Genomic DNA, 57,671 nt, shown 5'->3' with positions numbered 1-57,671 from the left:
TTTCCAAAGCTCATTCTCGACGGTTCAACACCAATAGATAAAAGTTTCTCAATTTCACCGCGTGATGCAACATCAAAATGGCTTCCCATATCTCTTAAAAGTTTCACAATCTCAACATGAGAGTTAGATTTCACTGCGTAATAAACCTTACAATTATTTATGTTTTCTATAAGTTGTTTATAGTTGTTTGCTATCACGTTTAAATCCATTACTAAGACTGGTGTTCCGTATTTTTCAGCGATCTGCCTAAGTTTTTCCATCCTTTTTTACCTCCTTTGTAAATTGTCGAACTTATGATAGAATAGAAATGCCAAAATATACATAAAATTCTGTTTAAAATATCTGGTACATATGTTACAATTGTTATAAAATCACATTGGGGGGAGCAGATTTGAGTATTAAAGAACTTTTTTTCATATCTACATGTATTATTGTCGGTTTGATAATGATTATCACAACACAACCTGTTGTATTTAATACAGATATACCTTTACTTGGTATAGCTCTGGCTTTGTTGTTTTTCTCCCAATCTGTTGAAATACCTATAGGAGGATTAGTATTTAATATTAAGAGTTTTAGCATGCTTTACTTATTGCTTTTTATTCGGCCAGAAAGTATACTAATACTGAGTATTATTACTCTACTTGTTTACATAAAAGATTTACGTCGTTTCCTATTCAAGGTCTCTTTCGAAGTATTACAAATTGGATTTGGCACTCTATTGTTTAAAGCATCTCCAAATGATTATCTTAAAATAATATCATTCGCAATCGGCTATATGCTTAGTAATGTTTTGGTGACGATTTTTTACATTAAGTTTTTTGGAAAAACAAATGTAAAAGCTTATATAAGGGCATTTTTGCTTGTATTTGCGTTATCTTTATTCGGTTCAATGATTTTAACAACTATCTACACATTCAGCGAAGTTAAGTTATCCTCACTAATTTTTGTTTCAGTTCTTTATTCTGGATTTTTGATACAACTTTATTACACTGTATTTTCTGAACTTTGGCACAAAGAACTTACATTGGAAAAGGAACAAATAGCAAGAGAGATAGAAAATCTTATGAAATTACCGGAAATTCTCGAGAAAAGTTCAAAAGAAGATATAGACGATGTTTTACAAGATGTTTTAGCTACAACTTGTAAGCTAATAGGATTTGAATACGCATTGCTTAGTATATTTGATTTCAGGAGCGGGAAAGTAACAAGAATATCAAAGTATGGTATAAAAGATGAGGATTTTGAAAAATTAAAACAAAACAGACCTGATATAAAATCGACTTACGTTTTAATGCAACAACGCTTTGATGTCGGTGGTGCTTACTTTATCCCAAACGGAAGTGTTGATTTATCCCAATCATCAATTTACAGACCATCTGAATACTTTAAATTAGAGGTTGAAAATGCTTGGGATCCAAATGATTTATTCATTGTCCCATTGATTTACAAAAACAAAACAATAGGATATATAAGTTTTGATAAACCAACAAATATGCTAAGGCCTTCAAAACGTGAAATTGAACTTGCCAAGTTTTTTGCATGGCAGATAACTAGATTACTATCAGAAAGTAAATATTCCGTTTTCTTCCTTTCCGATTACAAAAAAGAGCAAACATACGCATTTCTTATGGAAGAAATCTCGAAAAATATCGAATTTGGGAAGAGTTTTCTAATAGTTTACGTTGACATTGATAAATTTGAAAAGGTAAATATAACGCATGGTTTTAAAGCTGGGGACGAAATGTTACAAGAACTTAGAAATATTTCTGAGGAAGAAATTAAAAACCTTGGAATTTTTTCACAATTCAACGACGAACTTATAATGCTCTTATGGTCAATGAGCAAATCAGACGGAGTACTAGTTGCCGAGAGAATAATTGAAAAATTCAAGAAAAAATATCCAGATGTCAGTTTAAGTGCTAGCGTTGTTAAGTACCCAACTGATGCACAAACATTTGATGAATTACTTGAAAAAATTAAAGTAGCCTTGACAACAGCCAAAAAATCTGGAGGAGGACGTATTGTAACATTATGAAACGTGTCGCTATTGAATTTGCCTACGACGGAACAGATTTTTTCGGTTATCAGATTCAAAATAATGTGAGAACTGTCCAAGGTGAATTGGAAAAAGCATTAGAAAAGGTCTTTAAAATGCATATAGACACATATGCTGCTGGACGAACGGATACGGGCGTACATGCAAATGGTCAGGTAGTATCGTTTGACTGCCCAAATGACAGACTAATGGAAAATGATATAAAAAATGCAATAAATGCGAATTTACCTGCGGATATTTACGTAAAAAAAGTATGGTTCACACACCCAACTTTTAATCCACGTTACGAAGCAAAAAGAAGAATTTACCATTATTATATAGATACATCCAAATCCAAGAATCTTTTTACAAGACGGTACGTGTGGTGGTTTCCATACGAACTTGATATAAAACAAATGCGAATAGCCGCTAAATATCTAATTGGAGAACACGATTTCATTTCTTTCAGTAAAAAAGGGGAAGATAATACCAAGACCATAAGAACGATAAACAATTTGAGAATAATTGAAATAAAAAATGGGCTAATTCTAATCCGTGTTGAAGGTACATCGTTTTTGAGAGGAATGGTAAGAAGCATTGTAGCAAACCTCGTACGTGTTGGAACTGGAATATGGGAAACTGAAAAAGTAAAGGAGGTGTTAGAATCAAAAGATCGTTCAAAATCAGCTGGTTTAGCTCCTGCGCATGGATTATTCTTATACAAAGTTTTATTTTAGCTAATATGAATTTTAATCCTTTTATACCAAATGAAATAATCGAAAAATTAAACGATGATATAAAAAATGAGATTAATAACTGGAATAAATTAGATGCTATATATATTAAATTTATTAACGTACCATACGAAATCGAAAATTTCATATACAGACAAGTTGCAAAATATGGATTAATACCTATAAATATAAACTATACAGATTGTATATATCATACAACAGAGTCTTCAGACTCTGCCAACCAAATGGTTTTACCGGATTCAACTTCGGTTACATTATCACCTGTGATTTCCAAATATGAAACTATTATATTTTCAACAGATGAATCGCTTATTTCAATTGAGTATGGTAACGATAAATACACTTTACCAATGAATTTGATCTACGAATTTCCTAACACTTTAGCTCAGTTGATTGAAAACGTTATAAAAAACAATATTACTTATGAGAATTTAACTGACACCAAAGATAATGATAATATTTTAAAAACTATCGTCATAGATAAAAAAACAGGTTCTTCTTTTATCACTCAATTTATAGGAATTCCATATTTCATTCAAAATGATAAATTAGAATTATTGCAAGGTAAAGTTATATACAACGCTAAGACAAACTACGTCGAGGCAGTTAACATCGATTTATTGGAAAAAGAGTTGCAAAAAAATGGTGTGGTTGCAATAACATCTGATAGTGTGGTGACAAAAGAATACATATATAATCTAAAGACAAAGTCTCTAACAAAGTTCCAAGCACCTATAGTTTCAATATGGGATAATTATGTACTATACTCAGATGGAAGTATATCTGATTTATCTTTTACTTGGAATACAAAGATTAGTAATTCGCCGTTGGATTATATATTTACTGAAAACAGAATATGCATTCTTGACATCTCAGGCCAAGTGGTTATAATGAATCAGAAAACACGCAGAATACTTTTTTCAAAAACATTTGAAGGAGCTTATTCTCTAAGTTTAGACAAAGATAATTCATTTATTGTTAAAACTACAAATGGATGTTATAAAATATCTGACGATAAAGACGTAAATCTTATAGAAAAAGGAGCCAATGAAACATATGAAGAAAGTTCTAAATTTAATATATTTTACCCCTCTTTATTGGACATTTTTCACACTCCATTTGGCTTTTTCTACAAAGGGAATTTTATAGGTAATGAAATATCTGGATTTTATATAAAAGATAAAACAGCACATGTCATTACGGAAGTGGGAACTTGGAAAATAAAGTTCTAAGACTTGATCAGTTATTAATTTTGAAAGGTTTTGTTGAAAGTAGAACGAAGGCTCAACAAATGATTGAAAACGGGCTTGTACTATTAGATGGCAAAGTATGTACAAAACCATCAAAAAAATGTCATTTTGATTCAAAAATAGCTATTCTTGATGATTTGAAGTATGTTAGCAGAGCAGGATATAAACTTGAAGGTTTATTAAAAGAGTATAAAATAGATGTTAGTGGAAAAATAGCTTGCGATATAGGCAGCTCCACAGGCGGATTTGTAGATTGCCTTCTTCAAAATGGTGTAAAAAAGGTTTATGCTGTTGACGTAAATACAAAACAGTTACATTCAAAGATTGCTTTAGATGATCGTGTTGTAAAAATTGAAAAAAATGCAAGGTATATTTCTAAAAAAGATATAAGCGATAAGCTTAATATAATAACAATTGATGTCTCATTTATATCTATCACAAAATTACTGGAAGGTATTCTTCAATTGTCTGAAAATTACACAAAAATAATATCACTAATAAAACCTCAATTCGAAACAACAAATACGGATAAGGGTATAGTAAAAGATAAAAAAACTCATATTGAAGTCATAAGAAAAATTGTCAAAGCTTTCCGTGATGAAGGCCTATACTGCGAATACTTAACATATTCGAAATTACCAGGTGCTGATGGCAATATAGAATTTTTTGGTGTATTTTCAAAAGAATATATACATTCTATAAGCGAAAGTGATATAATAAGTATCGTAGATACAGCTTGGGAGGAACTAAAATGAAAAGGTCGATAGCTTTTCTAATTATAATAGTCATCATCTGTTATACATTTGCTGATTCAGATATTTTCAACTTTGTACACAAAGATTACGACTTCGTAATCAGGTTGTCTAAAGGCGGTACTTGGTACGAGGAATTAAAAAAAGTTTCATTTTTTTCATTCGTTTTTGATAGGAAAGGATTAGGATTCGAAGACTCGTTTCTTAGAATACTCGAAGATATGAAATACAAAACGGGTGTACAGCCAACAGTTGTTCAAGACGCTCTTTCAAATGATATACTTTTTGCATCAAAAGGAGCGGAGGTAGATTTCACAACATTAATTTCTTTCGATATAAACTACTATCTGGAATTTATAAAAACTATAACCGGAAGCAGCTTCATAGTTTTTGAAACGAAATATCCTGCTCAGCTTGTAAAAGCGTTATCATATTTATTATCTATTAATGTTAAAAATATCCAAAACAATATGTTTCAGCTTGGTGAATCTCTTTTTTGCACTTCTAACGGAAAATACTTAATATTAGCTGGAAGCAAACAGACTTTAGACATGGCGATAAAAACTTATACAACCCCAGAAATGCAACTTTCAAGAACAAATAAAGATTTTGATAGATTAAAAGCGGGGGTATTTTTTATAAGTGGCTTTGCAAAACCAAATACGCTGAAATTGAATTTACCTGGTGGAATAGGAATAGAAGATTCAACAGCAAGTCATTTACTCATTACATCAAGTATCTCAGCTGGCTCTTTTACATTTACAATAGAGCAAAAAAACACGAAACAATACACAAGCTCAAAGAATATAGACACAATTGGTCAATTACCCAAAGTTTGGAATTACTATCTGAGTATACCTTCGTCAAAGTCATCGATAATTATCGGATCTATTGAACAATGGTTTTCAGGCGTAACATCTGAACTTCAGCAACTTACAAATCTGGTAAAGAATCTTTCAAATTCTTCTACAAATACTTACGTCGCTGGTAAACTCGAAGTTGGTGAAATAGTCTTTATATTTGAAAATTACAGTGGGAAAGACTTTGAAACAAATCTCTCGAAACTTGGTGCAAAGTATGATAGTCAGAAGCAAGAATGGGTTATTAATCTTCAGAATTCAAAACTATACGCGTTCAAGTCATCTAATAAAGTTATAGTTGGTACAGTCGATAAAAACAGCTTTGAAAAGTATGAAAAAACTAGCAAAAAATTGAAAGATTTACCAATTTACTATGATTTTTCAAAGATAGAAGCATACGATTTTAAAGCACTTATGGATTTAGGTGATATAATTAAATCCATTATTGGATTTAATATAACTTCCAAGTTACTTTTTTGGCAATATTCAATAGGTTACATAACTTACTATAAATTTGTTGTCTCCTGAAAGGAGGGAGTTAGATGAGTGAGTTTAACGAATACTTGGGAGTATTTATTGACGAATCGAAAGAATATATTCAATTGTTAAATGAATCCTTGCTTGAGCTTGAGAAAAACACAGATGATGTTGAGCAAATCAACAAAGCGTTCAGAGCCTTGCACACATTGAAAGGTATGGCAGGAACCATGGGTTTTGAACACCTTGCAAAGTTGTGCCATAGAATGGAGAATTACCTTGATGCTGTTAGGTCCGGAAAAGTTACTATATCCAGTGACGAGCTTGATTACCTATTTGGTGGTCTTGATTTAATTGAAAAGATGCTCCAAAGTATTGTGAATAAAGGTAATGACGAAATCGAAGAAGATATTTCTCAAATTGTTGAAATATTTGAGAGAATAGCGGCTGGTGAAAAAGTTTCATCAAAAAAAGTTGCTGAAAAAACTACAGAAATAATCAAAGAAGAGATAAAAACTGAGAAAGAAATTGGAAAAGCTAAGATTGGTGAACTCTTCACCCAAGAAGTAATAAAAGATGTTTTAATGGAGGCCGCAAAGAAAAACATCCCAGCTTATCACGTAATTGTAAATCTACAGGAAGGTACTCAATTAAAATCTGCGAGAATGTACATGGTCTTCCATTCTCTGGAAGAAATTGGTATTGAGATTATTAATTCAATACCACCGGTCGAAGATATAGAAAATGAAAATTTTGATCTTACTGTTGAATTGTTATGTGTTGGAAATGTTTCACAAGAAAAAATATACGAAAAAGTAATGAACGTTTCAGAAATAAAAAGCGTTGTCGTAAAACCTTTAAAAATTGAAAAAGAAGAAGAAGAAGAAGGGGAAAAGAAAGTTGAGCAAAAAGAAAAAAACACAGAAGAACAAAAAAAGGTAAAGGTAACTCAAACTGTAAGAGTGGATATTGAAAAATTAGATAATCTAATGAACCTTATGGGTGAACTTGTTATCGCAAGAAGCAGAATTGCTGATATACTTAAAAAATATAATATTAAAGAGGTTGATGAATCTCTAGCACAGTTAAGTAGAATTACATTAGACCTTCAAAACGTTGTTATGAAAGTAAGAATGGTACCTATTGAATTCGTCTTTAACAGATTCCCAAGGATGGTAAGAGACCTTTCAAAGAATTTAGGAAAGGAAATTAACTTTATAATGGAAGGTGAAGAAACAGAGTTAGATAGAACGTTCGTTGAGGTAATAGGTGATCCTCTTGTCCACCTTATTCGTAATGCTATAGACCACGGAATTGAGTCAAAAGAAGAAAGAATTGCTTTAGGTAAACCCCCTGTCGGAACAGTTAAACTTTCCGCAAGGCATGAAGGAAATAATGTAGTTATAGAAGTAGAAGATGATGGTAGAGGTATGAACAAAGAAAAAATAATCAAGAAAGCAATTGAAAAAGGATTAATAACAGAAGAAAAAGCTTTGACATTACCTGATGAAAAAGTTTTTGAATTCATATTTTTACCTGGATTTTCAACAAAAGAACAAGTAAGCGAACTTTCTGGTCGTGGTGTCGGAATGGATGTCGTGAAAAATACAATTGATTCACTAAATGGTACAGTCTCAATAGAAAGTAAACCTGGAAAGGGAACGAAAGTAACAATTAGACTGCCTCTCACACTTGCGATAATACAAGCATTACTCGTTAAGGTTAATAATTACGTTTACGCAATTCCAATATCGATTATAGATAGCACATTAATCATATCTTCGGAAGACATAAAAGTTGTCCAAAACGAAGAAGTAATAGTAATAAGAGGCGAAGTAATTCCTATTATTAAACTTTGGGAAGTATTTGGAATGGAACATGAACAAAATCCACATGAAATGAACGTAGTAGTTGTAAAATCCGGAGCAAGGAAACACGGACTTGCCGTTGATACGTTAATCGGTCAGGAAGACATCGTTATCAAATCACTTGGAAAAGTATTTAGCGACGTAAAAATATTCAGTGGTGGTGCAACGTTGGGTGATGGTAGCATTGCTTTAATACTTGACATCACCAACATAGTTGAGTGAGGTGAGAAAAATGGAAGAAATTAGAGAATTTGAAGTTCTTGTCTTTAAAGCTTTAAATCAAGAAATGGCAATAGACGTTGAAATGGTAGAAATTGTTATAGATAAAACAGATATTACGCCTGTACCAAAAGCAAGAAAAATCATTGAAGGCGTAATTAATCTAAGGGGTAAAATTATTCCTGTTATAAGTTTACCAACTTTGCTCGCAGGAAGTGACAGTAAAGAAAATCAGAAGAAAATAGTAATAGTGAAAATCGAAGACGTGGAGTTTGGACTTATAGTAAATGAAGTTGTTGGGGTTTTAAGAACAAATTCTTCTGAATTGGAAACAAACCTCGGCAAAATAAACACATATGGAAAAAAAGCAAAAGGATTAATAAAAAAAGGCACAAGATTAATTGTTTATTTAAACTTAGAAGAAATATTAAGAGAAATAACTGGTTCGGAGGTGGCGTAAGATGGCAAAAGTCTTGGTTGTTGATGATGCAGCATTTATGAGAATGATGTTGAAAGACATCCTTACAAAAGCTGGTCACGAGGTTGTTGGTGAAGCTGCAAATGGCGTTGAAGCTGTTGAAAAGTACAAAGAACTTAAACCCGACGTAGTAACAATGGACATAACTATGCCGGAAATGAACGGAATAGACGCAATTAAGGAAATTAAAAAATTTGATCCAAACGCGACTGTTATCGTTTGCAGCGCAATGGGTCAACAAGCGATGGTTATTGAGGCAATTCAAGCTGGTGCAAAAGACTTTATTGTAAAACCTTTCCAGGCAGCGAGAGTTATCGAAGCTATACAGAAAGTTTTGAAATAAATTTTACTTGCCGGGGTGACGAAAATAAAGGAATTAATTAATTTCTTCATAGGTCTTTCGTTATTTATAATCCTTATGTTTGTTACATATTGGTTTATTAAAAGAAAGCTCCCCAACGTTGTTGGGGGGCGTTTTGCTAAAGTAATAAGTAGAGTATACATCGATAGAAATACTTACCTTGCTCTCGTAAGAATTTTTAAAGAATATTACGTTATACTTGTTAGTCCCGGAAAAACAGAAGTTATAAAAAAACTTGATACAATTGACGAAGGTGAGTTAGAAGAAGAACCACAAGATTTTAAAAGTATACTGCACAAATATGTGGGTGGTAAAAAGTGAAAAGGTTTTTCACAATACTTTTTCTCATTTTTCTCATTTCATCAATATTTTCACAAGACGAAGTCCCAATTCCTGGAATAAGCATCCAAGTAACTCCCACACAACAACCTCGAGATTTAGTAGCAACTCTTGAAATTTTATTAATTCTAACTGTATTAACATTAGCTCCTAGCATATTAATACTTTTTACATCTTTCACCAGGATAATAATAGTTTTTTCATTTACAAGAAATGCTCTCGGTACAAGACAAGTACCACCTAACCAGGTATTAATAGGTTTGGCTTTGATTCTAACATTCTTCATAATGCAACCTACATGGAATGAAATAAATACCAATGCTTTAACACCTTATATGGACGGAAAAATAACTTACCAAGAATTCTTTTCAAGAACTATGGCTTCCGTAAGAAAATTCATGATAAACGAACTTGTTAATCATCATAACGAAGATAATGTATTTACAATTGCCAACGCTTTGAAACAAAATGTAACAAAAATTGAGGAAGCTCCTGATTCACTTTTAACTGCTGCGTTTGTACTTGGGGAAGTTGAAATAGGTTTTAAAATGGGGATATTAATTTACATACCATTTATCGTAATAGATATGGTCGTTGCAAGTATTCTTCTTTCATTGGGTATGATTATGATTCCTCCAGTTTTAGTATCTTTACCTTTTAAAGTTCTTGTATTTGTACTTGCTAACGGTTGGGAATCGATAATTGTCAGTTTAGTAAAGAGTTTCGCGTATTAAATTATTTAAATTATAAAAATTGTCAGATTGGGTGACCTTGATGACGTTAGAAGTCTTCCTGGATATTGCCAAACATGCCATACAATTATTGTTAACTCTAATAACCCCACCACTACTTGTAAGCTTAGTGGTGGGTATACTTATAAGCATTTTCCAAGCAGCTACACAAATTCATGAGCAAACGCTAACATTTGCTCCAAGAATTATCGTTGTTTTCTTAACGCTTATGTTACTCTTTGGTTGGATGATTGAAAGTATGCTTGAGTTTGTAAAAGATATAATAGAAAAATATATCCCAATGATTTAGCATTTTTTTAGAGGTAAGTATTAAATACTTTCACTATTTCTCTATGGATTTCCTCGATAGTTCTTGTTCCATCTATAATTACAAAGCTTTCATGCTCTTTTGCCATTTTGAGATAACAATTTCTTATCCTTTCCCAGAATTCTTTCCCTTCTTTTTCTATCCTATCTTTGTGCTGGTTTTTCATCCTTTCCATGGCAACATCAACCGGAACATCTATGTAAAATACTATATCTGGATAAGTTTTATCTGTAGCAAAATCATTTAGAATCTTCACGGTCTCGGGCCCAAGTTCTCTCCCACAACCTTGATAAGCTACACTTGAATGTGCAAATCTATCAGCAATTACAATTTTTCCATTTTTCAAAGCAGGTTTTATAACGCTTTCAACTAACTGGGCACGTGATGCCAAAAATAACAACAATTCACTTCTTGCACACATCTCTTGATTTATTAGTAATTCACGTATCCTTTCCCCCAAATGTGTCCCACCTGGTTCTCTAACCTTTATGTACGGTATACCTTTTTCTTCTAAGTAATTAACCAACAAATTTACCTGCGTGCTCTTACCACAACCATCAATTCCCTCAAATGAAACAAACATCAAAATCCCTCCTGATGAATTGGCACAAACTGATTTTAAAAATATTTTATCATGTGGTACAATATATTTAAAGGTTTAAAAATGAATAAAAGTTTGAAAACCTTATGGAATTTTATCAGGAGGGATTTTTATGCGAGTAGCTGTAATAGGTGCCGGTTCTGTAGGAGCGTTAATAGCCCGCGAATTATCTCGTTACGATTTAGAAGTCATTATAATCGAAAAAAACGTAGATGTTGGAATGGGAGTTACAAAAGCAAATTCAGCAATTGTTCATGCCGGATACGATGATGAACCTGGAACAGTACGTTCAAAATTCTGTGTACCGGGTAATAAAATGTACACAGAATTATCAAAAGAATTGGAAATAGACTTAAAAAGAATCGGATCTTTGGTGTTAGCATTCAAGGACGAAGAAGTTAGAACCCTCGAAGAACTTTACAAACGTGGAGAGCAAAATGGTGTAGAAGGTATGGAAATATGGGATAGGGATAAGGTACTTTCTTATGAACCGAATGTTAATCCAGAAGTAATTGCTGCTCTGTGGGCCCCAACAGCCGGTATAACGGAACCTTGGATGGTGGCAATTGCCGCGGTTGAAAATGCTGTTGAAAATGGTGCAAAATTGTTTTTAGAAACAGAGGTACTTGATATCATTACAAAAAATGGGAAAGTTGAAAAAATAATAACAAATAAAGGAGAATTTGAGGTTGATATAATTATAAACGCCGCAGGTTTATATGCTGATGAGATAGCAAAAATGGCAAATGCCGACTATGTGCCACTTCATCCAAGAAAAGGGGAATATATATTACTCGATAAACAAGAATTCAGTGGTTTTGTCAAAAGTGTGCTCTTCCCAACCCCTTCCATTCTTGGAAAAGGAACACTCGTAACCCCAACCGTTGACGGTGGAATTTTAGTTGGACCTACCGCTGTAGATCTTCCTCCAGAGAGAGAATTCAGAGAAGATACGTCAACAACATTTGAAGGTTTTGAATCGCTCATTTCAAAGGCTCTAAAAATGACTCCTCTCATTGATTTTAGAACTTCTATAAAAACATTTGCTGGTCTTAGGCCAGAAAGCCCACAAAAAGATTTTCTCGTTGGAAGAACAAGAATAACCGGATTTTTCAACGCTATGGCAATGCGTTCGCCTGGTTTAACAGCCGCACCAGCGATAGCAAAATTCATGGTCGAAGAAATTCAAGAATCTGTTGGGGAAACGTTTGTTCCAAAATCTGATTTCAATCCAATTAGAAAGAGAATTAAACATTACGCAGATATGCCACTTACATTATGGGATCAGGAAATTAAAAATGATCCACTCACCGGCAAAATGATATGTTTTTGCAATAAGGTAACTGAGAAAGAAATTCTTGAAGCAATAAAAAGAGGTGCAAGTACAATCGATAGCATAAAATTTAGAACACGGGCAATGTTTGGAAGTTGCCAAGGTGGATTTTGTATGCATAGGATAATGAAAATTTTGGCAAGAGAGCTTGGCAAGGATATATCAGAAATAAGACTAAGAAGCGAAAAAAGTGTTGTACTGAATGGGAAGGTGAGACAATGATCGAAAAAGAGGTTGATGTATTAGTCATAGGTGCTGGAGCGGCTGGGCTTGGAGCAGCTATAGGAGCTGCGAGAGAGGGCGTGGATAAAGTAGTTATAGTGGAACGGGATGAACGAAGTGGTGGAATTCTAAATCAATGTATACACAATGGCTTTGGACTTCATTATTTTAGAGAGGAACTTACCGGTCCAGAATACGCAGAGCGTATAAAAAACATAGTAAAACAGTATCCGAATATTGATGTAAAAGTAGAACAATACGTACATGGTATAGATTACAGAAGAAAAGAAGTATCCGTTGTTTCCACTGAAGGAGTAACCATTTACAAACCAAAATCACTTGTCGTAGCAACAGGTGCCCGCGAAAGACCGATGGGTGGAATACTAGTGCCTGGTACCAGACCCGCCGGTGTTTTTACCGCAGGAGTAGCTCAGAGATTTGTAAACCTTGAAAATAGGCTCCCTGGTAAAAAGGCAATAATTGTTGGTTCTGGTGACATTGGATTGATAATGGCAAGAAGATTAACTCTTGAAGGTGTTGAAGTGGTCGCCGTTGTTGAAAGAATGCCATTTCCTGGTGGATTAGAAAGAAACATTAGACAGTGTTTAAAAGATTTCAATATCCCACTATATTTAAGTCACACTGTTGTTGGAATATACGGAAAGGAAAGGCTTGAACGTGTAATAATAGCTCAGCTTGATGAAAATTTCAAACCCATTCCAGGTACGGAGAAAAAATTTGATGTTGATACACTTATTCTATCAGTTGGATTAATTCCACAAAGCACTTTATTTAAAGACTTTCTAAAGATAGATCCTTGGACAAAGGGTATAATGACTTCAAGTTCAGGAAGAACATCACTCAATTGGATATTTGCGGCTGGAAATTGTACAGTCATATACGACCTCGTTGATTGGGTTACGGAGGAAGGCTCAACGTCTGGAAAATTTGCGGCGATGTATGTTAAAAATAATTGGGAACCTGCTAAATTTTCCGTTGAAAAAGGGCAGAATGTAGGTCTACTCTTCCCAACATGGTACGAAGAAGGTACAAACCTTAACATTTACATAAGAGTTAAAAAACCTCTAGAAATAGGAACGATAAGAGTTAAACAGAGAAACAATCTACTTTACAGCAAAAAACACGCAAATTTAATGCCAAGTGAGATGGTAAACATAAGAATTCCTGAGTCAAAAATAGGAGCCGGTGATATCGTTGTGGAGGTGGTAGAATGAAAACCGAAGAAATGGTCTGCGTTATGTGTCCTTTAGGATGTAGACTAACAGTAACTATTGAAGATAACGGTGAAATAATAGTTAGTGGAAATAAATGCCCGAGAGGTATAGAATATGGAAAACAAGAAGTAACAGAGCCTTTAAGGATATTAACTTCAAGCGTATTAGTAAATAATGGTGAACTTCCCCTTGTTTCTGTAAAAACAAACAAGCCAGTACCAAGGAGGTTGATAGGTGAAATTATGGAAATACTTAAAAAAACAGTTGTTGAAGCACCTGTCAAATCTGGTGATATTATCTTAGAAGATGTGCTTGGAACAGGAGCTGATATTGTTGCTACAAGAAATGTTGAACGAATCAAAACAGCATAACATCCACGATGAAAATTGCTCTAATAATATTGAAATTGATTTGAGACTATTTCCAGAACCAAATGTGAATCCTGACGAAATGTCGATCGATTCACTCGCATATTTGGGTGACGCAGTTTTTAACCTCTACGCGAAACTTTATATACTAGCCGATGTGAAAGTTACAGATTTGCACCGTCGCTCAAATAAATATGTTTCAAGGCAGGGACAGAGCAAACTACTGAAGTCTATATCACACTTATTGGACGAGAAAGAAAAAAATGTTGTTCAAAGAGGAATCAACAGTAAAGGAGCTAGAAAACATGGTAATGACCGCCTTTATATGGAAAGTACAGGATTCGAAGCATTAATTGGATATCTTTACCTAACAAATAAAAAACGACTTTCAGAAATTTTAAAATTCGGATTTGAAAGCTTTGAGTAATTCTATTATACCATTCAAGGAGGGAGCAAAATGGGAAGAAGTGTCATTATAGATGGTTCAATTGTCTACACCGATTCGAGCGAAATATTGAGCAATCCTGGTTTCGAAAAGTTATTAAGGGAATATATCGATTTTCTGAAAGAGAAAAATAGCCCCTTGTTAAGAACATTGGAAGCATTCAGAATAGGTGAAGAATACAATGTAAGGCATTTTATTGAGTATCTCCATTTACTCACTCTAAGAGATGTAAAAGAAATAACAACAATCATAAATTACGTTAATCCTGAAGATTTAGCAAAATTTATAGAATCTTTCTATTCTTTTTGGAGAAACAAGCACAGGTTTATGATAAAAAGAGAAAGTTACACAATCGATAACGCACGAAAAACAAGTATAGTATTCACCGCAACTATGATTGCAGAAGAATTCAAAAACCTTGTGAGAAATCTTTACAGAACAATTATGAAAAATATTGAACCAGATAATTCAAACATAGTAAGGCAATTACCAAGTGGTGCTCAAGTAACGTTTTTGGTAGATTCTTTTGACTGTAACGACGAAAGATTTTGTAATTTTTCGAACATTCCAATGGTTTGGGGCGCGATTTTTGACCCACCTGTGATATTTTACACAAGATCAAATAAAAGAAAGGGTGTATTACCTGTTGTTGAGAGAAATGTTCTAAGTGATTTGAAACTTCCAAATAAGGAAAAAGATTGGTATTTAATCCCAATTTTAGTCGCTGATTTACTTATGTTTGTTTATGTAAACAAAGAATTTCTATCACATGCAGCAGGTCTTGGTAATCTCTTCCAGTTTGCAAATATTATGGATCTAAAAAAGAAAGAAGTATCAGGTGCGCTTATATTTGGATTACCTGTCGAAAATATACCAGATTATCAAGAAAAATGGAAAAATGGTGTTATATTTAAAGATCAAGGATTATATATAGGTGTTATTCCGGCATTAGACGAAAATGATTACTTTGGTTATATGAAGAAAACGTTACTAACAATGCATAATTTAATAAGAATAGACCAAGGGAAACTTCCAGTTCACGGTTCCATGGCAAGAATCGTTTTGAAAAACGGTAAAAGCGCCGTTGCGATGTTTGTGGGCGATAGCGGGGCTGGTAAGAGTGAAACATTGGACGCATTAAATAGATTGGAAGAAGTAGCTTATGTGGACGTTATAATAGACGATATGGGGTCTCTAGATATAGTAAATGGAAAGGTTGTCGCTTACGGAACTGAAACTGGTGCATTTGTTAGATTAGATGACTTACCACCGGGATACGCATATTACACGATGGATAGGAGTATCTTTATGAATCCAGACAAAATAAATGCGCGCGTTATTGTTCCATTTAATAACTATAAAGAGGTAATCACACCAACGCCTATAGATTTCTTCTTGTACGCAAACAATTACACAGAAGTCAAAAATGACGAAGACAGAATTGTATTTTTCGATAATTTAGACGATGCAATTCAAGTATTTTCTGCCGGAAAACGTATGTCAAAAGGAACGACTTCGGAAGAAGGCATGACAGAGAGTTATTTTGCAAATCCATTTGGTGCTGTTCAAAGAAAAGAAGAACACCACAAAATAGCAGAAATTTTCTTGAAAAAAATGTTTGAAACAGGAGTAAGAGTTGGTGAAATCAGAACGATGCTCGGTGTAGAAGGATACGAAAAGGAAGGTACTTACTTAGCTGCTAAAGCCCTTTACAAGATAGTAGAAAGGATGTGATAAACATTGAAAAGTAGAATAATACTCATAACCATATTTATAGTTATTATATTGATTTACTTAGGTACAGGGGTTTTTCAAGTTAATCCATCGGAAGTTGCTTTGATAAAAACTTTTGGAAAATTTACTGGTACCGTTGGACCCGGTATACATATCCACGCTCCTATTCCTTTCCAATCGCATGTTATAGTTGATGTTCAAACTATAAGGAAGGAAGAGATTGGATTTCGTACAGTTGGCGATAGAAAATACGAATCAAGAGATGTTGAAGCTTTGATGCTAACAGCGGATGGAAATATAGTTAGTGTTGAGGCTGTTGTGTCATACAAAGTATCTGATCCCGTGAAATTCGCTTTCAGAATTAAAGATCCAAGCAATCTTGTTAAATTTACCACAGAATCAGCTTTAAGAGACAGGATATCAAAAAGAAATGTAGATGATATTCTCACTCAAGAGCGTGAAAAGGTTGCTGATGAAGTATTAGAAATAGTTCAAAACTTACTTGATAAGTACCAAGCAGGTGTGAAAATCGTGAACGTTCTGCTACAAGAAGTTGTGCCACCAGCCGAAGTTGTCTCAGCCTTCGACGATGTAAATAACGCAAAGCAAGATAAAGAAAGATACATAAACGAAGCAAATAAATACGCTAATAACCTTATCCCAAAAGTTGAGGGAGAGGCTTTGAAAATAGTGCTGGAAGCGGAATCTTACGCTCAGCAACAAGTTCTTAAAGCTCAAGGTGAAACTCAAAGATACTTAGCACTTTTAGAAGAATATAGAAAAGCACCTATGATAACAGAAACACGTTTGAGACTCTCTACTCTCCAAGAAGTTCTTCCAAAAGCGAAGAAAATTATGGTTATGGATAACTCACAAAAAATAACTGTACTTTCTCTAGACCAGCTATTAGGTGGTGATTCGAAATGACTAAAGCAAAACTTATCACCGCTATTTTCGTTATTATCTTAGCGATAATATTTCTTGCACTTTCAATTGTTATAGTCGACGAAACCAAATATGTAGTTATATTACGCTTTGGTGAAATTAGAAAAGTTATAACCGAGCCGGGATTAAACTTTAAAACCCCTTTCGTTGATAACGTTGTGAAATTAGATAAGAGATACTCTATTTACGATATACCACCTGAGAGAATTATCACAAAAGATAAAAAGACTCTCATCGTTGATTCATATATTATTTGGAAGATTTCTGACCCAAAACTTTTTATTGAAAGCATGAGAACTGAGAGCCTAGCTTTATCAAGGTTAGATGATGTCGTATATTCAGGTTTGAGAAATACACTTGCGAAGTTAGATATGGACACAATTGTAACACAAGAAAAGACATTCTTAAAGGATGTATTAGATTTTTCCATCAGCAACACAAAAGATTACGGAATACAAGTGATAGATGTAAGAGTCAAGAAAACAGATTTACCAGCGGAAAATAGAAATGCAGTATTCGAAAGAATGAAATCAGAAAGACAAAGCATAGCAGCGTTGATAAGAGCAGAAGGCGAGAAAGAGGCACAAAAAATCAGGTCAGAAGCAGACAAAAAAGCAGCTATAATAAAAGCGGAAGCACTTAGTAAAGCGGAATATATAAAAGGAACTGGAGATGCAAGTGCTACAAAGATATACGCTGAAGCGTATTCAAAAGATGAAAGATTCTACAAACTTTGGAAAACACTTGAGAGTTACAAAGATATTGTACCTGGTAGTGTAATTATTTTAAGCAAAGATGCTGAAATATTGCAATATGTTAAGTAAAACTAAAAAAATAAAAAAGAAAATCGGGGACAAGTCCATAAAAGTCCCCGATTTATTTGTTATTGTTCTTTAAAAAATTACAATAATGTCGCAATCATCACAGCTTTAATAGTGTGTTTTCTGTTTTCTGCTTCATCCCATACCCTTGATTGTTTACCTTCAATAACTTCAAATGTGACTTCTTCGCCTTTTACCGCTGGTAAACAATGCATGAATATTGTTTCTGGCTTTCCTGTCTTTTTCATAAGTTCTTCGTTAACTTGGTATGGCTGGAGTAATTTTCTTCTCTCAGCTGCTTTATCTTCTTCACCCATTGATGCCCAAACATCTGTGTAGATAACGTCTGCATCTTTTACCGCTTTTTCTGGGTTATCTGTGAACTCTATCTTTGCCCCACTTTCAGCTGCGAATTTCATACATTCGTCAACAAGCCATTTTTCTGGCCTGAGCGATTTAGGTGAGCATATCACATAATGCATTCCCATCTTTGCCGCACCGACCATTAGTGAGTTTGCCATGTTGTTTCTTCCATCGCCCATAAACACCATCTTTATACCTTTTAATCTGCCAAATTCTTCTTCAATTGTTTGAAGGTCTGCTAAAACTTGTGTCGGGTGGAATAAGTCCGTTAAACCATTGTATACAGGGACACCGGAGTATTTCGCAAGTAATTCAACGGTTTCTTGTTTGAAACCTCTGAACTCAATTGCATCAACCATTCTACCCAGAACTCTTGCCGTATCTTCGACTGATTCTTTCGCACCAAGTTGTATGTCTTGGATGGACAAGAATATTGGATGACCGCCCTCTTCAGCAAATGCTGTTTCAAAAGCAAGTCTTGTTCTTGTTGACCTTTTTTCGAAAATAAGAGCCAATGTCTTTCCGACAAACCTTTGATGTCTTATACCTGCTCTGCTTTCCGCCTTAACTTGCTTTGCGATGTCAAGAAGATATTTTATTTCTTCAGGTGTGTTATCCATAAGTGAAAGAAGTGATCTACCTTTCATGTTTACTCCCATCTTTTTTTCCTCCCTTACTTTATTTTTTGAAAGTGTGAATTGCTAACAAATTACTTACAAAGAATATAACTTACAATACAACATTTATCAACTACTCAATAGACAAGCATACTTATGTATAAAAGAGCATACTTGAAAATTGACAAAAAACTATTCACAAAAAACTTGCTATTGAAAATATGTTAGAAAATTAGAAGTTGTAACCTATCGAAAATTCTATTCCCTCAACTTTTGTATTATCTATAAGATAGAAACTGAAAAGCCCGGAGGTTATGGAGATATCTCCAAAGTAATATTTCGCTCCTATTCTTATTATACTGGTAATCTTTTCAAAACCAAAGCCATTTATAGGTGCTAACATACCACCCATTCCAAAAAGTGAAACTGTTCCTATCTCTAATTTAATATCGTACTTCGCAATTCCACCTAAAGAAATGTAATAATTAGCAAAGTCTGTAATTAAGGCCAAAGAAAAACCACTAACTGCGTTAGGTGCATTTTTAATAAGTCCTAGAGTATTAAACTCGCCTGAGAACAAGTAATTTCCACTAAATGAATACATAAATCCAGCGCTTATTTCGCCAGCAAATACCGAAAATGACAAAAGTAGACATAACAACGATAAAATTAAAAACAAATACCTACTCATCAAAATCACTCCCCTTGTATTTATTGTAAATTATTGTAAATTACTTCAAATTTTTTAAAGTTTCTTGAATCTTTTCCTCATCAACATACAACCTTATAAAAACTTTATCGCCCACTGTTATTTTTATAGGTTTCGAAGTCATAGTCGGTATATCGTAAGTTTGTATGTTAAATCTTCCAAGAGAATAATAAAGCTTGGCCAACGAAGCCTCGGTAATCACAGATTCCGGACGAAGGGTAGAGACATGGCTACTAAGTGTAAAATAATCGAAGAATTTGAGCCCTCTTTTTCCGTAATATTGAACGAAATCATCTAGCTCTTTGACTCCGACTTTTTTAAGATACTCATTTTTCAAGACTATTTCGTAAATATAGTCTGCTTTTATACCTACCAATTCATTAAATAAAACAACAAAATCGTGTGGATTTGAACTTGAAATGTCTAATTTTTTTGAAAATATAAACAAATGGTCAGGAACATTAATAACGTTTACAACTCTCTTTTCTCCATCAACAATAAAAATTTTTCCTCTTAGTTTTGAACCTTCCAAACTTATATCATTGTTATTAGCTGATGTGCTTTTATCTAATGGATAATATAGATAATAGACAGATTTTTTCTTCATGTCGAATTCGCTTGAATTCTTGACCGACACAATACGTATACCAAGATATAAAAATCCAACTAATAATAAAATCGACAATACAATTATAACAGGTTTAACGTAATTTCTTTCTGAACTTCTCCTACTTCTACCTATGTATGTTTTTTTTGTTCTCACTTTTTACCCTCCTCTACAATCTTATTCCACGTCTCAACTGTGTAAGGCAAAACATATAAATTGAAATTTACCGCGTATATAATTTTATTCCTTATAACTTCTCTGTAGGCAAGTTCCATATCATAGAATGCAAGTTCTCTAAACTTATTAACACCATCATAAATCCTTGTAAATTCAAGAGAATCTGCTAAGGCTAGCGCTTTTCCATATACTCCAAATTCCGGATGACCAGATGTATGATAACCAACTCCCAGCAAAACGTCATAATCGTTTACTCCAAACCGTCTTTTCAAATACTCAGAAGCCACAAAACCATGCAAAAGAATTGGTTTTTTTAAGACTATTTCGCTGAGTTCTATACCGTAAAGTGATGCTATCTTCTTCAATTTCTCTCCTTCAACATCCCTAAATAAATCATGAGAAAGAGCCATAGTCTTCAATTTTTCATTATCTAATCCATACCTTCGTGCAAGTTTTTCGCAGAATTCAACAACTCCATAAATGTGGGGTTTCCTTTCTTCTAAAACGAGAAGTTCAACAGCTCTTTCAAGAAATTGGTTAATTTCTTTGTACATGTTTAATATTCAATCCTCCTATTTTGCCAACGTTTTCACGTTAAAAATGATGTAAATCATAGGTAAATTCTTCAATGGTGTGAATCATTTCGATAAAGTTTTCAATGTTATCCATCTTTGATTCACAATCTTTTTCAGATAAAGTAGCAAACGCGATTCCAATCAGCATGTAATCTTTTGAGTCTTGCCTTCCACATTCTATAGCTGAAACTTCAAATCTTTTTTGTAATTCGTTAATTAAAGATTTTACAACTCCACGTTTTTCTTTCAAAGAATTTATACCAAACAACCTTATCAGAACATTAGCATAGCAAACAACCAACAACAATTCCCCTTTCTTGTTTAAGAGTTTAACATTTTATAATTCCTCAATTGTTATGTTCTCATTTGTATATATACATATCTCACTTGCTATTTTCATCGCCTCTTCAACAATTTTTCGCGCATCAAAATCTGTGTTTCTCAGAAGTGCTCTTGCCGCAGCTAACGCATAAGGTCCACCAGAACCTATAGCTATTACGTCTTCGTCAGGTTGGATAACTTCACCTGTACCAGAAAGAAGCAATAAATTATCCTTATCTGCAACTATTAGCATCGCTTCAAGCCTTCTTAAAGCCCTATCGAGTCTCCAATCCTTTGCAAGTTCAATTGCAGCTTTTAAAAGATTACCATTCCACTCTCTATACTTATTTTCAAATCTTTCGAGTAAAGTCATAGCATCGGCAACTGCACCCGCAAAACCTGCTAAGACCTTACCATCTCCGATTTTTCTTACTTTTCTTGCTGTTCCTTTCATCACGGTCGCACCGTAAGTAACTTGCCCATCGGCGGCCATAACAACTTTTCCATCTTTTTTTATTGCAAGTACCGTCGTAGAACGCCACATATTTTTGTCATTAAAATCATTTAATGCAGTATCACTCATATTTACGCCTCCTTGCTCTTATTTACTTTCACTTTTTGCTAACTGCTTTCTTTATTCTATTCATTATCGAAAAGAATATACCATATTCGGGCAGTTTTTCAATAACTGCGTATTTGTAATTTGTCTTATCAATATCTCTAAATGAACGATACAGATTTTGCGCAATTGTATATGGTTTTGATAATTCACCAATTATGTACACATTTTTTGCATTTGGAATAAGACGTTCTTTTGTTTCTTTTGTGCAGAGTATAAGCACATCTGTGTTTTGGTACTCTAAGAGTGCTGATTGGTCAACCAATTCGAGATGTTTCTCAGGCGCGTAGTGCCTATATTTCATTCCAGGTGCCAGAGGTTTTTCTCCTTCTTTTAGTTGATAAAATTCAACTACTCCGAACAATTGTGTTAGTTCTTCGAGTGTTATAGGCCCGGGCCTAAGAACTACAGGGAAATCTTTTGTCAAATCGACAATCGTTGACTCTATTCCAAAAGCACATTCTCCTGCATCGATTATGCACTCAACCAAACCATTGAGGTCTTCTATTACCGCATTCGCATCCGTTGGACTTGGCTTTCCAGAACGATTAGCACTCGGTGCCGCTATCGGTCCTGAACAATTTATAAGCTTTTGTGCAACAGGATGGGCAGGGATTCTTACACCAACAGTTTCCAAACCAGCTGTTACTTCACTAGGTATATTCTCCTTTTTCTTTAAGACAAACGTTATAGGTCCGGGGGTTACTTTTTTTATGATATCAATATACTTCTCACTAAGATATGCGATATTTTCTATCTCATCTACGCTCGAAACATGAACAATCAAAGGATTATCCGCTGGTCTACCTTTAACTTGAAAAATTTTCTTAACTGCTTCGGGATTTGTAGCAGTAGCGCCAAGACCGTAAACTGTTTCCGTCGGAAATGCAACAAGTCCGCCTGACTTTAATACCTCACAAGCATACGAAATATCTGGATTATACAAATCGTCTACCTTTATTATTTTTGTATCAAATTTACAAACCACAAAAATTATTCTCCTTTCCTGGAATTTTTATCATCAACACTCTCCAATGTTTTAAACACTTTCTCATACTCTCTGACTATCCATTTATCCTTTGTTATCCATATCATCTCCACGTTTTTATGAAATCCACTTTCCGTATAATTTGTCGAACCTGTAATCAAAATATCATCAACTATTATAAATTTATGATGTAACATTCTATCGCTGATAACATTTATATTTTCAATCGGCAATTTACTCAAATCGCTTGAATAAAACCACTTATCGGTTATAATCCTTACATCAACACCCTGGCTAGATTTATACTTGAGAACTGTAAGAATATTAACATCCGTGAAAGCATAAACGCAAACCCATACCTTTTTTCTTGCTTTCAATAATAATTTTACTACATGTTCTTCCACTTTGTCTATTGGTGAAACAAGAAAATCTTCTACTTTACTTACTAAACCTTCATTCCAAAGATTGAGAAAAAATTCTTTGAATCTTTTCGAGTAATTGGACGGAAATATTATTATATCATTGTATCCCGTTTCAAGTCCACTATCTGTGAAGTTAGCCGAACCGAATACAACGCCATTTTCGTTAACTATAAATTTAACGTGGTGCAAACCTTTTGAATAGTCTATTTTGGAAGGAAGATTTGGGATTGGCTTTTCGGTTATTATTCTTACATCAACACCAGTTTTTTTAAGCTTCGTCAACTCTGAAATAACATTAGGATGGTTTATATCAAAAGAAGAGATGAAAACATATTCTTTTGAACTCCTAATAAAATCTATTATCTTGCTCGTGAGAGGACCGTATTCTGTAAAATAAGCTTGAATCCCAAACAAAATGTGTGAAAATATAATTAGAACAACTAGAGAGATTGAAATCTTCGCTCTCATCCATATCACCATACGTTTATTCTTATTCTATCGAAAGTTTTTTTGACCTGATAATAGTTATTATAGAAGCCACTAATATATATATCAACGGAACAAGAAAGTGATTAGAATCAATTGAATTTAAAGATTTAACTGTTCTCATATTATCCACGATGTATGTAATAGGCAAAAACTTCGCTATGGTTTGGATTATAGGACTTGTGAATTTCAATGGCACGTAAAACCCTCCGACGAACATCTGCACTTGAAAAAACACCTGCTGGAAAGCGAACAAATTCGAAGGTTTTGTTATGAATGTCATTAGTGCAATCACAAATGTTATCATGACAGCTGATGAAAATAGTAGATTTAAAATTAAATTTGGCAAATAAGATATTACATCTACACCTTTAAGGTAAGAAAATACGGATAAAACTCCCACTCCGAGGAAAAGCACCAGTAAATTCACAACGGCTGTGAGAATGTAAATGTAAACAGGATTTATTGGAGCGGTGAAAAATTTTCTTAGTATGTTTCTTGTCTTAAAATATTGAATATCGCTCATAAAACCAAACAAAAACACAGAAAGTATAGCCATTCCAACAACACCAGGATATATGAAATTATTGTAATCGTAAGTATTTTGGGAAAGGTAATGCTTTTCGATAGTTGTGGACTCTAATAACCCCATTGATGTAAATATGCCCTCTACAATGTCCTTTGCTATCTTAGAACCATCCCTTAACGAAATGTAGTGTATATCAATTGGTACAGGTTTAAACAATCTTGTTTTTCTAAGCAATAACGCCGATGAATATTTAGAGTCAAAATTATCCGGTAAAACAACAACAAGATCTAATTTTTCATTTTCAAGTTCTTTAAGGGCTTTATTTATCTGCTCTGGATTATCTGAATTGCTTGATTTATCCTCAAAAATCACATTCAATTGCTTAATATCTTTAAAAACATTCTCAAGAGTCTTACTGTGCCCAATGATTTTGACTTTCAGCTCGATGTTTTCTTCGACGTTTCCAAACAATGTTGAGAGTATCAAAAACAAGATTGTCGGAAAGATCGACAACCAAAATACAGCTTCTTTTTGTCTTAAAAAGAGAACCTTAAATAGAGAATCAAATAATACTAAAAACTTTTTTAATTTTCTTCTCATTCTAACAATTCTCCCACTATTTGTAAATTTTAGAGAAAATTAAATCAATCAATTTTTCTTCCCGTTAGTTTTAAAAACACATCTTCGAGAGTTGGGAGCCTGACAACGAAATCGTGGATGCCTTTTTCAAGAAGATTTTGTATAGCCTTTACAGAATCTGAAACGTGCATATAAGCATATTCACCAACGATAACCAATTCGTCTTGTTGAAAGTATTCCGAGTATTCTTTTGGAAATTCAATAACCGAATTGAGGCCAGATGATATTATAAGCTCGTGTGGAGTACCAGCTGCAATAATCCTCCCATAATCCATTATATAAACTCTATCTGAAAGAATTTGAGCCTCGTCCATATAGTGTGTAGTTAGTATAATAGATTTTCCACGCGATTTGAATTTCAGTATTATATCCCAAAGGTGTCTTCGCGCGTGAGGATCTAGTCCAACGGTTGGTTCATCTAAGAAAACTATATCCGGATCGTTGACAAACGCTAAAGCAACAGCTAAACGTTGCTTTTGACCTCCCGAAAGGTGTTTAACACGTGTTTTCTTCTTTTCATTAAGCTCAAAAATATTTAAGATTTCATCTAGTGGCAAGTATTTAGTGTAAAGTGAGCTAAACAATTTTAAAATTTCAACAACAGTTAATTCTTCAAAGTAAAAATTTTCCTGAAAACATACTCCTATCCTGTCTTTAATCTTATCGTTAATTTCGTTGTATTTTCCAAAGTATATTATTTCACCCTCATCTTTAACTCTCAACCCCTCAATTATCTCTATGGTTGTAGTTTTGCCAGCCCCGTTAGGTCCAAGTATAGATATTATCTCACCTGGAAAAAGTTCAAAAGAAACACCATCGACTGCTTTGACGCCTGGGTAATATTTTTTCAAATTTGAAACTTTCAACACTTGTTCTGAACTATTTTGAACCACTTAGAATCACTCCCTGTTTTTCAGGCAATAGGCTTCAAAAACTTTCTAATTGCATAACTACCAAGAAGTAAGCCAAGAAATGAAAATGAAACTATCAATATAAAGAAAAGTACGTCGTCCATGGAATTAACTCCGTACAATTTCTGGAACATCATATGGACGTACCTCGGAGGTGTTAGGTACGATACTATTCTTAAAGATTTTGGGATAATAGATATTGGAAAATATACTCCAGAGAAGAATATAAATATAGTGTAAATCAAAGAAGAGATGCTCTCTGCGGCCTTTTTAAAAAATAAGCTTAGTAAAACACCAATTGACAGATTTATCATTACTGAAGCAAAAACAACCGCAATGTATAATGGAATATCATAAATTTTGACAAATAAATTGACTCCAAACACTAATCTTGACAAAACCAAAATAATAAAAGAAGAAATTATACCTGTGATGAGCTGCGCTCCGACCGAACTGAATAGTAAATGCATAGGTTTGACATTTGTTACCATAAATCTTTTAAAAAGTCCATACCTTACATATTTTGAAAAGATACTAACACCGGCGTTTAAACCAACCGATAGCAATGAAACAGCTATAACGCCTATCATAATATATTCAAGATCGCTTAGTTGTCTTTCCAACTTTAGGTTATGTTCTTTTATTTCAATAACAGAACTCTGATTTTGAGCAGAAGAATACTTTGTTCTAAAAAGCAAAACATCCCTGTCTGGTTGTGCAATGCTACTTAAATAATAAACATCTATCTTCCCTTTCTCTGCCAAAATGACTATATCAAACTTTAGAGTCCTTATACTTTCAACATCCGATGGCTTATCAATTTTCACCCAATTAACACTCTCTATATTAATATCCCTATCTGAATAATAGGCAATTTTATAAGCACCACTCTGCTTACCAAAAACTGCGCCGAACATAAGCATAAATATGATTGGTAGTATTAAATTCATGACTAACAAAAATTTACTGCGAAAATTCATGACTAAAAATGAGTAAAACACAACCCCACTCCTATAATAATTTCCTAAATATTCTGTTTACTTTGCAATTATTCCAAAAACACCAACAACCAAAGATAATATAAGTAAAAGTATAAGTAAGTTTTGATTATTCTGTAGGCTTTCTTTCTCTTTACTCAAATTCGATATATCCTTTTCAAGCTTTGTAACTTTGTTTTCAAGTTCTATGACTCTATTGTTGGTTTTAGATGATTCGTCGGTATAAAGGGCGACAAAATCGTTGAATTCTTTTTCGTGTGAATCTCTCCAGCTTTGAAGCTTATTTAGAGAATCTGTGTTATTTTCCAATAATGCTTTATTTTCGTCTATCGATTTCTTAAGTTCGCCTGTCAAAGAATAAATCTTCACTTCAACAAGTTGAATTTGCGTGCGAATTTTCTCTATTTCACTTATGTTTTTATCTGTTTTTTCTTCTAAAGAAATTACTTTCGATTCTAGCACATTCAATTGTGAATCAACGTTACTCAAAAGCGTCTGTAATTTATTTTCCAGTTCATCTTTACTAACAGATTTCAAAGCTAATGTTTCAAGTTTTTGGGATATATCTCTTTCATCTAATTTAATAGCATTTTCTAATTCTGCGAGTTTAGTTTCTATATTTAGTATTTTATCTTCAAATTCTTTTTGTTGATTTTTCAAATTTTCATTTTCCTGGTAAATTAACTTTTCATATACAACTTGTGTTGACTCGATCGTAGCAATTTTGTTCTCTAATTCCAATAATTTTAATGTATTTGCTTCCATCTTTGTTTGGGTAGTCTCCTTAAATGTTTTAATTTCATCCATACTATTCTGTAATTTTTCAATCTTTTGTACAATTTCATCGATGTTTGAAACCAACATTTTATTTTTTTCCTCTTGCTCTTTTATTTTATTTTCCAGAGAATCAAAAGATAGTTTTAAAGCATTTAGTTTGCTCTCAAAAATTGACAAATCGACATTTGATGAGACATTCTTTTGGTCCTCTAACTCTTTTAATTTTCCGTTTATTTGAGAAATCATTTCATAAACTGTGGACTTGGTTTCATTAATTTCTTCTTTAAGTGCAATTGTTTCTTTCTTTAATGCGTTTAAGGATTCACCCATATCTTTTACAGTGGCATTTTCCTTATCAAGTTTATCACTTACGTCTTTTATTAAAGTTCCAAGTTCTTCTTGCTTTGAAACAACGCTGGAAACTTTACTTTGAAGTTCACTAATATCTTTTCTTAGATTTTCGATATCTTCTGATGATTTTTCCAACGATTTCTCCGATTTTTGAGTCCCATCAGCAGGTGTTGTGGATGGTATGTTCAACGATTTTAACTCATTTCTTGTTTCTATAACCATTGAAAGAACTTTTTGAACGCTTTGATTAAGTGTGTTTAATTGTGCTATCGAGGCTTTTTTCTGGAGTTCATCTTCCACTTTTTGAATTCTATCTTTCAAATTGTCCAATTCTACCTTACTCAAAGCTTCACTAACATTGACTTGAGATTTTGAAATTTTATCACTCAAATTGCTAACTTTTTCCTCGAGTGCTGAAAGCCTTTTTGAAATATCATTGACAGTTTCAGAGAGAGATGAAACTGTCTTTTCTCGTTCGTTAATTTTGTTCAATATTCCTGATAAATCAATATTCTCCGCTGGAACTAACTTTATATCAGCTAACAATTCTTTTATGGAATTTATTTCCTGTGATAATTGACTAATACTGTTAATAAGTTCTTCGTTATTTTGGCTCTGTACAATTTTCTCGATATTAGTAAGTCGCAAGGAGAGTTCTTCAAATCTACTCTCAAGCTCTCCAACTTTTTTAATTGATTCAACAATTGCTGTCATTTCAGCTGAGGAATACACCATCGATTTTGTTTCTTCAATTGTTTTTTCGATTTCCGCTATTTTGTTTTTCAATTCTTCATAATCTTTATTCGAATCTATAGAATTTGTTGATTTTGTGTCTTTAATCTTGCTTATCTCGGATGTTATGTCATTTATTTGCATTATTAATTTCGCTATTTTTTCGTTAATTTCTTTATCGCTGTTTGTCAACGAGGATATGCTATTTGTAATTGTCTGTATTTTCTGATAAACATCTTGGACAAATTTATCTAACTCTTCTTTTTTAACGTAATCTTTAAGGGTGTTCTTTAAATTCTGCATGTCGCTTTTAAGATTGTCGATGATCGTTATTAATGTGTTTAAATTTTCTTCTAATTTTTCTTTATCAACATTTGTCGTTTCAATTGGTGTTTTTAGCTTGATTTCTTCGATAGAGGCTCTAATGTTTTTTATTTCATCTTTCAATGAGTTAACTTCGTTTTTTAGATAATTCATATACTCAAGTTGGTTATTTAAATATTCGATTTTCTTGTAAAGCAATTCTATATCTTTTGAATAATCAATATATGTATTGGTGCCTTCATTCATACTTTGGGCAGAAGAAGTATCACTCACATTTTTTTCTCTAATTTTTTCTATCTCTGATTTTAAATTTTTAGTTTCTATCTCCAGACTTTTGATACTGCTGTTCAAGAATGATTCAACATTGTTTATTTTATCTTCAATATTAAGAACTGCGGAGGAAAATTTGTTGATGTTTTTTTCAATTTCATCAACCTTTTTTTGTAAATAACTGTATTTCTCTGATATTGCTTCAACAGTTTTTTTGATACCTTCGTATTTCGAACTATTATCATCTACAGATGTGCGGAGGTTGGAGTACAATTCTGAAAGGCTTTTAACTTCAGAGACGAGTTTTTTAACGTCGTTTGAAAGAAGAGTAATTGAGTTCTTTATTGAGGAAATCTCTTTTGAAACATCTGTAAATTGTGCGTTTGTTTGAACAGTGAAATTGGAAAACTTTTTCTCAATATCTGAAATTCTTTTGTCTATATCACTTATCTTTGTATCAAATACACTGTAAAGTCTATACAGTAAAACGGCTACTTGGAACCTCGTTATCACTTCGTTCCCTCTGAACGTACCATCTGGAAAACCGGTGATTATCCCCATATTACTCAACTTTTCAACAGCTTCATATGCCCAATGAGATTCTTTGACGTCTACGTAAGTTTCTGCGCTAACTGTTATTGAAAAACCTATCAGCAAATATACCAAAATTGTTAAAAAAATAACTCCCCTTCTCATTTTAATCCCCCCTCTTGGATTCTGTTTTTCCTTTAGTTTTATTATACCAAATTAATTTAATTTTATTTCAACAAAAAATTTTTTAACAAAATTTTCAGCTTTTTTATCCACTGTCGAAAAATCCCCTTGTTTAATTCTCAGCGCGTTCTTTTTTCCAATGCCTGGAATACTTTCTAATTCTTCGATTGTAAGCTTATTTAATTCAACAAGTCTAACACCTGTTAAAGACCTATGACCATACCCAACAACTACAATATCTGTTGGTTCTGAGAACTTCGCAGGGACTCCTATGAGTATAGGGTATGTGCCTAATGGTCTTCCAAATGTTATTTTGCCCTCTGAAAATTCTGGAATAACGTATCTTATAATTGTTCCAAGCGGAAAAACCTTTTTCAGCATTGGTGTGTCAACATTGTTTCTTATCAAATATTTATAGTGTTCAAACAAACGTTTATCAGGTCTTACATTTTTTCGCTGAGAAAGATAATATAAAGGAGTTCCAGGGAATATCATTATTTGCCTTAAATTAATTCTTCTCAAAAGTAAATCATTTTCTAAATACCATAAAAGCTTATTGTAATTTATTTCGTAAGTTTTCTTTGTTTCACCAAATAGACCGAATATAATGTTTATTCCAGGTAGTAATTTTGGCACACCGCCTGAGTCTCTAAGACCACCAATTTCATTGACAACTTTAACTGCTAAATCTATATCTTCAACGGTTCCATTGATATTGTTCTTTTTTCTCACAATTTCGTCAAAAGATTCCACACCAAAAGACAGGATATCACCTGATGTATTGTATTTTACTATACTTTCTAAAATTTTAACTGATTTCTCTAAGTTTTTAGCAATGTAAGTCGGATTGGCGTTATCAGTGTGCAGTACCTTTATATCATCGCATTTAGATCTTATCCCACTGTAAAGCTCATTAACAGCTTCGGGATTTATGGTTCCACTATTGAAATCACTACCGTAAGCTATTATGTTTGCGCTTCTTCCCAACCTAAATGCTTTTATACCATTCTTGTAAAGTGCCTCAACTTCGTCAACAATATCTTTTACTGGCCTTGAGAAAAATTTCGGGTGCAAAATAGGTTCTGTACAAAATGTGCAAAATGTACGTCTTTCACAACCAAGTGAAACTTCTATCTCACATATAACATCAGGAAATCTTGGATGAAATTTAACTATCTCAGCACCTGCTATGGAAGTTTCTCTTATACTTTGCAAGTAATCTGCGCCAAATTCTTGGGAAATCCACGATGAAAAATCTTCAACAACTTCCTCAACATCGAAATCAAATTTTTTAGCAAAACTTCCACCTTTATTTGAAAAAGCTTTACCAATCGCGCCTATGAGTATTCGATAAGGTTTGGTATTAACATCGAAAAGCTTTTTAACTTCATCGGGTGTTATAGGATTCCCCCCAACGTACTTTCCCGGTACGGTAAGCCCACCTATTATAACCATAGTATCATACACAGAAAAAGCGTGCCACGTATCGCTGGCACGCACTTGATCTATCGTATAATAATCAACTTCAAAACCTTTAATTAAAAACAGCCCAGCAGTGTATCTAACATAAGTGCTTACATATGGTGGAACTCCTAAAACTGCTGGTTCGTCAACATACCCATCAATAATCACGCAACGCATTCTTTATCTCCTTCAAACTACTCTCCGAAGCTTTCAGGATTTTCAAATAGTACGTCCCCACTTTATAGTCTCCTTCTTTTTTGTTTATTTCCAATTCTAACGGGTTCCCATCTTTATCATATCCTATAATTCTCAGAAAATCTTTCCCTTCAACAGTATTTGACCAAAGAAAAAGTTTGAATACAGCAAAAAATCTTTCAGGTATTGGACTTTCTTCAATGAATTTGTACTTTGAAATTATCGACTTTATGTCAAAATGCTTAGGAAATTTATTTATGTACATCGTAGTTGTAACATCACCAACAATCCTTGTAACTCGAACTATCTCTTTATCTATAACAAATATCTCTATAATAAAAAAGTCTTCGTTGAATCTATAAACTCCATCACGAGAAATATCCAGTTTTTTAGACTTAACATAATCGTACGCAATTTCAAGTAAATCTTTTATTGGGAAGGTTCTCTTCAATACATCCGAATCACCTATATACCATTTATCTTTTATCCTTACCCATACAAAGCTTTGAGGCGTGTTTACAATAACAACTTTTATGTCGTCCGTTTCGTAAACTTCTTCAGAACGCATAAAAATACCAGACTTGCTTGTTTCATAAACCATACGAACATAGTAACCGTCAGCAAAGTAAAAAGTAGCAAAAATCAACAATACAAAACATAAAACAAATAATCTTCTTTTCACTTTTATCTCACCTACGTTTTTTTATTTTTCAATAACTTTATAATCACCATCCACCGTCATTTGCGATAGAAACATATTTTATCATTTTGAAAATTTCATCTGAACCATTTTGTGAAATATTGTTATTATTAAGATAATCTTCTAAGTTTTTTTTCAGTAAATTTAAATTAGAGTTGTTATTTATACCCAAGCTAAAACTTGAAATATCTGGATTTTCGATAGTTTTTTGAGCTGCTTCTCTAAACAGATCGAATAGAGAAAATACACGCTTAGGATACTTCCATCCGAGCTCTTCTGTACCAAAAAAGAGAATTATTAAAGTGAGAAAAACACCTATACCGAATCTGTACATAGTTCCAATAACTTTTTTTCTTTTTATTTTCTTCAAAATTTTTTCTTCCATCATCGGGCCTGGTTTGTAACTAAAATTTATTGAAAAATTTTTCAGGAGTTTTGAATAACATTTTTCTGCACCGTTTTCATTCATCGAACGTAACCTCCTTGAAGGCCTTTCTAATTGTTTGTTTTATATAATGGAGACGGCTCTTAATAGTTCCTTCTGGTTTATCCAAAATTTTTCCTACTTCTTCATAAGTTAATCCATCAATTTCTTTCATGAACAATATAGCCCTATCTTCCGGCGAGAGATTCTCCAAGATTTTTCTCAACTTTTCGTACATTATATCGTTTGTTACATTTTTTTGGACATCTTCATCTGTTGAAAATTGAAATGTATAATCTTCATCATCCATAGGCTCAGTTAAATCTACAACAGGCCCTCTACCCTTCATCTTTCTGTACATATTGTTGCAAACGTTTATAGCTATTCTATAAATCCACGTTGAAAGTTTTGATTCACCACGAAACTTCTTTACATTTTTGTATATTCTTAAAAATACCTCTTGGACAACATCGTCGATATCATCGCTTCCAAGATAGCTCTTAACAAGTGCGCCTATCTTCGATGCGTAATTTCTGTACAGATATTTATACGCCTCTTCATCACCTTTTGCCAAAGCTTTAACTAATCTCTGTTCATCGTTCCATCTATTTTGACTATCATTTTTATCATTACGTTCACTATTAATCGAAAATTCCAATTTTTTCGCCCCCCACGATTTCCCTAAAGCGTAGCGCATTTTTCAAAGCTTGGCCATTATAACAATTGTTGAAGAAAACGTACGCTTCTTCAAACGATTCGGGAAAAACAAAATCAATTATACCTTTCAATTCTTCATCGGAATAATTATAGTCATATTTTTTCCTTCCATTCCGCCCGTGTAACCTCAAATATACCACTTTATCCAAAGACCTAATTAGTGGAAAAATCCCTTTCGACATTGGCAAATCTGGAATAACAACATGTACATTTTTGATACCGTGTAAATTATCTAACCATTCCACCCAGCTCTCATGTCTAAATTCTAAAAATATCTCCTTGCCATAAAATTTTTCCAATAAAAGCTTAATGTAATCTTGATTATCAGGTACGTTCTTAAAAGAATATGGAAACTGTGCAAGATACCCAATAAGCCTGCTTTCATCTTCTATAACTCTACACGACTTAAGAAAATCATTTACATTCTCAAAACTTCTATCATGTGTTATAGACCCATGGACTTTTACAGCGAATTTAAAACCAACTGGTGCTTTGCGAAGCAAACTCACCATTGTTCTCGATGAAGGCATCTGATAAAAAGTAAAATTCAACTCAACACAATTGAATCCATACTTTTGCCAATAGTATGTAAACATTTCACTCTTTTTAATATCTTGTGGGTAAACATTACCTATCCAATCGCCAAACGAAAATCCACTTGTGCCAATGAACCATTTACCAAACTCTCTCACCAAAATCCTTCCTTATTACTTAATTATCTTAATTATCTTACCTTCCAAAATTCCGCCAAATCCCTAGGAATATCTTTAACAAAATCTCTGTCGATTTGTTTATCACTATTGAATGAATTGTAAAAATATTCTCTTCTTGGTAGCGTTGAATGAGTTATGTAAAGAATATCTTTGGCACGGGTTATTGCAACATAAAATAATCTCTCCTCTTCATCTAATGTATTATCTTTTAAAGCTAAGAAGTGTGGAAAATCTCCCGGATTAACACCTATGACAAAAACAACTTTCCATTCGAGACCTTTAGCTTGATGAATTGTAGTTAGCGTAACTTTTCCTTTATCATCAGAAAAGTCGTTAGATTCATTAGTTCTAACATCTTCTGAGATTAAAATATCGTTTAAAAAATCTTCCACGTTATCGTAGTAACTCGCCATTTCTATTAATCTTTCAATGTCTTCTTCTCTATCCCTGAAATCTGTGTAATGGTATTCTAAAATATCCTGATAAAATTGCTCGTAAAAATTTTTTATCTGGAAGCTTGGAGCTTTATCTATCGAATTGAAAATTGCGCTTTTTAAATTCTCAACGTTTGAGCTCTTTATCTTCATTTCCAAGAACAAATCCAATGGTGATTTTTCCTCGTTGCTTTCGCTTGTTATACGACTTATTATCTTTTCCGCGGTTACATTACCTACATTATCTACCAATTTTAAAACTCTCATCCAAGAAATTACATCATATGGATTTAAAAGAATTTTTAAGAAAGCCACAACATCTTTCACGTGTGCCGTTTCGGTAAATCTTAATCCTGATAGTACTTTAAATGGTATGTTTCTCTTTGTAAGCTCAAGTTGTAATTCCAGTGAATGAGCGTGCGCACGGTACAAAACCGCAATATCACTGTAATCAAAGCCTTCATCAACGATTTCATTAATTCTCTGCGCAACAAAATATGCTTCATCAAAATGGTCATAAGTATTTACAACTATAGGTTTTTGAACACTTGTTCGTATTGCTCTCAACTTTTTAGGTACCGAATTTCTTGGAATCATTGAATTTACAAGCTCAACAATTTTGTCTGTGCTCCTGTAATTGGTTTGTATCTTAAAAACATTTGCACCATCCATTACCTCTTTTACATTCTCAAATCTAGCACCTCTAAATGAATAAATACTCTGCGCATCGTCAGCAACGACAAATAAATTTCCATGTACTTCTGAAAGATGCTGAACAATTTTTAACTGAAGAATATTGGTATCTTGGAACTCATCAACGAGTATCCATTTAAACCTCGAAGATATACGCCTTCTTAATTCTTCATTACCTTCTAGCATTTGCAGAGTTTTCAACAGCAAGTCATCGTAATCTAAAACATTTTGTCTCTCTTTCTCAAGAGCGTATTCCTGGAAGACTTTCTCTATAACATCTACAACTTGTATCCACCTTTTTGCCCTCTTAATTACAACTTCATATGGTGTAAGAAATGTGTTAACCATGTATGAATAAATGGAATATAACTCGCTGTGGGTTGGAAAAGCTTTATTCATCTGTTTCGAAATAACGTATCTACTCCTTGCAATTTTCATTAAATCCTTCGCATCTTCTTCATCTAATATCGTAAAATTCGATTTCAAACCAATTGAGCTTCCATATTTTCTTAAAAGTAAATTACACACATGATGGAATGTACCTGCCATCATATCAGACAAATCTTTCTTTGTTACTATTTGCGCCCGTTCTATCATTTCACGAGCAGCAGCTCTTGTAAACGTAACAAGTAAAATTTCAGAAGGCATTACACCATTAAGTAGAAGGTAAGCAATTTTGTAAGTAATGACTCTTGTCTTTCCACTACCAGGTCCAGCGATAACAACCGATTTCCCATTTGATTCCATAACCGCTCGGCGTTGTTCGCTATCAAGCTCTTTAAAAAAATCTTCTATATTAGAATCTTTTGAATCTTCTTTTTTCAATTCGTAAATTCTTATCTTATCATCACCCATACATACACCTCACAAAAATTTTGACGCATTTGGAATTTCTTATAAATTTGAAATTTGCAAAACATCATAGTTTGGCAAGAAACTTCTTAATCAGTTTATACGGTACATTCATTCCAAGATTCACAGATTCCCTATTTGAGCCATGAAAATCGCTTCCAGCTGTAATTAACAAATCGTACTTATTCGCTATTCTTATCAAATCGATTGTCTGGTTCTGCGTGTGCCTTGAGTAAAATGCCTCCAAACCATCAAGACCATAATCAACGAGTTTTTTAATGAAATTTTCTAAGAATGTCATATCATCTTCTTCGGAGTTTTTACCACTCAATATATCGTATGGATGAGCCAAAACTGCTATTCCACCGGTCTTTTTGATAAGTTCAATTGCTTCTTGCGGTTTTAAACGCTTTTTCTCAACAAAAAATATCCCGCCATCTTTAAGATATTTATCAAAAGCTTCGTTCATGCTCCCAACATAACCTTTTTCTACCATTAATCTTGCGAAATGTGGCCTTCCAACAGCATCGCCTTTAGCTATTTTCCTTAATTCTTCCATTGTCGCATGAAAACCCAGCTTATTCATCTTTTCAAGTATAAGTTCATTTCTCCTATTTCTGTAATCTATAAGTTCATTTAAAACTCTTTCCATTGTTTCAGTGTCTTTAATATTGTAACCTAAAATATGTAGAGAATCTGTGGGATAGTCAACACTTATCTCAACACCTTTTATCACTGTAATATCCAAATCATCTGCATATTTATCATCTATTTCTCGAAAAGCACATATAGTATCATGATCAGTTATTGCAAGCACTTCAATACCTATTAATTTTGCTTTTTTAACTAACTCATTCGGCTCCAATGTTCCATCTGAACACGTTGTATGAGTATGGAAATCAACCAACATCAATTTTACCTCCCAAATCATTCAATTTTATTTATTCTACAGTTCAATTATAACACAATTTATGGTATACTTAAATAAAACCAAATGTAAAAAACTAAGGAGGTAAACTCATGACAAGACAAGAAGCTTTGGAACTATTAAAACAACACGTTTCCAATAAAAACCTCGTTAACCATTGTATAGCATGTGAAGCTATAATGAAGCGCTTAGCAAAACATTTTGGAGAAGATGAAGAAGTTTGGGGATTAGCAGGTTTACTCCACGATTTAGATTACGATTACACAAAGGATAAACCAGAAGAGCACGGTTACAAAAGCGTTGAGATACTCGGTAATTCTGTAAGTGAAGAAATTAAAAACGCCATCCTTGCGCATTGTGAGAAGAAAACTCCAGAAACACTTATGGAAAAAGCATTGTACGCGGTAGACCCAACTAGTGGTTTTATTGTTGCGGCAGCATTGATAAAGCCAGAGAAAAAATTAGCTGTAGTCGATGTTGAATTTTTGAAAAATAGATTCAAAGAAAAGGGGTTCGCACGCGGTGCAAATAGAGAACAAATGAAATCATGTGAGAATATTGGGCTTTCACTTGAAGAGTTTTATTCACTTTCCTTAGAAGCTATGAAATCAATTGCTGAAGAGATAGGTTTATGAAAGGAGTTCATCAATGCTTTTTGTCGTTTGGATTAGTTCCATAGCCTCTGTATTTGTTGATAACGTATTCAGAGAGTATTTTACAATAACACCACTTTATTTTCTCTTAGAATCGCTATATCAAGAAGAGGATAAATGGAAAGCTCTTAGATTGATTATTTTTTCTTTACTTTATCAAAGTTTTGCTTATCATCAATTGAATTTTCTGTGGTTGTTTATAGTTTTTTTCGTAATTATGGTAGAATTGTATAGAGATTCGTTTTATTATCCTTGGAGCGCATCTTTGTTGCAAGCCGTTGTGTTTTTATTGCCTTATTACTACAACAGACCTTTAACTCTTATTTATGGTTTTCTAATTGATTTTTTGTTATTCGTTTACATCTACAAAAGTTTGTTCGCAAACAGCAAATAATTAATAAATATATCTTGGAGGTGTATTATAACTATGCAAATTAGGTTACCAGATGGAAGCGTAAGAGAATACTCACAACCAGTAACACCAGGACAAATAGCCAAGGAAATTTCGGAAGGTTTGTGGAGAAATGCCGCAGGAGCATTAGTTAATGGTCAGCTTTGGGATTTGGAAAGACCCATCGATTTTGATTGTGATTTAAAAATCATCAAGTTAGATGATCCACAAGCTGCAGAAATTTACAGGCATACAATGTCACACATCATGGCACAAGCAGTTATGAGAATATACGGAGCTGAAAATGTAAAACTTGGAATCGGTCCAACGATAGAGAATGGTTTTTATTACGATTTTGATATCGCAAACGCAAAAATTACAGAAGAAGACTTACCAAAAATAGAAGAAGAGATGAAAAAGATAATCAAAGAAGATTTGCCAATAGAAAGATTTGAACTTCCAAAAAAAGAAGCCATTGAATTAATGGAAAGCAAAGGCCAGACGTATAAAGTTGAGTTGATAAACGAAATCCCAAATGAAAAAGTTAGCTTTTACAAGCAAGGTGAATTTGTCGACCTTTGCAGAGGTCCGCACCTACCAAGTACAGGAAAAGTCAAACACTTCAAATTACTTTCTGTTTCTGGAGCGTACTGGAGAGGTAACGAAAAAAATCCAATGCTTCAAAGAATTTACGGAACAGCATTCGCCAAAAAAGACGAGCTCGATAACTATCTAAAAATGCTTGAAGAAGCGAAGAAAAGAGACCATAGAAGACTTGGACCTCAACTCGAATTGTTCTTCATCAACACAGATGTTGCGGCCGGTATGCCTATATTCCTGCCATATGGTATGACAGTCCTTAAAGAACTAATGAGCTTATCGAGAGAATTGCATAAAAAATACGGTTACAAAGAGGTTGGCACCCCACTTATAATGCACGAAAAGCTCTGGAGACAGAGTGGACACTGGGACCACTACAAAAACAACATGTACTTCACAGAAAAAGAAGAAGTAACTTACGCTGTTAAACCAATGAACTGTCCAGGACACATATTGATATACAAAAACAAACCTGTTTCTTACAAAGACCTTCCAATAAGACTGTTTGAATTCGGTAGAGTACACAGATACGAACGTGGAGGAGTATTGCATGGATTATTGAGGGTTAGAACTTTCACGCAGGATGATGCCCATATTTTCTGTAGAGAAGACCAGATAGTCAACGAAGTAACCGATGTTGTAAGGTTTATAAACGAACTCTATGGTATATTTGGCTTTTCTTATAGAGCAACTCTTAGTACAATGCCCGAAGATCATATGGGTGACGAAGCAACTTGGGAAAAAGCAACAGAAGGACTAAAGAACGCTCTTGAAGAAATGAAAGTACCTTACGAAGTTGCGGAAGGAGAAGGTGCTTTCTACGGTCCAAAGATAGACTTCCACGTAAGAGACGTACTTGGAAGAGAATGGCAGTGTGCAACAATTCAAATGGATTTCCAAATGCCTGAACGTTTTGATTTAACTTATAAAGCTTCCGATGGAAGCGAAAGAAGACCCGTAATGATACATAGGGCACTTTATGGTTCCATCGAAAGATTCTTTGGTATTCTTATTGAACATTACGCAGGAGCGTTCCCAACATGGCTTGCACCTGTTCAAGCCGTTGTTATACCAGTATCCGAAAAATTCTCAGAATATGCAAAGAACATTTACCAAACTCTTGATGAAAACGACATCAGGGTTGAATTAGATGATAGAAATGAAACACTTAGCTACAGAATAAGAGAAAATCAAATGAGAAAAGTACCGTACATGATAATAGTCGGTGAAAAAGAAAAGGAAAGTGAAACGATAAGCGTAAGGACAAGAGAAGGAAAAGACACTCACGGAATTAAGATAAATGACTTCATAGAGACTGTACTTAATGAAATAAGAAAAAGAGTAAACAAATAAGCTCATTAATCTTTTTAACCACCAAAAGAGGTGATACGGTGTTTAACAACGAATTCATAAAACTTTTCAAGGAAGCATTTGGAAAAGAGCCAGAATGCAAAACTGAATCTGATGACGTATCAATTTGTTATGAAGAAGGAAATATAGTTATCAGAAAGGGCGGAGAAATCATCGCCCAGTTCAAAGATGAAGAAAGCGACTATGGTTTTATACTAAAATACTACGCAAAAAAAGCAGGATTAATTTCACCACCAGATAAACAAATAGAAGAATTGCTTAAGTCTCTCTTTGCAAACATTATCGTACTTACAGAAGTCGAGGATAAAAATGGCTTTTCGCACTCACAAAGGGTGGCAAAATTGGCTGAAGAGTTTGCCAAGTACATTGGCATGGACGAAGAGCAAGCTACTGAAATGATGCACCATGGAATTCTCCACGATGTGGGGAAAATTGCCATTGAACAACTTATGCTCTATTCTCCAACAAGATTAAGAAATTTAGAAGCGCACTACGAAGACCATCCTCTTATGGGAACGATATACTTGTCAATAAACGAGAATCTTTGGAAGTATATACCAACTGTAAGACATCACCACGAAAGATGGGATGGGAAAGGCTTTCCCGATGGTTTAAAAGGCGAGGAAATTCCGTTTTGCGCTCGCATAATATCGATTATAAACTATTACGATGAAGTCACAAATTTCGTATCAGCTGATTGGGATTCCAAACTCAAGACACCAAAACAAGCACTTGAAGAAATAAGAAAACTTGAAGGAACCTATTTCGATCCAGACCTAGCTGAGAAATTCATTGCTTTCATGGGAGATGTATACGGTATAAAAATCTAATCTTCTTCCAAAAGGGGGGGAAACAATGTGATAACACCTGTGGCTTTCTGGATAATATTCGGGGTTATACTGATGGTTATCGAAATATTCACTCCAACGTTTTTCATATTCTGGTTCGGTTTGGGAAGTCTTGCCGCGGCTGTTGTAGCATATTTTTACGAAAACACACTATTTGAGCTTTTAACATTTATCATTGTTTCAGGTATATTAGTTCTTTCAAGTAGAAAATTGGCAAAAAAAATCACCGGTGAAGAAGTTAGAAGCATTAACGTTGATGAAATAGTCGGTAAAGAAGCGGTTGTAATTGAAAGAATAGATAATAAGCAAAGTAAAGGTGTAGTAAAAGTCGGCGGAGATATGTGGCGTGCTGTATCCTTTGATGATAACGTAACGTTTGAACAAGGTGATTATGTAATCATAGATAGAGTCGAAGGAGCGCATGTGGTAGTTAAACCAAAAGAAATTGAAAAAACTGACGAACACTAAAACTAAAAGGGAGGCTGGTCAATATGTATATTGTATTAATTGCTATTGCTTTTTTGCTGCTAATAATCGCTGCAACAGGTATAAGGATAGTTAGACCATACGAAAGAGGTCTTATAGAAAGACTTGGTAAATTCAAAAAAGAAGTTCGTTCAGGTCTTCATTTTATCATTCCATTCTTCGACAGAATGATAAAAGTAGATATGAGAGAACACGTTATCGATGTTCCACCCCAAGAAGTCATAACAAAAGATAACGTTGTTGTCGTTGTTGATGCGGTTATCTATTACGAAGTTACAGACGCATTTAAATCTGTCTATAACGTAAACAACTTCGAATTTGCGACAATTAAGCTTGCTCAAACGAATTTAAGAAACGTAATAGGTGAACTTGAACTTGACCAAACACTTACATCAAGGGAAAGTATTAACACAAAATTAAGGACTGTACTCGATGAAGCCACAGACAAATGGGGTATAAGGATAACAAGGGTAGAAATCAAGAAGATTGACCCACCAAAGGACATTATGGAAGCTATGAGCAAACAAATGAAGGCAGAAAGAACCAAACGTGCTGCAATTCTTGAGGCAGAGGGTATAAGACAATCCGAAATTCTAAAAGCTGAGGGTGAAAAACAAGCCGCTATTTTGAAGGCCGAAGGTGAAGCTGAAGCTATTAAGAGAGTTGCTGAAGCTAACAAATACAGACTTATCGCCGAAGCAGAAGGTCAGGCGTTGGCTATTACAAATGTATTTAAAGCTATCCATGAAGGTAATCCAACAAACGATCTTATCGCAATTAGATACCTTGAAGCACTTAGAGATATAGCAAACGGTCAGGCAACCAAGATATTCCTCCCGCTTGAAACATCCTCTGTTCTTGCTTCAGTTGGTGCTATGGCGGAATTGTTTAAAGACAAATCAGAAAAAACAAATCAGATGGGAGAGCAGAAAAAATAATGCTCCAGGGTTTTGAACATGTAATTTATGGCTCTGCGATCAGTACATTGATCGGGAGCCTTTTTGCTGTGCTTATTTCATTTGAGATAGTATCTAAAAGAGCAAAGTTGAGATATCAATCTTTGTACTTTTTTAACGAAATTATGACCGTTGGTGGTTTAATATTAATGTGGTATTACTTAGACAATATATACTTGATCTTCACAATTTTGACAGCACTGTCGATAACATACCAGTTGTACAAATTACTCGTTGCAATTTATTCTGTTGATAAGCGTTTCAGATTGCTTATACTATCACTTGGTACAAGTCATTCTGAATACGCTCGTTTTGTATTAGAGAAAAACTTAGGAAAGATGCTCGGAAATCTCCTCAAATTTTACACTGTTTCCATAATAAGTTTCTTAGCTTCACTAACACCATACGCATCGAATATAGGTTTCCTTGCACTTATAGTAGGTTTAATATTAACGTTACTACAATCAGATTAAATCAAGTAATTAATGAATGGAAAGGAGAACAAATATGTCTATCAACGATAAAATTTTAAGAAACTACGCACAAGCGATATTAAAAGTCGGGGTAAACCTTCAAAGTGGTCAGAAACTTATCGTAAATTCATCTGTCGACCACAAAGATTTTGTAAGACTTTTCGTTGAAGAAGCATACAACGTTGGTGCAAGTGAAGTACTCGTTATATGGAACGATACTTATGTTTCTAAACAAACACTGTTGAAAGCTCCAGAAGAAGTCCTAACGAACGTTTACAATTGGGAAATTGAAATGCGCATGAGCTTTTTGGAGAAAGGTGCTGCAACAGTTTCGTTGGTTGGTTCTTACGCAGATTTACTCGCAGATGTTCCATCGAAAAGATTGGGAATGGCAACTAAAGCTCGTCAACAAGCATTTAAGGATATCATGGAACGAACAATTATGAATAAGAACAGATGGTGCGTCGCCGGTGTACCTAATCCGGAGTGGGCGCAGAAAGTTTATGGAGAAAATGATACGGAAAAACTCTGGAATGACATACTTTACATGGCAAGAATTGATGAAAATGGATACTCAAAATTACTCGAACATCTTGAAAATTTGAAGAGACGAAAAGACTACTTGAATAAAGCTCATTTTGAAGCGTTAAGATACGAAGGGCCAAATACAAACTTGACAGTTAAACTTGCGCCCAAACACATCTGGCTCAGTGGAGTAGAGCACGATATAGACAATGTACCGTTCTTACCAAACATACCAACAGAAGAAGTATTCACCGCACCATATAAATACGGTGTTGATGGAATAATATCAAGTAGCATGCCTCTTGTCTATCAGGGAAACATCATCGATGAATTTTGGCTAGAATTTAAAGATGGAAAAATTGTTAATTTTGATGCAAAGAAAGGAAAAGATATTTTGAAAGAACTTATAGAAACCGATGAAGGAGCAGCATATCTTGGAGAAGTTGCTTTAGTAGACATAAGCTCACCAATCTATAAGCTTGGAAGGATATTCTACAATACACTCTACGATGAAAATGCAGCTTCTCACTTTGCGTTTGGAAGAGCGTATCCAACCTGTGTTGAAGACTTCGATGGAGATGCTGAAAAGTCTGGTATAAATATGAGCTTAACACATGTAGATTTCATGGTTGGAAACGATAAGATGAACGTTTATGGAATAAAAGAAGGAAAAAAGGAAATTATAATAGAAAATGGCTTATGGAAAATATAGATTTATCTGCTTTATTTAAATGGCTTATACTTTGAAAGGAGGGTACATATGGATAAACAAGCATTTGTCCACGATTTAATTACGCCTAACAACAGCAAAATTGTTCTTCTTGTCATGGATGGTATCGGTGACCTTCCAAATGAAGAAGGTTTAACACCACTTATGAAAGCAAACACACCAAACTTGGACAAAGTAGCCACATTGAGTGACCTTGGCCAAACTATCCCCGTTCTTTATGGTATAACACCCGGGAGTGGACCTGGACACCTTGGTCTTTTTGGTTACGACCCAATTAAATATCAAATAGGTAGAGGTATTCTTGAGGCATTAGGAGAAGACATCGAAGTTGGAGAACTTGATGTTGTTGCAAGGGGAAATTTCGCAACAATCAACGGAGATATCGTTGTTGACAGAAGAGCTGGAAGACCATCAACTGAAGAAAGTGCAAAAGTTGTGGAGATACTCAACGCAAATATTAAAGAAATAGAAGATGTTAAAGTCACATTCTATCCAGGAAAAGAGCACAGATTTGTTCTGAAACTTACAGGCGAAGGTCTATCAGATAAAATTGAAGACGCAGACCCACAAAAAGAAGGAAAACCAATCAAATACACTTCCGCGCTATCACCAGAAGCAGAAAAGACAGCAAGAATTATAAACAAACTCCTCGATAGAATCAAAGAAGTTCTTAAAGACCAACAAAAAATGAACTTCGCACTTGTAAGGGGATTCTCAAAATATCCACAACTTCCTCAATTTCCAGAAGTTTACAAACTTAGAGCTGGAGCAATTGCCGTATATCCAATGTACAAAGGACTTGCAAAATTAGTGGGAATGACAATTATCCCAACAGGTCAAACGATAGAAGACGAAATAGAAACACTTAAGAAGGAATGGAATAATTACGACTTCTTCTTTGTACACATTAAAAAGACCGACTCATACGGAGAAGATGGTAAATTCGACGAAAAAGTACACGTAATAGAAAACGTTGATAAAATAATTCCAGAGATACTCAGTCTTAATCCGGATGTACTTGTTGTCACAGGTGACCACTCTACACCATGTGCGATGAAAGGTCACTCATTCCACCCAGTACCGATAATGTTCTGCGCAAAATATACAAGAAGAGGGCTTTCAAAAGCGTTTAACGAATTCGAATGTGCAAGAGGAACAATAGGTACAATACACGCAACAGACGTTATGAATCTTATACTCGCATACTCTGGAAGATTGGAAAAATTCGGAGCATAAAATAAATACCATGCAGGTTACACAATATTTATCTTTTTTCTACTTTGGAGGTGCAATTTTAGGTGCTTTGGTGGGAACAATTTACAAGTTCCCACCTTTATTTATAATTTTTTCAATTATACCAACTGCTTTATTTAAAAAGCCACGTTTGTCTTTATTCATACTCTTTTTCCTAATCACCAACTTGCTAGTTGTTAAAGATGTGCAAATTAAGAAGGCACAATTTGTTGGCACAATAAAAAGTGTGCAAGAAGGTTCATCAGTAGTTGAACCAAAATTTTATGATGGTGAAAAATGGAGAAACCTAGGTTTTGATGTTAGATTGTACAAAGAAGAAAAGATAGGAACAATAGTATACTTTATAGGTGACCTGAGAAAAACAACATCGTATCCAAGCTATTATGCAAAGACGACTTTTTATGCGACCGCAACAAATTATACGTCACTTAGTTCGAAGATATACGAATCGTTCGAAAACTTTAGAAATTTTTCCTCGAAAGTCGATCCGTTTTTCCAAAATTTGTTTGGAAGCAATTCGCGCGATGAAAACTTTATAAAAAGCGGATTGTTCCATATATTTTGTGTCTCTGGAATGCATGTGAGTATACTTTATTTATTCAGTACATACGTTGTATCTCTTTTCACATATAGAAAAAAGTTGAAATTAATATTGTCATTACTCTTTCCAACTATTTTTGTTATAGGTTCTGGTATGAACTTACCATCGATACGAGCGCTTATAATGTTGTACATGGCTTCCATTTTTAAGTTGTTAGATATTAAGATAAATCCTATAAACACAGTTTCTTTAGTTGGACTTGCGATGGTAATAGTCAACCCAGAGATAGTATTTTCGCTTTCCTTTTATATGACCTTCTTTGCAACGATTGGGGTGTTATTCTCAACAAATTATTTACTGTCAAACGTTGGTGGTTTTCTTGGGAGTGCGCCATATGTTGCACTCATTGGACAGGTAAATCCATTCTCTATCTTTGCAACACTTATAGTTTCATTCCCAGTACAAATAGTAATGTTTGGACTGACTATATCATATATATTATACGTGTTGAAATTAAACTTACTGAGTGCTTTAGTTTTGTACATATTGCTTCCATTTGCGCAATTTGTAGAGTTAGTAGCATGGTTCTTTTCTAAATTTCCAACTTTACCTCAGCACATTGTCATTTCTATCGCATTCGGTCTGACTTTTGTGATATATTTGGCAATCGTTCAACAAATAGATAATAATAAAAAAATAAGCACTGGGAATTAACCCAGTGCTCAAGTATTTAATATTTAATTAAATGATTTATTTTGATTTCCTATGTTTTTTCAATTGTTTCTCAGAGCATTTTGGACATATTCCCCTGAATTTTATATCAAATTCTTCCACAATGTAACCATTTCCATTTAGTAAATCAATATATTCCTTCATAACAAATTCTGGTGAAAGTTCATTTTTCAATTCGTATATTTTTCCACAAGAATTACAAATAAAGTGTGAATGTTTATTTTGCTTATCAACGAGTTCATACCTATAAACTCCCTCGTCAAATTGAAGACGTCTAAGAAAACCTAATTCAACAAGTAAATCGACAGTCCTATAAACAGTGGCTTTACTAACGTTTATCCTTTTATTCAAAAGATATCTATAAACTTCCTCAGCTCCAAGGTGTTCGCTATTAGTCTCAATAAAAACCTTTAAAATTTGCTCACGCTGTGGCGTCATTCGCCATCTTCTATCTCTCAATTCTTTTTTTAAAGCATCGACATGCATGTTATCTCCCCTTAATTAATATTTTTTTGATCACGCGTTCATAACTGGTTTTATATCTATCTTCCACCCAGTTAATTTTGCGGCAAGCCTTGCGTTTTGACCAGCCTTACCGATTGCAAGAGACAATTGATTTGGCGAAACAAGAACACGTGAAGCTTTAGATTCGTAATCTAATATCTCAACATCTATTACACTTGCTGGAAGCAATGCGTTCGCAATTAATTCTTTTGGATCATTCGACCATTTAATTATGTCAATTTTTTCAATTTTTAATTCTTTTAGTATCGGAGCAATCCTTGAGCCTTCTGGACCTATGCATGAACCAACTGGATCAACTTTTGGATCATGTGAGATAACCGCTATCTTTGTTCTTACACCTGGTTCTCTAACAATCTTAACAATTTCGATAATTCCGCTCTCAATTTCAGGTACTTCCAATTTCAAAAGTCCTACAACAAATTCGTTATCAATCCTTGTAACAATTATCTTTGGACCCTTTTTATCTTTTTTAACTTCTCTTACATATACCTTTATCAAATCAGACTGTTCAAACTCTTCTCCCGGAATCCACTCTTTCTTTGGTAAATGAGTTTCGAGCTTACCAATTCTTATATCGAGCCATTCTGGTGTTACCTTTAAAACTTCCGCTGTAACAACTCTCCCAACAAGCTCCGCGTATTTTTCATATTGTTTTTCCTTTTCAATTTCCCTAATCTTCTGGATTAACACTTGCTTGGCAACTTGAATAGCAAATCTACCAAGCCTCTTTATATTCATCTTTCTTTTAACTATATCTCCTATAGTTGCATCGGGTTTTATTTTCAGAGCATCTTCAAGAGAAATCTGAATATTTTCATTTTCAACTTTTTCAACAACTTCTAAAATTTGATAGGCTTCTATCTCACCAGATAATTTGTTAATAACTATCTCAACGTTTCTTTCACCTGTTTTATTTTTGTACGCACTCATAAGAGCTTTTTCTAAAATCTCTATTGACTCATCAACACTTATACCTTTTTCTCTTTCAAGTTCTCTGAGCGCTTCAAGTAACATCGGACTATTCATTTTCATACCTCCCTTTGTAATCTTATTTTAATTTTATTTCTCACAATTCAATCTCTAAATTGGCTGATTTAACGTCATCATACTTAATAGTTATGTTTTCATTATCAACTCTTAGAATAATTTCTTTTGTTTCCATATTAACATCAACTATATACCCTCTATAAGTTTTCTTTGTTTTCACCTTTACAAGCTTTCCAACAAACCTTCTGAAATCTTCTATTTTCTTTAATGGCCTATCAAGACCTGGTGAAGAAACTTCAAGATAATATCTTCCTGGAATGAAATCATGCGAGTCAAGCACTTTTTCAATTTCATAAGACACAAGTTCACAATCTCTTGTACTAACATAATCGTCAAGTTTATCAATTATTATACTCAGTACCCACTTTCCAGCTTGTATCCTATATTTCACATCGAAAAGCTCCAGTCCCATCGATGTAACAATTGGTTCAGCAATCGCTCTAACACGTTCTATTATCTCCTTTTGACTGAGACTCATAAAAAACACCTCACTTTAGATTACTTTTGCTCTTTTAATAATTAATAATTAATCGAAAAACCGGGACTAAATGTCCCGGTTGTGAATAATTTTTTCATCTGGCGGAGAGGGTGGGATTTGAACCCACGGGTGGTTTGTGGCCACCGCACGCTCTCCAGGCGTGTGCCTTAGACCCCTCGGCCACCTCTCCAATTAATCTTCTGAATAAATTTTACCAAATTCAGACGGCCCTTGAGCACACAACGCTGAGGAGCCGAGATCAATTATATCATAACCTTTAAAAAATTCAAGATTCTTTGTGGTTATTTAATACCTTTCTTTTTGAAAAATTCATCAATTATCCTCTCAATGTCTTTTTCTTTCTTTTTGTTCTCTATCAACGTTATTCTCATAAGTTCCTTCAAGATATCTTTCCTATTTTTATCAGTGATTTTATCATCTGAAATGACTATCACTCCATTAACTGTTACTGCTCCAAGATTTGTATTAATATTCGTAAGGTTCACAAGAACTTGGAATTCTGATCTCGATTGTGCAAAGTTTAAATCGATCTTCTTTGGCATTTTCAAGTTGTACTCTTTTAAAAATAATTCAAAATACATCCCAGTAAGAGAATCTAGGTCGTATATTTCCTTTAAACTTACAACTGATTTCTTCTTTGCGCCAAAGACAAGAGAAGACATCGATAAAGCAAAAACCATAATAAGCATAACAGTTAAAAATTTTCTCATCATAGTTTTTCCCTCCTCTTCAAGTTGTCAAAATCAATAAATATTTAATAAATATTTATCAAACAAAGTGGGGCAGAAGTTTTCTAATCTGCCCCGCACTCAAATCTAAAATTAGATAATTACTCTTGACATAATCTTTGCAAGCTCTATAAAGCTTTCTTTTAAACTTGCGCCTCCAACCAATGCACCGTCTATATCTTTTTTCACAAACAAGCCAAACCAATTTTCTGGCGTTACGCTTCCACCGTAGAGTATTGTAATTTGTTGTGCTGTTTGTTCATCGTACATCTGAGCGAGAAGTTTTCTAACAAACTCGTGAGCTTCCTGCGCTTGCTGTGGAGTTGCCACAACACCTGTTCCAATTGCCCATACTGGTTCGTAAGCTATAATTACTTTCGAAACATCTTCCTTGCTTATTCCATATAAACCTTCTCTAACTTGCTTTTCAAGAACACAGAATGTAAGACCTTTCTGTCTCTCCTCAAGAGTCTCGCCTATACAGAATATCGGTGTTAACCCTTCTGAAATCGCTTTCTTTATCTTCTTATTAATCAATTCGTCACTTTCGCCAAATATCTTTCTTCTTTCACTATGTCCAATTATAACTGCCGAAACATTCAATTCTTTTAACATCTTTGGAGAAATCTCCCCTGTAAATGCTCCACTATCTTCGTAGTACATATTTTGCGCAGCAAGTTTAATATTGCTTGAAGAAATAATTTCCCTTACTCTATCAAGAGCGGTAAACGTTGGAGCTATGTAAATATCAAATGAATTAAACCCTACGAGTGCACTAACAAGTACATTAGCAAATTGTTGTGCCTCGTAGGGCGTTTTATTCATCTTCCAATTTCCAGCTAAAATAAACTTTCTAATTACTGTTTTTTTTTATCTGCGATAGAAGCAATTCCTGGTAATTCTTTACCTTCTAAAAATTCAAGTGACGCACCGCCACCTGTGGAAACGTGGCTAAATTTCTTCTCAAGTCCGAATTGACTAACTGCTGCTGCGCTATCTCCACCGCCAACAACTGTTGTTACACCCTTATCTGTGAGTGAAGCGATGAATTCTGCAACGGCTTTTGTACCATTTGCGAAATCTTCAATTTCGAATACGCCAAGTGGTCCATTCCAAACAATTGTTTTCGCGTCAGCAAGTTTTGATTTAATAAGCTCTATACTTGCAGGTCCGATATCGTATCCAGCCCAGCCTTCTGGTATACCTTCCTCGCATGTAAATACTTTCTTCTCAACTCCAGCTTCCATCTTTTGAGCACAAACGGCATCGGTTGGTATAACAAGTTCTACGCCCTTTTCTTTTGCTTGTTCAAGGAGTTGCTTTGCAAGGTCGATTTTGTCTTCTTCTACCAATGAGTTACCTGTTTGCTTTCCAAGAGCTCTCCAGAATGTGAACATCATAGCGCCACCGATTATTATCTTATCGGCCTTATTGAGAAGGTTTGTAATAACTCCTATCTTATCTGAAACCTTTGCGCCACCTAAAACAACAACGTATGGTTTATCTGGATTGTGTGTTGCTTTTGAAAGGAATTTAATTTCCTTTTCCATTAAGAATCCTGCAACGCTTGGAATGTATTGTGCAATTCCAACGTTACTTGAATGTGCCCTGTGAGCTGTACCAAACGCGTCATTTACATGAATATCGGCAAGTGATGCCCATTTCTTTGCAAGCTCGAGGTCGTTCTTTTCTTCGCCAGGATCAAATCTTGTATTTTCAAGCATTAAAACTTCGCCTTCCTTAAGTTCAGCAACAGCCTTTTCTACTTCTTCGCCGTAAAGTGCAGGAACGAATTTTACTTCTTTACCAAGTAATTGAGCCAATCTTTCAGCTGCAGGTTTAACTGTATACTTTGGATCTGGGCCGCCCTTTGGTCTGCCAAGATGTGTGAGGAGTATGACCTTTGCACCTTGTTCAAGAACATACTTAATTGTTGGAAGAGCTTCAACAATTCTTGTATCATCAGTAACTACACCATCTTTGATAGGAACGTTAAAATCTACCCTCATAATGACTCTTTTACCTTTAAGGTCAACATCTCTTATTGTAAGCTTTTCCATAATTTACACCTCCCATGTTTACTTCAAATCAATTCAAAACCACTTAATCTAAAAACAGGGGGATGAGCTCCCCCTGCTTTGATTATCTTAATTAAAGCATCTTACCAACTAATTCAATTGTATCGACAACTCTGCATGTGTATCCGTATTCGTTATCGTACCAGCTGTAAACATTCACGAGATTTCCATTCATTACCTTTGTCAATGTTGCATCAAATACTCCCGCGTATGTTGTTCCAACAATATCCATACTTACTATTTGATCTTCATTGTACTTAATAATTCCCTTAAGTCTTCCTTCTGTCGCTTCTTTGACCTTTGCGTTAACTTCTTCTGCTGTTGTTGCTTTTTCAACTACTACGCTAAGTGCGGAAATTGAACCATCTGGAGTTGGTACTCTCAATGCCATACCATCGAGTTTTCCTTTTACTTCAGGAACTACAAGTGCTACTGCTTTCGCTGCCCCTGTTGTTGTTGGAATAATGTTCATAGCAGCTGCTCTTGCTCTTCTGAGGTCTTTGTGTGGAAGATCAAGAACTCTCTGGTCATTTGTGTAGCTGTGAACTGTTACAAGGTGACCTGTTACGATTTTGAAGTTATCATTTATAACTTTAACTATAGATGCTATAGAGTTAGTTGTACAAGATGCACAAGAAATTATTTGGTGCTCTGGTTTCAATTGGTCTTCGTTACAACCAAGAACTACCGTTATATCTTCACCTTTTGCTGGAGCTGTTATTATAACCTTTTTCGCACCGGCTTGGATGTGTTTCATTGCGCCATCTCTTTCTGTAAACTTACCTGTTGATTCGACAACAACATCAACACCAAGGTCTTTCCATGGTAGATTTACTGGGTCCTTTTCTGCAAATACTTTGATTTCCTTTCCATCAATGATAATGGAATTTTCTGTTGCCTTTACTTCTCCCGGGAAAATTCTATGAACTGAGTCATATTTAAAGAGATGAGCTAATGTCTCTGGTTTATCCAAATCGTTAATAGCAACAACCTCTACGTTACTACCGCGGCGAATGAGTTCCCTCAAAACAAGTCTTCCTATCCTTCCGAAACCGTTAATAGCTATCTTCATCTTACTCCCTCCTTAAATCAAGTATTGTAGAGACTTCCCAATTTATTTTTCTTCCCACCTCGTGAAAAATTGTACAATATAATTATTACATTTGCTACAAAAATCAGGTTAAGATTTTGAAATATTTTTTGCATACTCAAGCATATAACAGATAGAAAGAATTTTTACAGTTTATTTAGTCATAACTAATTATATTTTACCACAAAAAAGATTAACAAGCAATACTTAATCATTTCGAGTTGCAAGTAAATTTATTTGATTGTATAATATATTTTACAACAAACCAATAAGCAAAAAAGATAAAAAATATTTCTTTGAAGAGGTGGTATTACATATGATACTGAGCATCTTACTTCTCATAATCGGTTTTGTCTTTGTCTCCATTGGTTCAGATAAATTGGTTGAAGGTGCGTCAGCTTTAGCGAAAAAATTGAAGGTTTCTGATTTGTTGATAGGTCTTACAATTGTAGCATTTGGTACTTCTGCACCAGAACTTGCTGTTAATATCGTTTCGTCCATTAAAGGAACATCAAATATAAGCTTAGGAAATGTTATTGGAAGTAACATTTTTAACATACTCGTCGTTGTTGGATTATCTGCTATGATAAAACCTGTAACAGTACAACATTCTACATTGAGAAAAGAAATTCCATTAAGTTTAATAGCTGCACTTTCCATTCTTGCACTTGGAAACAAAACACCATCTGTAATAACAAGAGGAGATGGAACAGTTTTGTTACTATTCTTTGCGATATTCATGTCTTATATCTTGGAAATGGCACAAAAAGACCGTGAAATGTTTGAGGAACTTGAGAAGACCAAAGAAAAACAATTAGGTACAATTATCTCTATTCTATACATAATTGGTGGGCTTGCAGGTTTGGTTTTTGGCGGTAGATGGATAGTAAACGGCGCAGTTGACATAGCAAAAGCTTTTGGTGTCTCAGATAAACTCATAGGATTAACCATAGTAGCTGCGGGAACTTCCATTCCTGAACTTGCAACATCTTTAGCTGCAATAATAAAAGGCAATAACGAAATAGCACTTGGTAATGCAGTAGGTTCTAATATATTCAATGTATTCTTCATACTGGGTATATCAGCTGTTATAAAACCCATAGTTTACACAACTGTTTTGAACTTTGACGTAACTTTGCTTGTCATAATTACTGTAATATTGTTACTATTTTCAAAAAATTTGAAAATAGAGAAATTTGAAGGGTTGCTTATGGTATCAACTTACGTTGGCTACACAATTTACTTAATCTATCGTGGATAAATATCCATCGAGGTGAAACTTATTTGTTATTCGAACACCTTCAATATTACGGTGTTTCAAGAAAAATTATCGAAGCGATGAATAAAATTGACAGGAAATTATTTGTTCCAAGCGAACTCCAAGAAAGTGCTTATCTTGATATTCCACTCCCTATAGGATATGGTCAAACAATCTCAGCTCCACATATGGTTGGAATGATGTGTGAGTATCTTGAACTAAAAGATGGGGACAGAGTTCTCGAAATAGGTACAGGAAGTGGTTACAACGCAGCGGTTATGAGTTTACTCGTTGGTGAAAGTGGTTGGATATACACTATCGAACGAATACCAGAACTTGTGCAAGAAGCTCAAAAAAGAATTAATTTACTCGGGATAAATAACATAACCATCATCGTTGGTGATGGTAAGGAAGGTCTTGAAGAATATGCCCCTTTTGACAAAATCACAGTAACTTGTTATGCTAAGCACATTCCGAAAAAATTAATTGAGCAATTGAAAGACAATGGGATAATGGTTATTCCAGTTGGTAATGAGTATGTCCAGATACTAAAACTAATTAGAAAATCAGGAGAAAAAATTATTGAAGAAGATCTAACTCACGTGCGATTTGTACCAATGCAGTAGTTTACTAATTAAACTTATTCTTGAAACTCCTCGTACAATTTCTGGATCGACAACTTGCCCCATGTATATGTAACCAACGACGCACTTGCATTTCCGATAACTATTCCCCACCAAACTCCAGCTAAACCTATTTTTATAACATCGACAAATAGCCATGTCCAAAATAATTGGAATATGATAGTTCTAAGAATAGTTGCCACAAGACTTTTAAAACCTTGACCAATTCCCTGAAACATCCCGGACGTGAGCATTCCAAGAGGAGTACCTGGTAAAAATAAACACAAAATTTTTAATGCTTGAGAAATATTTTCAAGCAATTGACTAGATGCTTTTGAATAAGCGAAAAGAAATGCTAACTGCTTTGAGAAGATGAATATTCCTAACATTATGGTTAAACTAAAAAGCTCCGCAAATTTTATAGCATAACTTAGCGCGTCTTCTATCCTTTTTACATTTCTAGCACCATAAGCAGCACCTGTAACGGGTGTTACAGCAGAAGAAATACCTATAATAGTCAACGTACCAAGGTTTATTATCCTCCATGCCCCTGTAAAAGTCGCAACTCCAACATCCCCTCCAGCCTTCACAGCAAATCTATTCAAAACGTAAATTGCAATTGACATCGCTATTTGAGCCAACGCCGTTGGAAAACCAACTATGGAAATATCTCGCAGATATTTACCATTGTATCTAAACTTCTTCAAAGAGACCTTTAAAAAAGTTTTATCAGAAAAGAATAAATAATAGATAAATATAACCGTTGCTGATATAATAGATATTCCAGTTGCCCATGCAGCACCTTTAATTCCCAATTTAAATGTGTATATAAAAATAGGATCCAAAAAGATGTTCAATATAGAACTAAAGGTTACAGCATACATAGGTCTTTTAGAATCACCTTCACCACGTAATATTCCTACAGCGGTGTTGTTAAACATTAGAAATGGTGTAAACAAAAAAATTATAAACCCATAATCATATGCTTTCTGAAGCGCTTCACCACTCGCGCCAATACCTTTAAGAACAGGTATCAACGTTGTGATACCTATTAAAACTGTAAAAAGTGAAACAATCAGCGAAAGTAAGATCGAATGTTCCGCTACGGAATTTGCACCTTCGTAATCCTTCTCACCTATCTTTCTGGAAATAGCCGAACTTGTTCCAACAGTTATTCCCGTCGCGATCGAAACAACAATCATAAAGATTGGGAAGAAAAATCCCATAGCTGCAAGTGTAACAGCTCCAAGTCCGGCAACCCATATAGCGTCAACAAGGTTATATATTGTCTGGACAAACATGGAAATCATATTTGGAATAGATAACTTTACAATGGCTTTCCTGTAATCTCCGAGCAGCAATTCTATATTTCGATTGTTCATCGCTTATCCTCCAATCGTCAAACTAGTAATTTGATAGAATTTTTTCATCTCATCAAGCGCTTTCAAGGCAATCTTTTCCCTATCTTTTCCCCCGCCGAGTAATCCAAAATTTGCGTACATTGGTTTAAGCTCTGGAGCGGTTGTTATGTATCTTACTAATGCGCCACACATAGTCTTTTCTGGAAATTTTATCATATCCTTACCCAAAATTAATCTTGAAATATTTAAGCCGACGTATAATCCAGTCATAGCAGATTCAACATAACCTTCAACACCTGTAATCTGTCCAGCAAAGAATACATTTGGCATTTTCTTTAATCTCAAATACTCATCCAAAACCTTTGGGGAGTCTATATAACTATTTCTATGCATCACACCATATCTTAGAATTTCCGCGTTTTCTAACCCAGGAATTAATTGAATTATTCTTCTTTGCTCTCCCCACTTTAATCTTGTCTGGAACCCAACGATATTGTACATAGTCCCTTCAACGTTTTCTTTTCTCAATTGAATGACAGCATATGGTTCTTTCCCCGTTTTTGGATCTACAATACCAACAGGTCTCAGAGGACCGTAACGCATGGCATCCTTACCACTTCGAGCTATTTCTTCAATCGGTTGGCACCTCTCAAATAAAAGTTTTCTGTCAAAATCTTCTATCTCTATAACTTGAGCGTTTACAAGTTCATTCCAAAACCTTTCATATTCTTCTTTTGTCATAGGGCAGTTAATATAGTCACCTGTGCCTACACCGTATCTATCAGCAACAAAACAAACGTCCATATTAATACTTTCTGCACTAACAATTGGTGCAACAGCATCAAAGAAATTAAAAAATCCACCAGTTTGTTCCCTTATCCATTCAGCAAGCTTTCCATCTGTAGTTGGACCTGTAGCGATTATCCATATATCATCGGTATAAGGTTTTTCCACCTCTTCCCACACTACTTTAACAAGTCCAGTTTGAAGAAGTTTTTCAGTAACACACTGAGAAAATTTTTCTCTATCAACAGCTAAAGCCTTACCAGCAGGCACGCTATTATTGTAAGCACATTCTAAAATTAAACTTCCCCATATTTCCATTTCCGCTTTTAGTAAACCTTCGGCATTCTTCAAGTCAGTAGATTTTAACGAGTTACTACAAACAAGCTCTGCAAAATTTTCACTTACATGCACTGGTGATTTCTTTACTCTTTTCATTTCATGTATAACTACATTAAAACCATTTTTTACAAGTTGCCAAGCAGCTTCAGAACCTGCAAGCCCTGCTCCAATGATGTGAACTAATTTATTCATAGAAAAAAATAACTCCTTTCTTTCATTAAATAATTTTCAACAGCAAAAAGATTATACCACAACATCCACAATGGTAATAGTATAAACAAAAACCCCCTGAATCGAAATGATTCAGGGGGTGAGGATTTAAGAAATCCTGGGCACTACCTACTCTCGCAAGCGGTCGCCCGCTTACT

General features: G+C 34.3%; 60 protein-coding genes and 1 tRNA gene (1 of these 61 running past the window's edge). 30 read left to right on the top strand and 31 right to left on the bottom strand.

What is annotated here, in order from left to right; translation table 11 throughout:
* Positions 1–260: the start of a type III PLP-dependent enzyme gene (locus AS161_RS00305; protein ID WP_164541355.1), read on the bottom strand. 922 nt of this gene lie to the left of the window's left edge; only the first 260 of its 1,182 coding nucleotides appear in the window; the start codon lies at positions 258–260; the stop codon falls past the left edge of the window.
* A gap of 131 nt (positions 261–391) precedes the next feature.
* Between AS161_RS00305 and AS161_RS00300 the strand changes: the two genes are divergently transcribed.
* Genes AS161_RS00300 through fliQ form a run of 11 tightly spaced genes read left to right on the top strand, consistent with a single transcriptional unit; the run spans position 392 to position 10,438 of the window.
* Complete coding sequence (locus AS161_RS00300) at positions 392–2,038, top strand: GGDEF domain-containing protein (RefSeq protein WP_164541354.1); 1,647 nt, start codon at positions 392–394, stop codon at positions 2,036–2,038.
* Positions 2,035–2,775, top strand: coding sequence for a tRNA pseudouridine(38-40) synthase TruA (gene truA, locus AS161_RS00295; protein ID WP_164541353.1), 741 nt, complete (start codon positions 2,035–2,037; stop codon positions 2,773–2,775). The genes AS161_RS00300 and truA overlap by 4 nt, the downstream gene beginning before the upstream one ends.
* Before the next feature lie 5 nt (positions 2,776–2,780).
* Positions 2,781–4,025, top strand: coding sequence for a hypothetical protein (locus tag AS161_RS00290; protein ID WP_164541352.1), 1,245 nt, complete (start codon positions 2,781–2,783; stop codon positions 4,023–4,025).
* Positions 4,007–4,798 (top strand): TlyA family RNA methyltransferase, encoded by a 792-nt coding sequence (locus tag AS161_RS00285; protein WP_164541351.1) that lies wholly within the window; start codon positions 4,007–4,009, stop codon positions 4,796–4,798. Before AS161_RS00290 ends, AS161_RS00285 begins: the two co-directional genes overlap by 19 nt.
* On the top strand, positions 4,795–6,183 hold the full coding sequence (locus AS161_RS00280) for a hypothetical protein (protein WP_164541350.1): 1,389 nt from the start codon (positions 4,795–4,797) through the stop codon (positions 6,181–6,183). The genes AS161_RS00285 and AS161_RS00280 overlap by 4 nt, the downstream gene beginning before the upstream one ends.
* A 14-nt stretch (positions 6,184–6,197) precedes the next feature.
* Positions 6,198–8,222, top strand: coding sequence for a chemotaxis protein CheA (locus AS161_RS00275; RefSeq protein ID WP_164541349.1), 2,025 nt, complete (start codon positions 6,198–6,200; stop codon positions 8,220–8,222).
* Positions 8,223–8,232: 10 nt separating this feature from the next.
* Positions 8,233–8,679 carry a chemotaxis protein CheW gene (locus AS161_RS00270; protein ID WP_011993865.1) on the top strand — a complete coding sequence of 149 codons (447 nt, stop codon included), beginning with the start codon at positions 8,233–8,235 and terminating at the stop codon, positions 8,677–8,679.
* Between the two features lies 1 nt (position 8,680).
* The gene (cheY, locus tag AS161_RS00265) at positions 8,681–9,040 is read left to right on the top strand and encodes a chemotaxis protein CheY (protein ID WP_011993866.1); all 360 of its coding nucleotides are present in this window, start codon (positions 8,681–8,683) and stop codon (positions 9,038–9,040) included.
* Positions 9,041–9,055: 15 nt separating this feature from the next.
* On the top strand, positions 9,056–9,379 hold the full coding sequence (locus tag AS161_RS00260) for a flagellar biosynthetic protein FliO (RefSeq protein ID WP_011993867.1): 324 nt from the start codon (positions 9,056–9,058) through the stop codon (positions 9,377–9,379).
* Entirely contained in the window at positions 9,376–10,131 is a 756-nt protein-coding gene (gene fliP / locus AS161_RS00255; RefSeq protein ID WP_011993868.1) for a flagellar type III secretion system pore protein FliP, read from the top strand. The genes AS161_RS00260 and fliP overlap by 4 nt, the downstream gene beginning before the upstream one ends.
* A 40-nt stretch (positions 10,132–10,171) precedes the next feature.
* Positions 10,172–10,438 (top strand): flagellar biosynthesis protein FliQ, encoded by a 267-nt coding sequence (gene fliQ / locus AS161_RS00250; RefSeq protein ID WP_164541348.1) that lies wholly within the window; start codon positions 10,172–10,174, stop codon positions 10,436–10,438.
* Between the two features lie 7 nt (positions 10,439–10,445).
* Here fliQ and tmk read toward each other — a convergent pair whose 3' ends face one another.
* Positions 10,446–11,039 carry a dTMP kinase gene (gene tmk, locus AS161_RS00245; protein WP_164541347.1) on the bottom strand — a complete coding sequence of 198 codons (594 nt, stop codon included), beginning with the start codon at positions 11,037–11,039 and terminating at the stop codon, positions 10,446–10,448.
* Between the two features lie 130 nt (positions 11,040–11,169).
* Between tmk and AS161_RS00240 the strand changes: the two genes are divergently transcribed.
* The 7 genes from AS161_RS00240 to AS161_RS00210 are packed head-to-tail and all read left to right on the top strand — an operon-like array spanning position 11,170 to position 18,163.
* The gene (locus AS161_RS00240) at positions 11,170–12,612 is read left to right on the top strand and encodes an NAD(P)/FAD-dependent oxidoreductase (RefSeq protein WP_011993871.1); all 1,443 of its coding nucleotides are present in this window, start codon (positions 11,170–11,172) and stop codon (positions 12,610–12,612) included.
* Positions 12,609–13,847 carry an FAD-dependent oxidoreductase gene (locus tag AS161_RS00235; protein ID WP_011993872.1) on the top strand — a complete coding sequence of 413 codons (1,239 nt, stop codon included), beginning with the start codon at positions 12,609–12,611 and terminating at the stop codon, positions 13,845–13,847. Before AS161_RS00240 ends, AS161_RS00235 begins: the two co-directional genes overlap by 4 nt.
* A complete protein-coding gene (locus AS161_RS00230) occupies positions 13,844–14,218 on the top strand; it encodes a DUF1667 domain-containing protein (protein ID WP_011993873.1) in 375 nt (124 codons plus the stop codon). The genes AS161_RS00235 and AS161_RS00230 overlap by 4 nt, the downstream gene beginning before the upstream one ends.
* Positions 14,181–14,642 carry a ribonuclease III domain-containing protein gene (locus AS161_RS00225; RefSeq protein WP_238374614.1) on the top strand — a complete coding sequence of 154 codons (462 nt, stop codon included), beginning with the start codon at positions 14,181–14,183 and terminating at the stop codon, positions 14,640–14,642. The genes AS161_RS00230 and AS161_RS00225 overlap by 38 nt, the downstream gene beginning before the upstream one ends.
* Positions 14,643–14,672: 30 nt before the next feature.
* Positions 14,673–16,394 (top strand): hypothetical protein, encoded by a 1,722-nt coding sequence (locus AS161_RS00220; protein ID WP_011993875.1) that lies wholly within the window; start codon positions 14,673–14,675, stop codon positions 16,392–16,394.
* Between the two features lie 6 nt (positions 16,395–16,400).
* Complete coding sequence (gene hflK / locus AS161_RS00215; protein WP_011993876.1) at positions 16,401–17,321, top strand: FtsH protease activity modulator HflK; 921 nt, start codon at positions 16,401–16,403, stop codon at positions 17,319–17,321.
* The gene (locus AS161_RS00210; RefSeq protein WP_011993877.1) at positions 17,318–18,163 is read left to right on the top strand and encodes a protease modulator HflC; all 846 of its coding nucleotides are present in this window, start codon (positions 17,318–17,320) and stop codon (positions 18,161–18,163) included. The genes hflK and AS161_RS00210 overlap by 4 nt, the downstream gene beginning before the upstream one ends.
* Before the next feature lie 77 nt (positions 18,164–18,240).
* Here the strand turns inward: AS161_RS00210 and argF are convergent, their stop codons facing one another.
* The 19 genes from argF to AS161_RS00115 form a co-directional block, all read right to left on the bottom strand.
* Complete coding sequence (gene argF, locus AS161_RS00205) at positions 18,241–19,182, bottom strand: ornithine carbamoyltransferase (protein ID WP_164541346.1); 942 nt, start codon at positions 19,180–19,182, stop codon at positions 18,241–18,243.
* A gap of 190 nt (positions 19,183–19,372) precedes the next feature.
* Positions 19,373–19,831 carry a hypothetical protein gene (locus tag AS161_RS00200; RefSeq protein WP_164541345.1) on the bottom strand — a complete coding sequence of 153 codons (459 nt, stop codon included), beginning with the start codon at positions 19,829–19,831 and terminating at the stop codon, positions 19,373–19,375.
* A gap of 40 nt (positions 19,832–19,871) precedes the next feature.
* Positions 19,872–20,612 carry a hypothetical protein gene (locus AS161_RS00195; RefSeq protein ID WP_011993880.1) on the bottom strand — a complete coding sequence of 247 codons (741 nt, stop codon included), beginning with the start codon at positions 20,610–20,612 and terminating at the stop codon, positions 19,872–19,874.
* On the bottom strand, positions 20,609–21,187 hold the full coding sequence (gene yqeK / locus AS161_RS00190) for a bis(5'-nucleosyl)-tetraphosphatase (symmetrical) YqeK (RefSeq protein WP_164541344.1): 579 nt from the start codon (positions 21,185–21,187) through the stop codon (positions 20,609–20,611). Before yqeK ends, AS161_RS00195 begins: the two co-directional genes overlap by 4 nt.
* 40 nt (positions 21,188–21,227) lie before the next feature.
* A complete protein-coding gene (locus tag AS161_RS00185) occupies positions 21,228–21,509 on the bottom strand; it encodes a DUF503 domain-containing protein (RefSeq protein ID WP_241241290.1) in 282 nt (93 codons plus the stop codon).
* 36 nt (positions 21,510–21,545) lie between these two features.
* Complete coding sequence (gene hslV / locus AS161_RS00180) at positions 21,546–22,073, bottom strand: ATP-dependent protease subunit HslV (RefSeq protein ID WP_041257108.1); 528 nt, start codon at positions 22,071–22,073, stop codon at positions 21,546–21,548.
* A gap of 67 nt (positions 22,074–22,140) precedes the next feature.
* Positions 22,141–23,136 (bottom strand): L-threonylcarbamoyladenylate synthase, encoded by a 996-nt coding sequence (locus tag AS161_RS00175; protein WP_011993884.1) that lies wholly within the window; start codon positions 23,134–23,136, stop codon positions 22,141–22,143.
* A 5-nt stretch (positions 23,137–23,141) separates the two neighbouring features.
* Positions 23,142–24,026, bottom strand: coding sequence for a phospholipase D-like domain-containing protein (locus AS161_RS00170; RefSeq protein WP_011993885.1), 885 nt, complete (start codon positions 24,024–24,026; stop codon positions 23,142–23,144).
* A 22-nt stretch (positions 24,027–24,048) separates the two neighbouring features.
* The gene (locus tag AS161_RS00165; RefSeq protein ID WP_164541342.1) at positions 24,049–25,173 is read right to left on the bottom strand and encodes an ABC transporter permease; all 1,125 of its coding nucleotides are present in this window, start codon (positions 25,171–25,173) and stop codon (positions 24,049–24,051) included.
* A gap of 44 nt (positions 25,174–25,217) precedes the next feature.
* Positions 25,218–26,105, bottom strand: coding sequence for an ABC transporter ATP-binding protein (locus tag AS161_RS00160; RefSeq protein ID WP_164541341.1), 888 nt, complete (start codon positions 26,103–26,105; stop codon positions 25,218–25,220).
* Positions 26,106–26,125: 20 nt separating this feature from the next.
* Positions 26,126–27,124 (bottom strand): ABC transporter permease, encoded by a 999-nt coding sequence (locus AS161_RS00155; protein ID WP_164541340.1) that lies wholly within the window; start codon positions 27,122–27,124, stop codon positions 26,126–26,128.
* A gap of 36 nt (positions 27,125–27,160) precedes the next feature.
* Positions 27,161–30,271, bottom strand: coding sequence for an S-layer homology domain-containing protein (locus AS161_RS00150; protein ID WP_164541339.1), 3,111 nt, complete (start codon positions 30,269–30,271; stop codon positions 27,161–27,163).
* 51 nt (positions 30,272–30,322) lie between these two features.
* Positions 30,323–31,930, bottom strand: coding sequence for a radical SAM protein (locus AS161_RS00145; protein WP_164541338.1), 1,608 nt, complete (start codon positions 31,928–31,930; stop codon positions 30,323–30,325).
* A complete protein-coding gene (locus AS161_RS00140; RefSeq protein WP_164541337.1) occupies positions 31,911–32,630 on the bottom strand; it encodes a hypothetical protein in 720 nt (239 codons plus the stop codon). Before AS161_RS00140 ends, AS161_RS00145 begins: the two co-directional genes overlap by 20 nt.
* Before the next feature lie 43 nt (positions 32,631–32,673).
* Positions 32,674–33,117 carry a hypothetical protein gene (locus tag AS161_RS00135; protein WP_011993892.1) on the bottom strand — a complete coding sequence of 148 codons (444 nt, stop codon included), beginning with the start codon at positions 33,115–33,117 and terminating at the stop codon, positions 32,674–32,676.
* Positions 33,110–33,730 carry an RNA polymerase sigma factor gene (locus AS161_RS00130; RefSeq protein WP_011993893.1) on the bottom strand — a complete coding sequence of 207 codons (621 nt, stop codon included), beginning with the start codon at positions 33,728–33,730 and terminating at the stop codon, positions 33,110–33,112. The genes AS161_RS00135 and AS161_RS00130 overlap by 8 nt, the downstream gene beginning before the upstream one ends.
* Positions 33,714–34,481 carry a DUF72 domain-containing protein gene (locus tag AS161_RS00125; protein WP_164541336.1) on the bottom strand — a complete coding sequence of 256 codons (768 nt, stop codon included), beginning with the start codon at positions 34,479–34,481 and terminating at the stop codon, positions 33,714–33,716. Before AS161_RS00125 ends, AS161_RS00130 begins: the two co-directional genes overlap by 17 nt.
* Positions 34,482–34,513: 32 nt before the next feature.
* Positions 34,514–36,484: an ATP-dependent helicase gene (locus AS161_RS00120; protein WP_206518735.1), complete on the bottom strand. Its 1,971-nt coding sequence runs from the start codon at positions 36,482–36,484 to the stop codon at positions 34,514–34,516.
* 64 nt (positions 36,485–36,548) lie between these two features.
* The gene (locus tag AS161_RS00115; protein ID WP_011993896.1) at positions 36,549–37,391 is read right to left on the bottom strand and encodes a PHP domain-containing protein; all 843 of its coding nucleotides are present in this window, start codon (positions 37,389–37,391) and stop codon (positions 36,549–36,551) included.
* Positions 37,392–37,501: 110 nt separating this feature from the next.
* Between AS161_RS00115 and AS161_RS00110 the strand changes: the two genes are divergently transcribed.
* From AS161_RS00110 to AS161_RS00065, 10 genes are all read left to right on the top strand, one after another.
* Positions 37,502–38,044, top strand: a complete 543-nt coding sequence (locus AS161_RS00110; protein WP_164541335.1) for an HD domain-containing protein — start codon at positions 37,502–37,504, stop codon at positions 38,042–38,044.
* Between the two features lie 13 nt (positions 38,045–38,057).
* Positions 38,058–38,456, top strand: a complete 399-nt coding sequence (locus AS161_RS00105; RefSeq protein WP_164541334.1) for a hypothetical protein — start codon at positions 38,058–38,060, stop codon at positions 38,454–38,456.
* Between the two features lie 27 nt (positions 38,457–38,483).
* Complete coding sequence (gene thrS, locus AS161_RS00100; RefSeq protein WP_164541429.1) at positions 38,484–40,406, top strand: threonine--tRNA ligase; 1,923 nt, start codon at positions 38,484–38,486, stop codon at positions 40,404–40,406.
* A gap of 38 nt (positions 40,407–40,444) precedes the next feature.
* Positions 40,445–41,254, top strand: a complete 810-nt coding sequence (locus tag AS161_RS00095) for an HD domain-containing phosphohydrolase (RefSeq protein ID WP_164541333.1) — start codon at positions 40,445–40,447, stop codon at positions 41,252–41,254.
* 27 nt (positions 41,255–41,281) lie between these two features.
* On the top strand, positions 41,282–41,740 hold the full coding sequence (locus AS161_RS00090) for an NfeD family protein (RefSeq protein ID WP_241241289.1): 459 nt from the start codon (positions 41,282–41,284) through the stop codon (positions 41,738–41,740).
* Between the two features lie 23 nt (positions 41,741–41,763).
* Positions 41,764–42,696, top strand: coding sequence for an SPFH domain-containing protein (locus tag AS161_RS00085; protein ID WP_164541332.1), 933 nt, complete (start codon positions 41,764–41,766; stop codon positions 42,694–42,696).
* Positions 42,697–42,764: 68 nt separating this feature from the next.
* Positions 42,765–43,187 carry a hypothetical protein gene (locus tag AS161_RS00080; protein WP_164541331.1) on the top strand — a complete coding sequence of 141 codons (423 nt, stop codon included), beginning with the start codon at positions 42,765–42,767 and terminating at the stop codon, positions 43,185–43,187.
* A gap of 34 nt (positions 43,188–43,221) precedes the next feature.
* Complete coding sequence (locus tag AS161_RS00075; protein ID WP_206518734.1) at positions 43,222–44,424, top strand: aminopeptidase; 1,203 nt, start codon at positions 43,222–43,224, stop codon at positions 44,422–44,424.
* Positions 44,425–44,472: 48 nt separating this feature from the next.
* The gene (locus tag AS161_RS00070) at positions 44,473–45,678 is read left to right on the top strand and encodes a 2,3-bisphosphoglycerate-independent phosphoglycerate mutase (protein WP_164541330.1); all 1,206 of its coding nucleotides are present in this window, start codon (positions 44,473–44,475) and stop codon (positions 45,676–45,678) included.
* A 10-nt stretch (positions 45,679–45,688) separates the two neighbouring features.
* Positions 45,689–46,951, top strand: coding sequence for a ComEC/Rec2 family competence protein (locus tag AS161_RS00065; protein ID WP_083756793.1), 1,263 nt, complete (start codon positions 45,689–45,691; stop codon positions 46,949–46,951).
* Positions 46,952–46,987: 36 nt separating this feature from the next.
* Here the strand turns inward: AS161_RS00065 and AS161_RS00060 are convergent, their stop codons facing one another.
* The 8 genes from AS161_RS00060 to gap form a co-directional block, all read right to left on the bottom strand.
* Positions 46,988–47,455 (bottom strand): Fur family transcriptional regulator, encoded by a 468-nt coding sequence (locus tag AS161_RS00060; protein ID WP_011993907.1) that lies wholly within the window; start codon positions 47,453–47,455, stop codon positions 46,988–46,990.
* Positions 47,456–47,485: 30 nt separating this feature from the next.
* Positions 47,486–48,520 carry a transcription termination factor NusA gene (nusA, locus tag AS161_RS00055; RefSeq protein ID WP_011993908.1) on the bottom strand — a complete coding sequence of 345 codons (1,035 nt, stop codon included), beginning with the start codon at positions 48,518–48,520 and terminating at the stop codon, positions 47,486–47,488.
* Positions 48,521–48,560: 40 nt separating this feature from the next.
* Positions 48,561–49,019: a ribosome maturation factor RimP gene (locus tag AS161_RS00050; RefSeq protein ID WP_011993909.1), complete on the bottom strand. Its 459-nt coding sequence runs from the start codon at positions 49,017–49,019 to the stop codon at positions 48,561–48,563.
* A gap of 99 nt (positions 49,020–49,118) precedes the next feature.
* Positions 49,119–49,209, bottom strand: a tRNA-Ser gene (locus AS161_RS00045).
* Positions 49,210–49,321: 112 nt separating this feature from the next.
* Positions 49,322–49,753 (bottom strand): hypothetical protein, encoded by a 432-nt coding sequence (locus AS161_RS00040; protein ID WP_164541329.1) that lies wholly within the window; start codon positions 49,751–49,753, stop codon positions 49,322–49,324.
* Between the two features lie 108 nt (positions 49,754–49,861).
* Complete coding sequence (tpiA, locus tag AS161_RS00035) at positions 49,862–50,593, bottom strand: triose-phosphate isomerase (protein WP_011993911.1); 732 nt, start codon at positions 50,591–50,593, stop codon at positions 49,862–49,864.
* Positions 50,594–50,625: 32 nt separating this feature from the next.
* A complete protein-coding gene (gene pgk / locus AS161_RS00030; RefSeq protein ID WP_011993912.1) occupies positions 50,626–51,828 on the bottom strand; it encodes a phosphoglycerate kinase in 1,203 nt (400 codons plus the stop codon).
* A 91-nt stretch (positions 51,829–51,919) separates the two neighbouring features.
* Positions 51,920–52,918, bottom strand: a complete 999-nt coding sequence (gene gap, locus AS161_RS00025; protein WP_164541328.1) for a type I glyceraldehyde-3-phosphate dehydrogenase — start codon at positions 52,916–52,918, stop codon at positions 51,920–51,922.
* A 334-nt stretch (positions 52,919–53,252) separates the two neighbouring features.
* Here gap and AS161_RS00020 point away from each other — a divergent pair, with 334 nt between their 5' ends.
* Entirely contained in the window at positions 53,253–54,197 is a 945-nt protein-coding gene (locus AS161_RS00020; RefSeq protein WP_164541327.1) for a calcium/sodium antiporter, read from the top strand.
* A 23-nt stretch (positions 54,198–54,220) separates the two neighbouring features.
* Complete coding sequence (pcm, locus tag AS161_RS00015) at positions 54,221–54,820, top strand: protein-L-isoaspartate O-methyltransferase (protein WP_164541326.1); 600 nt, start codon at positions 54,221–54,223, stop codon at positions 54,818–54,820.
* 14 nt (positions 54,821–54,834) lie between these two features.
* Here pcm and AS161_RS00010 read toward each other — a convergent pair whose 3' ends face one another.
* Complete coding sequence (locus AS161_RS00010) at positions 54,835–56,199, bottom strand: MATE family efflux transporter (protein ID WP_164541325.1); 1,365 nt, start codon at positions 56,197–56,199, stop codon at positions 54,835–54,837.
* A 3-nt stretch (positions 56,200–56,202) separates the two neighbouring features.
* Positions 56,203–57,495, bottom strand: a complete 1,293-nt coding sequence (trmFO, locus tag AS161_RS00005) for a methylenetetrahydrofolate--tRNA-(uracil(54)-C(5))-methyltransferase (FADH(2)-oxidizing) TrmFO (RefSeq protein ID WP_011993917.1) — start codon at positions 57,493–57,495, stop codon at positions 56,203–56,205.
* Positions 57,496–57,671 lie beyond the last annotated feature (176 nt).

The organism is Fervidobacterium sp. 2310opik-2 (assembly GCF_011057735.1).
Lineage (GTDB): Bacteria > Thermotogota > Thermotogae > Thermotogales > Fervidobacteriaceae > Fervidobacterium > Fervidobacterium nodosum.
This window is presented reverse-complemented; position numbering and strand designations above follow the sequence as displayed.

What these genes read in the sequence shown, in the direction of transcription:
- truA (WP_164541353.1), top strand. Translation starts at nt 2,035, where the DNA reads ATGAAACGTGTCGCTATTGAATTTGCCTACGACGGAACAGATTTTTTC.
- AS161_RS00290 (WP_164541352.1), top strand. Translation starts at nt 2,781, where the DNA reads ATGAATTTTAATCCTTTTATACCAAATGAAATAATCGAAAAATTAAAC.
- AS161_RS00280 (WP_164541350.1), top strand. Translation starts at nt 4,795, where the DNA reads ATGAAAAGGTCGATAGCTTTTCTAATTATAATAGTCATCATCTGTTAT.
- AS161_RS00275 (WP_164541349.1), top strand. Translation starts at nt 6,198, where the DNA reads ATGAGTGAGTTTAACGAATACTTGGGAGTATTTATTGACGAATCGAAA.
- AS161_RS00270 (WP_011993865.1), top strand. Translation starts at nt 8,233, where the DNA reads ATGGAAGAAATTAGAGAATTTGAAGTTCTTGTCTTTAAAGCTTTAAAT.
- cheY (WP_011993866.1), top strand. Translation starts at nt 8,681, where the DNA reads ATGGCAAAAGTCTTGGTTGTTGATGATGCAGCATTTATGAGAATGATG.
- fliQ (WP_164541348.1), top strand. Translation starts at nt 10,172, where the DNA reads ATGACGTTAGAAGTCTTCCTGGATATTGCCAAACATGCCATACAATTA.
- tmk (WP_164541347.1), bottom strand. Translation starts at nt 11,039, where the DNA reads ATGTTTGTTTCATTTGAGGGAATTGATGGTTGTGGTAAGAGCACGCAG.
- AS161_RS00240 (WP_011993871.1), top strand. Translation starts at nt 11,170, where the DNA reads ATGCGAGTAGCTGTAATAGGTGCCGGTTCTGTAGGAGCGTTAATAGCC.
- AS161_RS00235 (WP_011993872.1), top strand. Translation starts at nt 12,609, where the DNA reads ATGATCGAAAAAGAGGTTGATGTATTAGTCATAGGTGCTGGAGCGGCT.
- AS161_RS00230 (WP_011993873.1), top strand. Translation starts at nt 13,844, where the DNA reads ATGAAAACCGAAGAAATGGTCTGCGTTATGTGTCCTTTAGGATGTAGA.
- AS161_RS00220 (WP_011993875.1), top strand. Translation starts at nt 14,673, where the DNA reads ATGGGAAGAAGTGTCATTATAGATGGTTCAATTGTCTACACCGATTCG.
- AS161_RS00210 (WP_011993877.1), top strand. Translation starts at nt 17,318, where the DNA reads ATGACTAAAGCAAAACTTATCACCGCTATTTTCGTTATTATCTTAGCG.
- argF (WP_164541346.1), bottom strand. Translation starts at nt 19,182, where the DNA reads ATGGGAGTAAACATGAAAGGTAGATCACTTCTTTCACTTATGGATAAC.
- AS161_RS00200 (WP_164541345.1), bottom strand. Translation starts at nt 19,831, where the DNA reads ATGAGTAGGTATTTGTTTTTAATTTTATCGTTGTTATGTCTACTTTTG.
- yqeK (WP_164541344.1), bottom strand. Translation starts at nt 21,187, where the DNA reads ATGTACAAAGAAATTAACCAATTTCTTGAAAGAGCTGTTGAACTTCTC.
- hslV (WP_041257108.1), bottom strand. Translation starts at nt 22,073, where the DNA reads ATGTGGCGTTCTACGACGGTACTTGCAATAAAAAAAGATGGAAAAGTT.
- AS161_RS00170 (WP_011993885.1), bottom strand. Translation starts at nt 24,026, where the DNA reads ATGAGAGCGAAGATTTCAATCTCTCTAGTTGTTCTAATTATATTTTCA.
- AS161_RS00165 (WP_164541342.1), bottom strand. Translation starts at nt 25,173, where the DNA reads ATGAGAAGAAAATTAAAAAAGTTTTTAGTATTATTTGATTCTCTATTT.
- AS161_RS00150 (WP_164541339.1), bottom strand. Translation starts at nt 30,271, where the DNA reads ATGAGAAGGGGAGTTATTTTTTTAACAATTTTGGTATATTTGCTGATA.
- AS161_RS00145 (WP_164541338.1), bottom strand. Translation starts at nt 31,930, where the DNA reads ATGCGTTGCGTGATTATTGATGGGTATGTTGACGAACCAGCAGTTTTA.
- AS161_RS00135 (WP_011993892.1), bottom strand. Translation starts at nt 33,117, where the DNA reads ATGAATGAAAACGGTGCAGAAAAATGTTATTCAAAACTCCTGAAAAAT.
- AS161_RS00120 (WP_206518735.1), bottom strand. Translation starts at nt 36,484, where the DNA reads ATGGGTGATGATAAGATAAGAATTTACGAATTGAAAAAAGAAGATTCA.
- AS161_RS00115 (WP_011993896.1), bottom strand. Translation starts at nt 37,391, where the DNA reads ATGTTGGTTGATTTCCATACTCATACAACGTGTTCAGATGGAACATTG.
- AS161_RS00110 (WP_164541335.1), top strand. Translation starts at nt 37,502, where the DNA reads ATGACAAGACAAGAAGCTTTGGAACTATTAAAACAACACGTTTCCAAT.
- AS161_RS00105 (WP_164541334.1), top strand. Translation starts at nt 38,058, where the DNA reads ATGCTTTTTGTCGTTTGGATTAGTTCCATAGCCTCTGTATTTGTTGAT.
- AS161_RS00085 (WP_164541332.1), top strand. Translation starts at nt 41,764, where the DNA reads ATGTATATTGTATTAATTGCTATTGCTTTTTTGCTGCTAATAATCGCT.
- AS161_RS00075 (WP_206518734.1), top strand. Translation starts at nt 43,222, where the DNA reads ATGTCTATCAACGATAAAATTTTAAGAAACTACGCACAAGCGATATTA.
- AS161_RS00070 (WP_164541330.1), top strand. Translation starts at nt 44,473, where the DNA reads ATGGATAAACAAGCATTTGTCCACGATTTAATTACGCCTAACAACAGC.
- AS161_RS00065 (WP_083756793.1), top strand. Translation starts at nt 45,689, where the DNA reads ATGCAGGTTACACAATATTTATCTTTTTTCTACTTTGGAGGTGCAATT.
- AS161_RS00060 (WP_011993907.1), bottom strand. Translation starts at nt 47,455, where the DNA reads ATGCATGTCGATGCTTTAAAAAAAGAATTGAGAGATAGAAGATGGCGA.
- nusA (WP_011993908.1), bottom strand. Translation starts at nt 48,520, where the DNA reads ATGAATAGTCCGATGTTACTTGAAGCGCTCAGAGAACTTGAAAGAGAA.
- AS161_RS00050 (WP_011993909.1), bottom strand. Translation starts at nt 49,019, where the DNA reads ATGAGTCTCAGTCAAAAGGAGATAATAGAACGTGTTAGAGCGATTGCT.
- AS161_RS00040 (WP_164541329.1), bottom strand. Translation starts at nt 49,753, where the DNA reads ATGATGAGAAAATTTTTAACTGTTATGCTTATTATGGTTTTTGCTTTA.
- tpiA (WP_011993911.1), bottom strand. Translation starts at nt 50,593, where the DNA reads ATGAATAAAACGCCCTACGAGGCACAACAATTTGCTAATGTACTTGTT.
- pgk (WP_011993912.1), bottom strand. Translation starts at nt 51,828, where the DNA reads ATGGAAAAGCTTACAATAAGAGATGTTGACCTTAAAGGTAAAAGAGTC.
- gap (WP_164541328.1), bottom strand. Translation starts at nt 52,918, where the DNA reads ATGAAGATAGCTATTAACGGTTTCGGAAGGATAGGAAGACTTGTTTTG.
- AS161_RS00020 (WP_164541327.1), top strand. Translation starts at nt 53,253, where the DNA reads ATGATACTGAGCATCTTACTTCTCATAATCGGTTTTGTCTTTGTCTCC.
- AS161_RS00010 (WP_164541325.1), bottom strand. Translation starts at nt 56,199, where the DNA reads ATGAACAATCGAAATATAGAATTGCTGCTCGGAGATTACAGGAAAGCC.
- trmFO (WP_011993917.1), bottom strand. Translation starts at nt 57,495, where the DNA reads ATGAATAAATTAGTTCACATCATTGGAGCAGGGCTTGCAGGTTCTGAA.